Origin of the sequence: Olsenella sp. KH1P3 (assembly GCF_900167315.1) — a bacterium.
GTDB lineage: Bacteria > Actinomycetota > Coriobacteriia > Coriobacteriales > Atopobiaceae > Olsenella_J > Olsenella_J umbonata_A.
Map to the genome: position 1 here is coordinate 514,882 of NZ_FUWQ01000001.1, position 49,937 is coordinate 564,818.

48 protein-coding genes (1 of these 48 running past the window's edge) are annotated in these 49,937 nt (G+C 65.5%); all 48 read left to right on the plus strand.

Annotated elements, in window-relative coordinates:
• Positions 1–406, plus strand: the 3' end of a protein-coding gene (locus B5D13_RS02150) for a 6-phospho-beta-glucosidase (RefSeq protein WP_078686662.1). Its footprint begins 1,037 nt before the window's first position; 406 of the gene's 1,443 nt are visible here — the last part of the coding sequence; its start codon lies beyond the left edge, outside the window; the stop codon is at positions 404–406.
• A gap of 199 nt (positions 407–605) precedes the next feature.
• Positions 606–2,642: a GNAT family N-acetyltransferase gene (locus B5D13_RS02155; RefSeq protein ID WP_078686664.1), complete on the plus strand. Its 2,037-nt coding sequence runs from the start codon at positions 606–608 to the stop codon at positions 2,640–2,642.
• 138 nt (positions 2,643–2,780) lie between these two features.
• The gene (locus tag B5D13_RS02160) at positions 2,781–4,028 is read left to right on the plus strand and encodes a deoxyguanosinetriphosphate triphosphohydrolase family protein (protein ID WP_078686665.1); all 1,248 of its coding nucleotides are present in this window, start codon (positions 2,781–2,783) and stop codon (positions 4,026–4,028) included.
• Positions 4,029–4,036: 8 nt separating this feature from the next.
• The gene (locus tag B5D13_RS02165; RefSeq protein ID WP_078686666.1) at positions 4,037–5,440 is read left to right on the plus strand and encodes a replication-associated recombination protein A; all 1,404 of its coding nucleotides are present in this window, start codon (positions 4,037–4,039) and stop codon (positions 5,438–5,440) included.
• Positions 5,441–5,511: 71 nt separating this feature from the next.
• Positions 5,512–6,060, plus strand: a complete 549-nt coding sequence (locus B5D13_RS02170) for a DUF948 domain-containing protein (RefSeq protein WP_143327735.1) — start codon at positions 5,512–5,514, stop codon at positions 6,058–6,060.
• A 4-nt stretch (positions 6,061–6,064) separates the two neighbouring features.
• Positions 6,065–6,433: an ATP-binding protein gene (locus B5D13_RS02175; protein WP_078686669.1), complete on the plus strand. Its 369-nt coding sequence runs from the start codon at positions 6,065–6,067 to the stop codon at positions 6,431–6,433.
• Positions 6,426–7,256, plus strand: coding sequence for a SigB/SigF/SigG family RNA polymerase sigma factor (locus tag B5D13_RS02180; protein WP_078686748.1), 831 nt, complete (start codon positions 6,426–6,428; stop codon positions 7,254–7,256). The genes B5D13_RS02175 and B5D13_RS02180 overlap by 8 nt, the downstream gene beginning before the upstream one ends.
• Positions 7,257–7,260: 4 nt before the next feature.
• On the plus strand, positions 7,261–8,601 hold the full coding sequence (locus B5D13_RS02185) for an AI-2E family transporter (protein WP_078686671.1): 1,341 nt from the start codon (positions 7,261–7,263) through the stop codon (positions 8,599–8,601).
• Positions 8,602–8,731: 130 nt separating this feature from the next.
• The gene (gene alaS / locus B5D13_RS02190) at positions 8,732–11,380 is read left to right on the plus strand and encodes an alanine--tRNA ligase (RefSeq protein WP_078686672.1); all 2,649 of its coding nucleotides are present in this window, start codon (positions 8,732–8,734) and stop codon (positions 11,378–11,380) included.
• Between the two features lie 5 nt (positions 11,381–11,385).
• Positions 11,386–11,799, plus strand: a complete 414-nt coding sequence (gene ruvX, locus B5D13_RS02195) for a Holliday junction resolvase RuvX (RefSeq protein WP_078686673.1) — start codon at positions 11,386–11,388, stop codon at positions 11,797–11,799.
• 9 nt (positions 11,800–11,808) lie between these two features.
• The gene (gene mltG, locus B5D13_RS02200) at positions 11,809–13,158 is read left to right on the plus strand and encodes an endolytic transglycosylase MltG (protein ID WP_078686674.1); all 1,350 of its coding nucleotides are present in this window, start codon (positions 11,809–11,811) and stop codon (positions 13,156–13,158) included.
• Complete coding sequence (locus B5D13_RS02205) at positions 13,159–13,668, plus strand: YqeG family HAD IIIA-type phosphatase (RefSeq protein WP_078686675.1); 510 nt, start codon at positions 13,159–13,161, stop codon at positions 13,666–13,668. It begins immediately after the preceding gene.
• Positions 13,669–13,741: 73 nt separating this feature from the next.
• A complete protein-coding gene (locus B5D13_RS02210; RefSeq protein ID WP_078686676.1) occupies positions 13,742–14,290 on the plus strand; it encodes a shikimate kinase in 549 nt (182 codons plus the stop codon).
• Positions 14,287–15,408, plus strand: coding sequence for a dehydroquinate synthase/iron-containing alcohol dehydrogenase family protein (locus B5D13_RS02215; protein ID WP_078686677.1), 1,122 nt, complete (start codon positions 14,287–14,289; stop codon positions 15,406–15,408). Before B5D13_RS02210 ends, B5D13_RS02215 begins: the two co-directional genes overlap by 4 nt.
• 45 nt (positions 15,409–15,453) lie before the next feature.
• On the plus strand, positions 15,454–16,578 hold the full coding sequence (locus B5D13_RS02220; RefSeq protein WP_078686678.1) for a M24 family metallopeptidase: 1,125 nt from the start codon (positions 15,454–15,456) through the stop codon (positions 16,576–16,578).
• Between the two features lie 430 nt (positions 16,579–17,008).
• On the plus strand, positions 17,009–17,995 hold the full coding sequence (locus B5D13_RS02225) for a PTS sugar transporter subunit IIB (RefSeq protein WP_078686679.1): 987 nt from the start codon (positions 17,009–17,011) through the stop codon (positions 17,993–17,995).
• Positions 17,996–18,024: 29 nt separating this feature from the next.
• Positions 18,025–18,840, plus strand: coding sequence for a PTS mannose/fructose/sorbose transporter subunit IIC (locus tag B5D13_RS02230; RefSeq protein ID WP_078686680.1), 816 nt, complete (start codon positions 18,025–18,027; stop codon positions 18,838–18,840).
• Between the two features lie 17 nt (positions 18,841–18,857).
• Complete coding sequence (locus B5D13_RS02235; RefSeq protein WP_078686681.1) at positions 18,858–19,778, plus strand: PTS system mannose/fructose/sorbose family transporter subunit IID; 921 nt, start codon at positions 18,858–18,860, stop codon at positions 19,776–19,778.
• A gap of 133 nt (positions 19,779–19,911) precedes the next feature.
• Positions 19,912–20,289 carry a DUF956 family protein gene (locus tag B5D13_RS02240; RefSeq protein ID WP_078686682.1) on the plus strand — a complete coding sequence of 126 codons (378 nt, stop codon included), beginning with the start codon at positions 19,912–19,914 and terminating at the stop codon, positions 20,287–20,289.
• A 220-nt stretch (positions 20,290–20,509) separates the two neighbouring features.
• Positions 20,510–21,073, plus strand: coding sequence for an elongation factor P (gene efp, locus B5D13_RS02245; protein WP_078686683.1), 564 nt, complete (start codon positions 20,510–20,512; stop codon positions 21,071–21,073).
• 164 nt (positions 21,074–21,237) lie between these two features.
• Positions 21,238–21,600 carry an Asp23/Gls24 family envelope stress response protein gene (locus tag B5D13_RS02250; RefSeq protein ID WP_078686684.1) on the plus strand — a complete coding sequence of 121 codons (363 nt, stop codon included), beginning with the start codon at positions 21,238–21,240 and terminating at the stop codon, positions 21,598–21,600.
• A 6-nt stretch (positions 21,601–21,606) separates the two neighbouring features.
• On the plus strand, positions 21,607–22,161 hold the full coding sequence (nusB, locus tag B5D13_RS02255) for a transcription antitermination factor NusB (protein ID WP_078686685.1): 555 nt from the start codon (positions 21,607–21,609) through the stop codon (positions 22,159–22,161).
• 2 nt (positions 22,162–22,163) lie between these two features.
• Complete coding sequence (locus B5D13_RS02260; protein WP_078686686.1) at positions 22,164–22,487, plus strand: exodeoxyribonuclease VII small subunit; 324 nt, start codon at positions 22,164–22,166, stop codon at positions 22,485–22,487.
• Position 22,488: 1 nt separating this feature from the next.
• Positions 22,489–23,301: a TlyA family RNA methyltransferase gene (locus B5D13_RS02265; protein ID WP_234970629.1), complete on the plus strand. Its 813-nt coding sequence runs from the start codon at positions 22,489–22,491 to the stop codon at positions 23,299–23,301.
• 131 nt (positions 23,302–23,432) lie between these two features.
• Positions 23,433–24,287, plus strand: coding sequence for an NAD(+)/NADH kinase (locus B5D13_RS02270; protein WP_078686688.1), 855 nt, complete (start codon positions 23,433–23,435; stop codon positions 24,285–24,287).
• Between the two features lie 6 nt (positions 24,288–24,293).
• A complete protein-coding gene (locus tag B5D13_RS02275; RefSeq protein ID WP_078686689.1) occupies positions 24,294–25,928 on the plus strand; it encodes a DNA repair protein RecN in 1,635 nt (544 codons plus the stop codon).
• A gap of 185 nt (positions 25,929–26,113) precedes the next feature.
• Complete coding sequence (locus B5D13_RS02280) at positions 26,114–27,760, plus strand: CTP synthase (protein WP_078686690.1); 1,647 nt, start codon at positions 26,114–26,116, stop codon at positions 27,758–27,760.
• A gap of 204 nt (positions 27,761–27,964) precedes the next feature.
• Positions 27,965–28,942 carry a site-specific tyrosine recombinase gene (locus B5D13_RS02285; RefSeq protein ID WP_078686691.1) on the plus strand — a complete coding sequence of 326 codons (978 nt, stop codon included), beginning with the start codon at positions 27,965–27,967 and terminating at the stop codon, positions 28,940–28,942.
• Positions 28,943–29,501: 559 nt separating this feature from the next.
• Positions 29,502–29,930: a division/cell wall cluster transcriptional repressor MraZ gene (locus B5D13_RS02290; protein WP_078686692.1), complete on the plus strand. Its 429-nt coding sequence runs from the start codon at positions 29,502–29,504 to the stop codon at positions 29,928–29,930.
• A gap of 18 nt (positions 29,931–29,948) precedes the next feature.
• Positions 29,949–30,923 (plus strand): 16S rRNA (cytosine(1402)-N(4))-methyltransferase RsmH, encoded by a 975-nt coding sequence (gene rsmH, locus B5D13_RS02295; protein ID WP_078686693.1) that lies wholly within the window; start codon positions 29,949–29,951, stop codon positions 30,921–30,923.
• Positions 30,924–31,061: 138 nt separating this feature from the next.
• Complete coding sequence (locus tag B5D13_RS02300) at positions 31,062–31,589, plus strand: FtsB/FtsL family cell division protein (RefSeq protein ID WP_078686694.1); 528 nt, start codon at positions 31,062–31,064, stop codon at positions 31,587–31,589.
• Between the two features lie 86 nt (positions 31,590–31,675).
• Entirely contained in the window at positions 31,676–33,373 is a 1,698-nt protein-coding gene (locus tag B5D13_RS02305; protein WP_234970630.1) for a peptidoglycan D,D-transpeptidase FtsI family protein, read from the plus strand.
• 50 nt (positions 33,374–33,423) lie between these two features.
• Positions 33,424–34,869 (plus strand): UDP-N-acetylmuramoyl-tripeptide--D-alanyl-D-alanine ligase, encoded by a 1,446-nt coding sequence (gene murF / locus B5D13_RS02310; protein WP_078686696.1) that lies wholly within the window; start codon positions 33,424–33,426, stop codon positions 34,867–34,869.
• Entirely contained in the window at positions 34,869–35,900 is a 1,032-nt protein-coding gene (gene mraY / locus B5D13_RS02315) for a phospho-N-acetylmuramoyl-pentapeptide-transferase (protein WP_078686697.1), read from the plus strand. Before murF ends, mraY begins: the two co-directional genes overlap by 1 nt.
• A gap of 10 nt (positions 35,901–35,910) precedes the next feature.
• Positions 35,911–37,335, plus strand: coding sequence for a UDP-N-acetylmuramoyl-L-alanine--D-glutamate ligase (gene murD / locus B5D13_RS02320; RefSeq protein WP_078686698.1), 1,425 nt, complete (start codon positions 35,911–35,913; stop codon positions 37,333–37,335).
• Complete coding sequence (locus B5D13_RS02325) at positions 37,336–39,030, plus strand: FtsW/RodA/SpoVE family cell cycle protein (protein WP_078686699.1); 1,695 nt, start codon at positions 37,336–37,338, stop codon at positions 39,028–39,030.
• A complete protein-coding gene (gene murG / locus B5D13_RS02330) occupies positions 39,020–40,150 on the plus strand; it encodes an undecaprenyldiphospho-muramoylpentapeptide beta-N-acetylglucosaminyltransferase (protein ID WP_078686700.1) in 1,131 nt (376 codons plus the stop codon). Before B5D13_RS02325 ends, murG begins: the two co-directional genes overlap by 11 nt.
• A 72-nt stretch (positions 40,151–40,222) precedes the next feature.
• The gene (murC, locus tag B5D13_RS02335) at positions 40,223–41,644 is read left to right on the plus strand and encodes a UDP-N-acetylmuramate--L-alanine ligase (protein WP_078686701.1); all 1,422 of its coding nucleotides are present in this window, start codon (positions 40,223–40,225) and stop codon (positions 41,642–41,644) included.
• The gene (gene murB / locus B5D13_RS02340) at positions 41,644–42,564 is read left to right on the plus strand and encodes a UDP-N-acetylmuramate dehydrogenase (protein WP_078686702.1); all 921 of its coding nucleotides are present in this window, start codon (positions 41,644–41,646) and stop codon (positions 42,562–42,564) included. The genes murC and murB overlap by 1 nt, the downstream gene beginning before the upstream one ends.
• 87 nt (positions 42,565–42,651) lie before the next feature.
• The gene (locus tag B5D13_RS02345; protein ID WP_078686703.1) at positions 42,652–43,902 is read left to right on the plus strand and encodes a cell division protein FtsQ/DivIB; all 1,251 of its coding nucleotides are present in this window, start codon (positions 42,652–42,654) and stop codon (positions 43,900–43,902) included.
• A gap of 331 nt (positions 43,903–44,233) precedes the next feature.
• On the plus strand, positions 44,234–45,358 hold the full coding sequence (ftsZ, locus tag B5D13_RS02350) for a cell division protein FtsZ (protein ID WP_078686749.1): 1,125 nt from the start codon (positions 44,234–44,236) through the stop codon (positions 45,356–45,358).
• Between the two features lie 8 nt (positions 45,359–45,366).
• Positions 45,367–46,221, plus strand: a complete 855-nt coding sequence (locus B5D13_RS02355) for a purine nucleoside phosphorylase YfiH/LACC1 family protein (protein ID WP_078686704.1) — start codon at positions 45,367–45,369, stop codon at positions 46,219–46,221.
• Positions 46,218–46,955, plus strand: coding sequence for a YggS family pyridoxal phosphate-dependent enzyme (locus tag B5D13_RS02360; protein ID WP_078686705.1), 738 nt, complete (start codon positions 46,218–46,220; stop codon positions 46,953–46,955). Before B5D13_RS02355 ends, B5D13_RS02360 begins: the two co-directional genes overlap by 4 nt.
• 55 nt (positions 46,956–47,010) lie before the next feature.
• On the plus strand, positions 47,011–47,739 hold the full coding sequence (locus B5D13_RS02365) for a cell division protein SepF (RefSeq protein ID WP_078686706.1): 729 nt from the start codon (positions 47,011–47,013) through the stop codon (positions 47,737–47,739).
• A gap of 8 nt (positions 47,740–47,747) precedes the next feature.
• Positions 47,748–48,551, plus strand: a complete 804-nt coding sequence (proC, locus tag B5D13_RS02370) for a pyrroline-5-carboxylate reductase (protein ID WP_234970631.1) — start codon at positions 47,748–47,750, stop codon at positions 48,549–48,551.
• A gap of 3 nt (positions 48,552–48,554) precedes the next feature.
• Positions 48,555–48,809 carry a YggT family protein gene (locus tag B5D13_RS02375; protein ID WP_078686708.1) on the plus strand — a complete coding sequence of 85 codons (255 nt, stop codon included), beginning with the start codon at positions 48,555–48,557 and terminating at the stop codon, positions 48,807–48,809.
• 74 nt (positions 48,810–48,883) lie between these two features.
• Entirely contained in the window at positions 48,884–49,558 is a 675-nt protein-coding gene (locus B5D13_RS02380; RefSeq protein WP_078686709.1) for a DivIVA domain-containing protein, read from the plus strand.
• A gap of 104 nt (positions 49,559–49,662) precedes the next feature.
• A partial coding sequence (locus B5D13_RS02385) for a helix-turn-helix domain-containing protein (protein WP_143327736.1) occupies positions 49,663–49,937 on the plus strand: 275 nt, incomplete at its 3' end.

Sequence of the window (49,937 nt, forward strand, 5' to 3'; positions counted from 1 at the left end):
CTGGCAGATCGACCCGACGGGCCTGCGCATCACGCTCAACTCGCTGTACGAGCGCTACCAGAAGCCGCTCTTCGTCGTCGAGAACGGCCTGGGCGCCAAGGACGAGCTGGTGGACGACGGCAACGGCGGCAAGACCGTGATCGACGACTATCGCATCGACTACCTGCGCTCGCACATCAAGGAGATGGACGACGCCATCACCTACGACGGTGTCGAGCTCTGGGGCTACACCACCTGGGGCCCCATCGACCTGGTCTCTGCCTCAACCGGCGAGATGAGCAAGCGCTACGGCTTCGTCTACGTCGATCGCGACGACGCCGGCAAGGGCTCGCTCGAGCGCTATCCCAAGAAGAGCTTCGGCTGGTACAAGAAGGTCATTGCGACCAACGGCGCCGACCTGGACTAGCTCGGGCCAAAGCAAAGGGTGACGACGGGCGTCCCCTCGCATTGGAGGACGCCCCCCTGTGCCGCCACGTCTCTCTCGCCCGGCGCCCGCTGCGTGCCGGCGAGCGTAGACATATTCGACTTTTTCTCCCACGCGTCTCGCGCCCATGGCAGAATAGGGATGCCTAAGACACAAATGTTGATAAATCGGAGAATCGTCGATGGGCCTTCGCGAACTCATAGGGGAGAAGTCTCCCGACAGCATGCTCGTCCGCAGGGACGCCAGCGCACTCCTGCACGGCGCCGTGCGCGTCGAGTCGGAGCAGGGCGGCTGGTGCCGGCCGTGGCGCCTCTCGGCAGAGCAGATGCGCGCCCTCGGCAGCTGCCAGGCGTGGCACCCGGGGCTCTTCCGCCAGATGGGCCGCGCCACCTCGGGCATCTGCGTCGAGTTCACCACCGACTCCTCCGAGGTCGCCCTCGAGGTCAAGCCTGATGCGGAGCCTACGGGCACGCGCGCCGTCCTCGACTACGTCGACGGCAGGGGAGAGGGGCGCGCCCTCCCGCACGACGGGCTGTCCTGCGACGTGGACGGCCGTCACCTTGCAGCCCGCCTTCCCCGGGAGGGCGACGGCTACGTGGCCTTCGACCTCGACGATCCTGAAGCTGCCCCGCTCGGCGGCATCATGCAGCTTCCCGGCATGGGCGAGACGCACCACGTGCGCATCTGGCTTCCCTGTCTGAGGGGCTGTGCCGTGCGCTCCGTCGTGGGCAACGGGTCGACCATCGAACCCGTCGCCCAGAGGGAGCAGCTCCTGGTGCTGGGCGACTCCATCGCGCAGGGCTTCGTCTGCGACGACCCCGCGCTGGGCTGGCCGTCGCTGCTCGCGCAGAGGCTGGGGCTCGACCTGGTCAACCAGGGCATCGGCGGCCAGGTGTTCCAGCCCGGCTCGCTCTTCGGGCTCGCCCGCTCCATCAGCCCCGTCCGCATCGTGGTCGAGCTGGGTGCGAACTACCGCTACGAGCCCTGCCGCGAGCGCCTGGTCTCGCGTGACATCCGCAGCTACCTGCTGGAGCTCTCCCGCCTGTGGCCGGAGGTTCCCACCTACGTGCTCACGCCGCTCTGGCACGACGAGGCCGCCTATCCCTCGCACCGCCTGAGCTGCTACTCGAGCGTCGGCGTGTTCCTCAGCGCGCACACTGCGCCCCACGACCAGATGACGCTCGTCGACGGCGCGCGCCTGCTCGACCCCAAGTCCACGCTTATGGCCGACGGCTTCGAGCACCCGAACCCCGAAGGCTCGGCCCAGATTGCCGAGCGCCTATACCTATGCATGTGCGCGCACCGCGGCAGCGACGAGGGGCGGCGCGCCCGCGCGCTCGAGATCCTCGCTGGCGCGCCGCGAAGGGCGTTCCCCGCGCTCGAGCTCGCGCGCCGCGGCAAGGGTGACATCGTGCTGGCCCAGGACGGCTGCGTCCTCATGAGGGACGCCGGCGGCATGCAGCTGCTCTGGGCCGACGACCAGAAGGTGGGCGCGGCAGTGGTCAAGGCCCTGGTCGAGCCCGGCGTCGTCGACGTCCTCGAGCCCTCCCTCGTGCGCGAGGTCGAGCTCGCGCACGGGCTCACCAAGGTCGTCCCGTACCACCTTGCCCTCTGGGAGAAGAACGAGGCCGTCGCGCCCTCCCTGTTCGACCTGGCTCCGACGGCGCCCGCAGCCCCGGGTCCGCGCGCCAAGGCCTCCGGCAAGGCCCGGGTGAAGTTCGCACGGGACGAGGGCGTCCGCCGCGAGATCCGGCCCCTCGACCGCAGCTTCGCGACGGCCATCCGCGACCGCTACGAGAACTCCTCCTACCTGAGCGACGCCGACCTTTCTCGCATGCTCGACGAGGGGCGCTTCCTGGGCGCCTTCGAGCTGCGCAAGGGAGAGGGGGGAGAGGTTGTCGAGCTCGTGGGCTTCGTCGGCGAGCATGACGTCGGCTCCATTGGCATGCTTACGGTCTTTCCCGACCACCGCCGCCAGGGATGGGGCGAGGCGCTCGAGGTCGCCAAGATCAATCAGGTGCTCGACCGCGGAGACGTGCCCTGGTGCGAGGTCTATCCCGACCACCGGGCCTCCGTCAGGCTGCAGAAGAAGCTCGGCTTCAAGGTCACTCCCTCCAACGAGCAGTGCTTCCTCTCGGCGTCCGAGCCCGAGCCGCCGCGCGGGAGTGTGCCGACCTTCCTGATGGGCACCGCCCCGTCCGGGGGCTCCGCCCGCTAGCGCCGTCCCGACCGGGACGTGGGACCGCATCGGGGGCAAATCATCGTTGGGCCCGCCCCGTGCGCATTGTCCGCACGGGGCTTTTGCGTCCGCGCCATGGTGTAGGCTAGCGATGAAACACTTCGAGAAAGGCCTCACATGTCACAGAGCTTTGCCCCGCGCTCGGCCAATGAGCTCGCGCCCCACCTGACGGGCATGCTCACCCCCGAGTGCGACGAGCGCGTCCGCGCGCTGCGCAGCGAGGGTCGCATGAGCCCGTATGCCTGCAAGAATTCGGCGGTTATCCGCCGCGACGTCGCCGAGAGGGATCGCGACACCTCGATTCGCCCCGCCTTCGTCCGCGACTGCGAGAAGATCCTCCATACCCCCGCCTATAACCGTCTCAACGGAAAGACCCAGGTCTTCTCGTTCAGAGCCAACGATGACCTCACGCGCAGGGGACTTCACGAGCAGCTCGTCAGCCGCGTGGCGCGCGACATCGGGGCCGCGCTCGGCCTCAACCTCGACCTCATCGACGCCATCGCCCTGGGCCACGATGTGGGCCACACGCCCTTCGGCCACGCAGGCGAGCGCTTCCTCAACGACGTGTTCCACGAGCGCACCGGGCGCTGGTTCTTCCACAACGTCCAGTCCGTCCGCGCGCTCGACGTGCTCTACGGCCGCAACATCTCGCTCCAGACGCTCGACGGCATCATCTGCCACAACGGCGAGTTCGAGCAGCAGCGCTTCGAGACCAGCGGCCTCAACGACTTCGACACCTTCGACCGCGTGGTCGCCGGCTGTTGGGAGTCCGGCGCCGAGGCCATCAGGAGGCTCAGGCCGATGACGCTCGAGGGCTGCGTCGTCAGGATCTCCGACATCATCGCCTACGTCGGCAAGGACCGTCAGGACGCCATCCGGGCTCACCTGGTCGACGAGGACGCCTTCGACGACGGCCTGGGTGGGGCTTACAACGCCTGGGCGCTCTCGGCGTTCTCGGCCGACGTCGTCCAGAACAGCTTCGGCAAGCCGCGCATCGAGATGAGCGAGGAGGGCTTTGGCGAGCTCGCCCGCGCCAAGCGCGAGAACTACCAGAAGATCTACGGTTCTAGCGAGGTCGACGGTGACTTCTCGGGCCCCGTGCGCGAGCTCTTCTCGGCGTTGTACCAGAGCTCGCTCGACGACCTCCGGGAGGGTAGGGAGGAGGCCCCGGTCTTCCGTCACCACGTTCTGCCCGTCGAGCGCCACCTCTCGTACTACGGCCGTTCGTACGAGGTCGAGGACGACCCCGATCAGGTGGTCGTGGACTATATCGCCGCCATGAGCGACGATTACTTCGTCGCCGCCTGCGAGAGGCTTTTCCCCCAGGCGCGCGAAATCTTCCCGCAGCGCAGCTATTTCGGTTAGGAGCATCCATGGACACTCTTTTCTCTGAGGTAGAGCGCTACAAGCGCAAGCTCAACGCGCCGCTGGCCGTCCGCATGAGGCCTCGCACGCTCGAGGAGTACGTGGGACAGGAGAAGGCCGTGGGGCCCGGCTCGTGGCTGCGTCGCGCGATAGAGCACGACACGCTGTCGTCGGTCCTTCTCTATGGACCTGCGGGAACGGGCAAGACGACGCTCGCACGAATCATCGCCAACACCACCCACGCCGAGTTCGTCGAGGTTTCCGCCGTCACGGGAACCGTGAAGGACCTGCGGCAGGCCACCGAGGCCGCGGAGTCGCGCCTGCTCACCACGGGCCGGCGCACCATCCTGTTCGTGGACGAGATCCACCGCTTCAACCGCTCCCAGCAGGACGCGCTCCTGCATGCGGTCGAGGACCGCGTGGTCATCCTCGTGGGCGCCACGACCGAGAACCCGTACTTCGAGGTCAACCAGGCGCTCATCTCGCGCTCGCGCGTCGTCGAGCTGGGGCCTCTCGACGACGAGTCCATCCGCACGCTCGTGCGCCGCGCGCTGGGCGACGAGTTTGGCCTCGCCGGGCGCTTCGTGCTCGAGGACGACGCGCTCGAGGCCATCGTCACGCTCTCGGGCGGCGACGGCCGTGCCGCGCTCACCTCGCTCGAGCTCGCGAGCCAGATGGCCCTTCCCGTCGAGGGGGATTCCGACGCGACTGATGGTTCCGGGGAGGGAGAGGACGAGGCGAGTGCGCCCCTCACCATTACGGCCGAGCACGTCCTCGAGGCGAACCCGCGCCACGGGCTGGCCTACGACAAGTCGGGTGACATGCACTACGACATCATCTCGGCGTTCATCAAGTCCATGCGAGGAAGCGACCCCGACGCCACGCTGTACTGGCTCGCTCGCATGATCGACGCCGGCGAGGACCCAAAGTACATCGCCCGCCGCATCATGATTCACGCCTCCGAGGACGTGGGCAATGCCGACCCGCAGGCCCTGCTGGTCGCGGAGGCCGCGTTCAAGTCCGCCGAGGTGATTGGCTACCCGGAGTGCCGCATCAACCTTGCCCAGGCGGCGCTCTACATCGCGCTCGCCCCAAAGTCCCACGCCGCCGAGGCCGGCATCGACTCGGCCCTGGCCGAGGTCCGGAAGGGACCGCGCCGCGAGGTTCCCAGCTACCTGCGCGACCGCACGCGTCCGGGCTCCGAGGACTACGGCGAGTACCTCTATCCCCACGACTACCCCCTGGGCTGGGTCGAGCAGCGCTATCTGCCCGAGGGCCTCGAGCGCGGCGCGTTCTACAAGCCCAGTCCCCGTGGCTGGGAGTCTTGGAGGGTCGAGTCCACGGCGCGCGACCGTGCGGAGTTCGCCGACGCCGGCGGCGACGCGTCGGGCAAACCAGGCGCGAATGGGTAGAATGGCATACGTCACCTAGGCGCGGCGCCGCGTGCGCTGCGCCGACAACGTTTGAGAAGGGCAGAACTACGATGAATCTAGATCCGCTGACTATCCTTTTGATGGTGCTCGTCGTGGTCGCAGTTTGGGCCGTGGTTGAGCTCGCCCTCACCATTCGCAAGGCGCGCAGCTCGGTTGACGAGATCACGCGGACCGCAAACGACACCATCGAGCAGGTGCAGCCCATCATCTCGAAGCTCGACGGGGCCATGGACGACCTCCAGCCGGCCCTCAAGCAGGCCGACCCGCTCGTCGCCAAGGTCGACGTCGCCCTTGACGGGGCCAGCGTGAGCATCAGCCAGCTCAACGAGATTCTCGCCGACGTCTCCTCCGTCTCCGGCACCGCCGCGGGCGTGACCGAGACGGTGAGCCAGGTCGCGAGCTCGGCTGCGAGCTCCGTGAGCAACATGGTCAACAAGATCACCGGCAAGGAGCCGGCTGACGCGCAGCGCCAGATCGAGGGCGCGTCTGCCCCGCAGCTCGAGGGCAAGCCCAAGCACGCGGCCCCCGAGTCCCCCGCATACGTCACCTACGCCCCGGTCAAGGCCGAGGAGGAAACGAACGAGAAGGACGAGGACTAACAGCATGCAGAACCAGATCGTCAGCCTCAGCGTTCCGGCCGAGGCGAAGTACGCCCGGCTTGTCCGAATGACGGCCGCCAACCTCGGCGTCCTGTGCGGCCTCAGCGTCGACGACGTCGAGGACCTCAGGATGATCGCCGAGGAGGGCTTCGTCTACGGATGCTCCACGCGTCCCGAGTCCCTTGAGGTGTCATTTGCCATCGCCGACGGCGTCATCTCGATCGACCTGCCCCTGGGTGACGGGGAGGTCGACGAGGGCAGCGAGGACCTGAGCCTTGTCGAGCTCCTTCTCGGTGCCGTGTGCGACGAGTTCCTCGTGACCGACGAGGGAGTCCTTCACCTTACGAAGCAGATTGGCGATGTTCATGCCTAGCGAAGAGTCCGCAGTGGAAAAGTCGCCGCGCAGGCGCCTCTCCTCTCGGATGCCCAAGGGAAGGCTCGCCTGGGACAAGGACAGGACCAGGGAGCTCTTCAGGCGTTTCAAGGAGGAGGGCGACGAGGACGCACGCGAGCAGCTCATCATGAGCCACCTGAACCTCGTGCGCTTCCTTGCGTCAAAGTTCAAGAACAGGGGGGAACCCCTCGACGACCTCGTGCAGGTCGGCACGATCGGCCTGATCAAAGCCATCGACCGCTTCGACACCACGCGAGGCCTCGAGTTCACCACGTTTGCCACGCCCACCATCATGGGGGAGATCAAGCGTCACTTCCGCGACAAGGGCTGGTCCGTTCGCGTGCCGCGCCGCCTGCAGGAATTGTCCAGCAAGGTCAACCAGGTGACCGACGAGCTCACCAAGGACCTCCAGCGCTCTCCCTCCGTCGAGGAGATCGCCGAGGCCCTCGACTCCAACGTCGACGAGGTCCTCGAGGCCATGGAATCCTCGAGCGCATACAGCTCGGTCCCGCTCGAGGCGGGCGGCCAGGGCGACGACGAGGCCCCGTCGGTCATCGACCACTACGTGACCGAGGACGAGGACCTTGCGGCCTCCGATGACCGCATGGTCCTCGAGGAGACCATCAGGGACTTCTCCCCGCGCGAGCAGGAGATCATTCGCATGCGCTTCCTCGAGGGGATGACCCAGGTCGAGATCGCCAAGAAGCTCGGCATCTCCCAGGTCCAGGTCTCGAGGCTCCTGCGCAGGACGCTCCAGAAGGTCCAGGAAAAGATCGATCCCGACGGAATCATGGGAAAGTAGGGGCATGGACGAGAAGCGCGACCGCTCCGAGCGCACGGATAAGACCAAGTACCTGGCCATGCGCAGCTGGGCCCTCATCGGCGTCGCCGCCGTGTTCGTGCTCGTCGTCCTGGCCCTCGGGCTCATATGGCCGGCCGTTGAGCTCCTTCTCGTCGGCGTGCTGCTCGGCTTCATCTGCAGCCCCATCACCAACTGGCTCGACGACAGGGGAGTGGGCCGCGGGGTCGCGGCCCTCATCGCCCTTCTCGTCGTGCTCCTGGTGACCTCCGCCGTGGTCGTGCTCCTGGTGCCGCCCTTCGTCGCGCAGCTCGTCGAGGTGCTGCAGCTGGTGCCGAGTTACGTCACGCAGGCGCGCGACGCCATCAACGAGTTTTGGGCGAGCCTGGGCGACCTCCGCACCGCCGAGGTCCAGTACTTCGTCAACCAGGCAGTCGGGACCCTTTCCGACGTAGGCCTGCGGTCCGCGTCCCAGCTTGCCAAGACGCTCTCGGACGGCGTCATGACCAGCGCGGCGTCTTTCGTCAGCGGCCTTGTCACGTTCTCGCTGGGGGTCATCGTCGCCTACTGGCTCGCCAAGGACTATCCCGTCATAGTGCGCGAGCTCGTGACCATCGCCGGCCCTCAGAGGGGTGGCGACCTGTCGGTCCTGCTGGCCGTCATGAGCCGTTCGATGGGCGGCTACATGCGCGGCATCGTCATCACTTCGCTGGCCTGTGGGGCCCTCTCGTTCGTCGCGTTCGCCCTCATTGGCCATCCCTACGCCGGCCTCATGGCGATCGTGGCGCTGCTGCTGCACTTCATCCCCGTCATCGGCTCGTGGCTGGCCCTCGCCATCGCCTCGCTGCTGGCCCTCTTCGTGAGCCCCGTGCTCGCGCTCGAGACCCTCGTTGCCGCCCTTGTCATCCAGAACCTGACCGACAACGTGATCTCGCCCCTCGTCATGCAGTCGGCGGTCAAGGTCCACCCCGCGCTCTCCCTCGTCGGCCTCATCGTGGGCAACGCCCTCGGCGGCATCCTGGGAATGGCCATCGCGATTCCCATGACGGCGGCGCTGCGCAGCGTCTTCGTCTACTACTTTGAGTCCAAGAGCGGCCGCCAGCTCGTCTCCTACGACGGCGCGCTATTCAGGAGCACGCCGTTCCACGACGAACTGGGCAACGTCGAGCCGGTCTACGACGCGCTGGACGACGACAAGTTCTTCCAGAACACGCGTCTGGTCGACCCCTCCGACGCCAACCTGCACCCCGTCGCGGCCCAGAGGCCCGAGGGGGCGCATCCGAGCCTGGGCGAGACCCTGGTCCTTTCCCTGCACGACGTGGTGAGCAGAGGGGACCCCGACGACTAGGCCGCGCCGCGCACCCCGCATTATTTAATTGGAGAAGCTCGACTTATGGGCAATTGAGCTTACGCATGCACGCGGCCACACGTATGATGTTTAGCGCAAGTGCGCCATCAGGCAGACTACAAGGAGAATCATGAGCACGACTGACTACAAGACGATGACTACCGCGGAGATCCGCGCTGACTTCCTTCACTTCTTCGAGGAGAAGGGCTGCAAGCTCTACGCCTCGTCCTCCCTCATCCCCGAGGACCCATCCCTGCTTCTTGCCAACGCCGGCATGAACCAGTTCAAGGAGTACTACCAGGGTACCAAGACCATGAGGGAGATCGGCGCAACCTCCTGCCAGAAGTGCCTGCGCACCAACGACATCGACAACATCGGCGACGCGCGCCACCTCTCCTTCTTCGAGATGCTCGGCAACTTCTCCTTCGGCGGCTACAGCAAGGCCGACGCCATCGCCTGGGCGTACGAGTTCATCACGAGCCCCGAGCACCTCGGCCTGCCCAAGGACCGCCTGTACATGACGGTCTACGAGAACGACGACGAGGCTATCGAGCTGTGGCACAGCCACGGCGTCGAGTACGACCACATCTCCCGCCTGGGCGAGGAGGACAACTTCTGGGCAGCCGGCCCCACCGGCCCCTGCGGCCCCTGCTCCGAGATCTACTTCGACCAGGGCCCCGAGTTCGAGGGTGACGCCCCCGGCGACGACGGAGACCGATACCTCGAGTTCTGGAACCTCGTCTTCACGCAGTACGACCGCCAGGAGGACGGCTCCATGCCGGACCTCCCGCACCGCAACATCGACACCGGCATGGGTCTCGAGCGCATTGCGGCCATCATGCAGCACAAGGGCTCCAACTACGAGGGCGACGTCATGCGCTCCCTCATCTCCCTAGGCGAGAAGCTCTCGGGCGTCGAGTACCACGCCTCGAGCGACAGCACCGACAAGAGCCTTCGCATCCTGGCCGACCACTCCCGCGCGGTCACGTTCATGATTGGCGACGGCATCCTTCCCTCCAACGAGGGTCGCGGCTACGTCCTGCGCCGCCTGCTCCGTCGCGCCGTCTACCACGGACGCCTTCTGGGCATCCAGGGTGCCTTCCTGACCACCTACGCCCACGAGGTCACCGAGGTCCTGGGCGACCAGTACACCGCTCTGGTCGAGAACCAGTCCCTCATCGACGGCATCATTTCCGCGGAGGAGAGCCGCTTCGGCGCCACGCTCAACGCGGGCGAGAACATGCTCGATGCCGAGCTCGACAAGCTCGGCGAGGGCGCAACGCTCTCCGGCGAGGTCGCCTTCAAGCTCCACGACACCTACGGCTTCCCCATCGACCTGACGCGCGAGATCGCCGAGGCCGCCGGCCACTGCGTTGACATGGACGCCTTCGACCAGGCCATGACCGAGCAGAAGGAGCGTGCGCGTCAGAGCGCCAACCGCGACGCCTGGGGCAAGGCCAACAACGTGTGGGCGGCCCTCTCCGACAAGCTCGCCTCGACCGAGTTCTGCGGCTATGACTCCGACGACGTCGATGGCTGCAAGGTCGTCGCGCTGGTCGTCGACGGCGTCGAGGCCGAGCACGTTGAGGCCGGTCAGAAGGTCGAGGTCGTGCTCGACAAGACCAGCTTCTACGGCGAGATGGGTGGCCAGGTGGGCGACACCGGCACCCTCGCGGCCGACGGTGCCAAGCTCCGCGTGCTCGACGCCAAGATGCGCGAGGGCGGCTTCGTGGCCCATGAGGCAGAGGTCACCGAGGGCAGCCTCGCCCTCGGCGACGTCGTGAGCGCCTCGGTCGACCACGGCCGCCGCGAGCTCATCCGCCGCAACCACACCGCGACCCACCTGCTCGACGCCGCCCTCAAGGCCGTCCTGGGCGACCACGTCAAGCAGGCCGGCTCCCTGGTCACCTCCGAGCGCCTCCGCTTCGACTTCACGCACTTCGAGGCCGTCACGCCCGAGGAGGTCGCCCGCGTCGAGGGCATGGTCAACGCCCACATCTTCGCGGCCGAGCCCATCGTGACCAAGGTCATGGGCATCGAGGAGGCCAAGGCCTCCGGCGCGGTCGCCCTCTTCGGCGAGAAGTATGGTGACACCGTCCGCGTGGTCTCCACCGGCGACGGCGACGCGCCCTTCTCGCGCGAGCTCTGCGGTGGCACCCATGCCCGCAATACCGCCGAGCTCGGATTCTTCAAGATTGTCTCCGAGAGCTCCGTCGGCTCCAACGCCCGTCGCATCGAGGCCGTCACCGCCGCCGGCGCAATCCAGTACGTCGACGAGCGCCTCGCCCAGATGGACGAGGTCGCTGCGGCCCTCAAGTGCCGTCCGGCCGATGTGCTCGAGCGCGTCGAGCAGCTGAAGGACGAGAAGTCCGCTGTCGAGAAGAAGCTCAAGGCCGCAATGGTCGGCGGCTCCTCCAACCAGGTCGCCGACGCCGTCTCCGGCGCCGTCGACATGGGCTCCTACAAGCTGGTCGTCGCCAAGCTCCAAGGCATCGGCGGCAAGGACCTGCGCAACGTCTGGGACACCGTCCGTGACAAGATCCAGGACGAGTGCGCGGTCGTCATCGCGTCCGACGCTGACGGCAAGGTCGGCCTGCTTGCGGCAGCCACCGACGGCGCCGTGAGCGCGGGCTTCTCGGCCGGTTCCGTCATCAAGGAGATTTCCGGCCTGGTCGGTGGCCGTGGTGGCGGCAGGCCCAACATGGCCCAGGCCGGCGGACAGGACGCCTCCGGCATCGACGCCGCCCTCGACGCGGCCAAGAAGCTGCTGGGAGCCTAGTCCAGGTGAGGGCCCTTGCTCTTGACATAGGGGACGCGCGCATCGGGATCGCCGCGAGCGATCTGTCCGGCACGCTTGCGTCCCCGGTGAAGGTTCTGCCGGCGCAGGAGGTCCTCTCCTGCGCCCGCTCCTTTAGGTACATCGTCGAGGACTACGAGCCCGACGTGCTCGTCTGCGGCCGCCCAAAGACCCTCTCGGGCGAGGACGGCCCGCAGGCCCAGAAGGTTATGGAGCAGGGGCGCAAGATCGGAGAGACCCTCGGTCTTCCCGTCGAGTTCGTTGACGAGCGACTCTCGTCACAGGAGGCCAAGCGCATCCTGCGCGAGGAGGGATACAGCGAGAAGAGCATGCGAGGCCGGGTCGACATGATCGCGGCGTCGCTCTTCCTCCAGGCCTGGCTGGACGCTCACAAGGAGTAGGGGAGACGAATGGCTGACAAACCAACACGCAGGGCCGCGCACTTCGCGGGCGTGGCGCCCACCCCCAGGCGCGAGCACGCCACCGCCAAGGCCTCCAAGCCCGCGGGTGGCGCCAAGGGCGCCCCCGCCCGCAAGGCCGCGGGCAATCGTAAGGCCGCGGACGCCCGCAAGGAGCGCCGCCAGCCCGTATCGCGCACGGGTGCCCAGAAGCCACACGCGGCCAGGGGCGTCTCGTCCCACAGCGCGCGTACCACCTCCCGAACGAACCGCGGGCAGCGCGGCCAACAGCGTCGCTGCGGGCGCAGGTCGTGGCTTCCCCTCGCCGGCATCGCCCTTGTCCTTCTCGCCCTCTCTCTGGTCGTCTTCGTCCTGCCCCGCCTGGGACGGGAGCAGGACTCCGCCTCGTCGGGCGTGAGCCAGGGTGATTACGTGAGCGTCACCATCCCCGAGGGCTCGGGCGCCAACGCCATCGCCAAGATCCTGCTCGAGGCCGGCGTCATCGACGACAAGAAGGTCTTCCTCGAGGAGGTCGATTCCCAGCGGGCCGAGTCCAATATGAAGCCCGGCACGTACAAGCTCATGGCGGGCGGAAACATCTCGGGCATCGTGAGGCAGCTCTGCGAGGGTCCCAACTCCGACGAGGGCAGGCTCACCGTGGCAGAGGGGCTAACCGTCGCCAAGACCGCCGAGGCCGTCCAGAAGCAGCTGGGCATCAGTTCCGATGAGTTCCTGGCGCAGGCCAAGGCCTCCAACTACGTGGACGACTACCCGTTCCTCTCCGAGGCGCAGGACGACTCGCTCGAGGGCTTCCTGTACCCCAAGACCTACGACTTCAGCGGCAAGGACGTCTCGGCCGACTCTGTCATCCGGGCCATGCTCGACCAGTACAAGGCTGAGGTCCACTCCCTCAACATGAGCGATGCCGCGGCCTCGCTCAGCAGTAGCTACGGCGTGACCGTGAGCGACTACGACGTGCTCAAGGTGGCGTCGATCATCGAGCGCGAAGCCGTCACCAGCGACGACCGCCCGCTCGTCTCGTCGGTCATCTACAACCGCCTCAAGGCGGACATGAGCCTCCAGAGCGACGCGACCATGGGCTACGTCACCGGCGGAGACGTGACGGCCGACGACCTCAAGGTCGACAGTCCCTACAACACCTATCTGCACAAGGGGCTCACTCCAACGCCCATCTGCAGCCCGAGCCTCGACTCGATCCAGGCGGCCCTGGCGCCGAGTCCGACCAACTACTACTACTTCCTCATCATCGAGAACGGCTCCTACTCCAACCACACGTTCTCCGAGACGTACGATCAGCATCAGGAGGCCATCGCCAAGGCGCAGGCCGACCAGGGGGTCTAAATGGGACTGTTTGACGCGTGGCGATACTTCGAGAGCATTGACCAGATTCCCATCGAAGACCTCGTCAGGGGAGAAGTGCGCTGCGTCCTCCTGGACCGCGACAACACCTGCGTCCCTCGCGACGCCAAGGTCGCGCCGCCCGAGATCGCTCGCTGGCTCGAGGACGTGCGCGCCCGGGGCATCAAGACCTGCATCGTTTCGAACAACTTCCACTCGAGCCAGGTCGAGCGCTCCGCCCGCGAGCTGGGCTGCGAGGTCGTCCACCATGCGATGAAGCCCGCCCCCTTCGCGGTGAGACGCGCACTAGAGCTCGAGCGCTGCGACGCCGCGCACGCGATTCTCGTGGGCGATCAGGTGTTCACTGACGTCGTGGCCGGAAACGCCGCCGGTGTCCGCACGGTACTGGTGAGGCCCCAGTCGAGGCGCGACCTCTGGTACACCCACATCATGAGGCTTGGCGAGAACCTCGTCCTGAGGGGGAAGACCTACGAGGGCATCCCTCGCGCATAGCGGTCCCGTGTCCTTCTGCCGTTGATGGTAGAATTTGGGCGAACACTCGATTGTCTGTACGGAGTCTTTGCTCATGAACACTGCAACGCCAGGGTACGTGGTCCACGAGGGCTGCGACCATATCTTCTTTGTCGGCTTTCTCGGGGCGGGAAAGTCGACCCTCGCGCGTAACCTCGGGGGACTGTTCAATCGCGACTTCGTCGACACGGATCGCATGGTGGAGCGCATCATGGGCAAGACCGTGTGCGAGGTCTTCGAGCAGGACGGCGAGGAGGCGTTTCGCAGGGGCGAGGCGCAGGCCCTGCGCAAGCTCAGGGATCGAAAGTCTCTCCTAGTGAGCTGTGGTGGCGGCATCGTCGAGGGTGCGGAGAGCTGCACCCTGATGCACGAGATGGGCACCGTGGTCTTCCTGGACGGCGACGTCGAGGACTCCCTGCGGCAGATCCAGCACCCTGAGCTTAGACCCGACTTCGTTTCGGCCGACTGCGCGCGTCGCCTCTACGCGTACCGCAGGCCGCTCTACGAGCGCGAGTGCGACCTTTCCATTGATATCAGGGGCAAGTCGTTTGACCAAGTTATGACCGAGGCAGGGCAGCTGCTTTGGGAGAAGGGACTTCTATGAGCGAGGAAGAGGGCCTCGAGGCGCAGGTCACGAGGCAGTGGGTTTCGGCGCCGGGCGGATCATGCGACGTCCGCATGGGACACGGAGTGGTGGAGACCTGCGGGTCGATCCTGCGCACGGCAGTCGGCAAGCCGCGCGTGGCCGCGCTCCTGTGCGAGGATGGCGTCTCCGACGAGCGTCGCGAGCTGCTCCGCCGGGAGCTGACTGACGCGGGCTTCGCGGTCGAGGCGCGCCTGCTCGCGGCGGGTGCCAACGCCAGGACGCTCGACTTCGTCTCCGAGCTCATGGTTTGGTTGGGCGAGAAGGGCGTTACTTCCGACGACCTCGTCGTGGCCATCGGAGGCGTCGACAGCCTCAGCTGCGCGGCCCAGGCCTGCTCTCTGTGGTGCGCCGGCGTGCCCCTCGCCGCCATCCCCGTCGACCTCGACGCCATGGTGGAGGTGGCCGTCACGCCGCGCGGCATCGCTGTTGGGGAAAGCGACGACATGGCACGCTCCAACGCATTCTGCCGCTACCTGCTCTGCGATCCCGACCTCATGGAGTGCGGCCTCTCGGACGAGCGCACGCGACTTGCGCTCGCGCTCATGGCCTCCTCTGCCACGGCTGAGAACGAGAAGTCCTTCTCGCGTCTCTGGGACAGGGCGCCCGAGATCATGGAGGGCGACGTCGACGTCCTGATGGAGCAGGCGGTCGACACGCTCAAGACCCGTGGGCGCCTTGTCTCGTCGACCGCGCTTGCGGTCAAGCAGTCAGTCACCTACGGCCGCGACTTTGTGCGTGGCCTTAGGCCCTTGCTTGACGACGGCGTCAGCGTCGCCGACCTGATGGCCGAGGGCCTGCGGTTCGCCGCGCGCCTCTCGTGCGGCATGGGGAAGCTCTCGGTGGATGACGTCCTTACTCAGGACGAGCTCCTCGACAGGCTCGGCTTCGGCTTCGTGGAGGCCTCCGTCGAGCCCGAGCGGGTCATCAAGTCGCTCAAGGGCGACCAGTTCAAGCGCTCGAACCGATTCTTCGTCGCGGTGCCTCAGGCCATCGGCCGCGTGCGCCTCGCGTCTGCAGACGATGAACTTTTGAATGAGCACGTCTCTGCATGGTGTGAGGCCCACCGCGCGGACTAACCTATATGAGGCTCAATACGACCTAGAGAATCGAGGTATTTAGACATGGCTGATGCTGCAGCTTGCGCGGCTCGCGTCGAGAGGTTCCGCTCCCTCATGGAGGAGAGGGGCTACGACGCCGCCATCCTGAGGAACAACCCTGACCTTCGCTGGCTCACTGGAGCCGAGTGCACCTTCGACGACGAGGTGGCCCACACGGCGTTCATCACCAGGGACGGGCTCTGGCTCCACACCGATTCCCGCTACTTCGGCACCTTCGTCGACCGCCTTGGCGAGAATACGCCCTGGAAGCTTGACATGGAGATCGTTGACCCCGCCTCCTGGGCGGCCGAGCGCGTCAGCAAGACGCGCTCTCGCGTCGTCGCCATCGAGGACACCATGGACCTTGCCTTCTTCGACGCCCTGGGCGTCGAGCTCGCAAAGGGCTCGGTCGCCTGCCTCCTCCCGCGCATGCATGGCGACATCGCGTCGCTTCGCATCGTCAAGGACTCCGAAGAGATCGAGCTGATGCGCCACGCGCAGACCATCACCGACGCAGCCTTCGAGCACATCTGCGGCTTCATCAAGCCGGGCGTGACCGAGATGGAGATCAAAGTCGAGCTCGAGAACTACATGTTCCAGCACGGTGCTGACTCGCTTGCCTTCGGCACCATCATCGCGAGCGGCCCCAACGGCGCCAACCCCCATGCGCAGCCTGGCGAGCGCAAGGTCCAGAAGGGCGACATGATCGTCATGGACTACGGCGCGGGCTATCACGACTACCGCTCGGACATGACCAGGACCGTCTGCCTTGGCGAGCCGACTGAGGAGCAGCGCAAGGTCTATGAGATTGTCCGCGGCGTCAACGAGGCCTGCGCCAAGGCCGCCGTTCCCGGCTGCAAGGGCAAGGACATCCACAACCTTGCTGTTCGCCTCATCACCGAGGCAGGCTACGGCGACTACTTCAAGCATGGCCTGGGTCACGGCGTCGGCCTCGAGATCCACGAGAAGCCCTTCTTCGGCCGCAACTATGACAGGGAGATTCCCGTGGGCGCCGTCATCACCGACGAGCCCGGCATCTACCTGCCCGGCAACTTCGGCGTTCGCCTCGAGGACTTCGGCGTCATGGGGGAGGACGGCTATCACCCCTTCACGCAGTCGTCCCACGAGCTGAGGGTGATTCCCTGCTAGTCCACGATTTAGAACAAGTAGTATCGGCTGTTTTGTCAAATGCCTAATCGGTCGGCGCTTGCCGGCCGATTTTTCATGTTCCGATCGTCCTGGAGATGTCGACTAGCGCTTGGGCGCGAAAGGTGACCAAAGAAAAACAAAATATGACCAAAGCGAAACGAATTGGTAAGCACTTTGACAGAGTTATCGGTGCGCCCGTTTCAGGAAATGGCTGTCAAAACTAGCGAAATGACGCAAACAATCAGTATGAATTCGCAGGTAGAACACTGATATGTAGGAAATGGCGAGATGATGTGTAGCATTTATCGGCAAATGGGCCTATAATTTAGAACCTGTGGAGCAACGATGAAGGAACTGCGCAGACGGCGTGAACGTCATTCATCACACCACGGTTCTGTAAGAAGCAGAAGGATGCAAAGGAGGAAGTTGGATGGTCAATATTGTCCTTGCTAGCCACGGTAAATTCGCCGAGGGCATCATGGAATCGGGCAGCATGATCTTCGGACCGCAGGAAAACGTTGCGGCCGTCGTTCTGACGCCTGACATGGGTCCCGACGACATGCACCAGAAGCTGCTTGACGCGATCGCCACCTTCGATGATCAGGAGCACACCCTGTTCCTGGTCGACCTGTGGGGAGGTACTCCCTTCAACCAGGTCTCCCGCCTCATCAGCGAAGAGGGGCATGACGACTGGGTAGCCATCACCGGCCTCAGCCTTCCCATGCTCGTCACCGCCTACGGCTCCCGCATGGGCGCCGACACGGCGAGGGCTGTTATGGAGGAGGTCTACCCCGAGGCACGCGCTGGCGTGAAGGTGAAGCCCGAAGAGCTTCAGCCCGCCGACGCCGCCGCACCCGCAGCTGCCGCAACTGCCGCAGCACCCGTTGGCGCCATTCCCGAGGGCACCGTTCTCGGCGATGGCCACATCAAGTATGCGTACGTCCGTATCGACACCCGTCTTCTCCATGGTCAGGTCGCGACCGCATGGACCAAGCAGGTCTCGCCGGATCGTATTCTCGTCGTCTCCGACGGCGTCTCCCACGACGAGCTCCGCAAGAACATGATCGTTCAGGCGGCTCCTCCTGGAGTCAAGGTCCACGTCATCCCCATCGCCAAGCTCGTCGAGGTTGACAAGGACCCGCGCTTTGGCGCGACGAAGGCCATGGTTCTCTTTGAGAATCCTCAGGACCTCCTGCGTGCAGAGGAGGGTGGCGTCGAGTTCGACAAGGTCTGCATCGGCTCCATGGCTCACTCTGCCGGCAAGACTGTCATCAACCAGGCCATCGCCTGCGACGAGGAGGACGTCAAGACCCTCGAGGCGATTCGTGCCAAGGGCACTGACTTCTATGTCCAGAAGGTCCCGTCCGATCACGTCGACGACATCTGGGCCCTTCTCAAAGAAAAGAACATGGCCTAAAGGCCTCGATAGAAAGAAGGAGGGAATTCATGTCGGCACTTACGATTCTTCTGATCGTTATCGTTGCTTTCCTTGCTGGTATGGAAGGCATTCTCGACGAGTTCCAGTTCCATCAGCCGCTTGTTGCCTGCACCCTTATCGGTCTGGTCAGCGGCCATCCGCAGGAGGGCATCATCCTCGGCGGCTCCCTTCAGATGATCGCCCTCGGCTGGGCGAACATCGGCGCCGCCGTCGCCCCTGACGCGGCTCTCGCGTCCGTGGCCTCCGCAATCCTCATGGTCATCGCTCTCGACGGTGGCGCTACCGACACCGTCGCCGCGATCAACACCTCAATCGCCGTGGCAGTTCCTCTGTCCGTCGCGGGCCTGTTCCTGACCATGATCTGCCGTACCATCGCAATCCCGATGGTCCACGCCATGGATGCCGCCGCCTCCAAGGCTGACTTCCGCGGCATCGAGGTCTGGCAGGTTCTCGCGATCTGCCTCCAGGGCGTCCGCATCGCCATCCCGGCTGCGGCCCTCTGCTTCATCCCTGCCGAGTCGGTCACCGCAGTCCTGAACTCGATGCCCGCATGGCTCTCCGGCGGCATGGCCGTCGGCGGCGGCATGGTCGCTGCAGTCGGTTACGCAATGGTCATCAACATGATGGCCACCAAGGAGACCTGGCCGTTCTTCGTCCTCGGCTTCGTCCTGGCTGCCCTCTCTGAGCTCACGCTCATCGCCCTCGGCGCCATTGGCATCTCCCTCGCCCTCATCTACCTCGGTCTCAAGGAGCTTGCGACCGCAGGCGGCGGCGCTGCCGGCTCCGGCGACCCGCTGGGCGACATCCTGAATGACTACGAGTAGGAAGGGGAGTGAACACAATGGCAGAAGAGAAGATCACTCTTTCTAAGAAGGATCGTCAGGCGGTCGCTTGGCGCCACCAGTTCCTGCAGGGCTCTTGGAACTACGAGCGTATGCAGAACGGCGGTTGGTGCTATGCCATGGTCCCCGCCATCAAGAAGCTCTACTCCACCAAGGAGGAGCAGGCTGCTGCTCTCGAGCGTCACATGGAGTTCTACAACACGCACCCGTACGTGTCCGCCCCCGTCATCGGCGTCACCCTCGCACTCGAGGAGGATCGCGCCAACGGCGAGAAGATCGACGATGCCGCCATTCAGGGCGTCAAGGTCGGTATGATGGGTCCGCTCGCCGGCGTCGGCGACCCCGTCTTCTGGTTCACCATCCGCCCAATCCTCGGTGCGCTCGGCGCGTCCATGGCCCTCTCGGGCAACATCCTCGGCCCTATCCTGTTCTTCGTCCTTTGGAACGTCATCCGCATGGCCTTCCTCTGGTACACGCAGGAGTTTGGCTACAGGGTCGGAACCGAGATCACCAAGGACCTCTCCGGCGGCCTGCTGGGCAAGATCACCGAGGGTGCCTCCATCCTTGGTATGTTCATCATTGGCTCGCTGGTCGAGCGCTGGGTCTCGATTTCCTTCACCCCGGTCGTCTCCACCGTCACGCAGTCCGAGGGTGCCTACATCGACTGGTCCAGCCTTCCCAGCGGCACCGAGGGCATCAAGAGCGCCCTCGAGCAGTATGCCTCCTTGGGTGCCAACGGCTTGAACGTCGAGAAGGTCACCACGCTCCAGCAGAACCTCGACGCCCTGATTCCGGGTCTTGCCGCAGTCGCTCTCACGCTTCTGTGCTGCAAGCTCCTGAAGAAGAAGGTTTCCCCGATCGCCATCATCCTCGCGCTCTTCGCGGTTGGCATCATCGGTCGTCTCCTCAACTTCATGTAAGGAGTCGTGCGCTGGCAGCTTCTGGCCTGCCGTGCTAGACGCATCTGGTCGCGCCCTGTACGCTTGAAAGTGCATCCGCACCCTCAACGTCGGGGCGCGACCTTTCTGATTGGATCCGAGGAGTTTTCGCATCATGGCAATCTCAATGAACAACAGCGTCGACATGACCATCAAGGCGACGTCGTTTCACGGTCTCACGAGCTACGGCGACATGATGGTCGGCAACAAGGCCGTGGAGTTCTACAACGAGCGCAACCCTGAGGACTACATCCAGATTCCCTGGGAGGAGATCGACCACGTGGCCGCCTCGGTCATGTTCGGCGGCGCCCGCATCGCCCGCTTTGCGATCTTCACCAAGCAAAACGGGCACTTCTCGTTCTCCACGAGGGACAACAAGAAGATCCTGCGAGCCATGAGGGAGTACGTCCCCGAGGACAGACTCGTGAAGTCTCCCACTTTCTTTCAGGTACTCGGCCTGGGCGTGAAGCGTCTTCTACACCTTGGGGCGTAGCACCTTCCGCGTGCCCTGCCCCGACAACGCCCTGCCTTGCTGCCCCGACTCAGCCGGGGCTTTTTTCGTGCGTGCCCATGGCAATGCAGCGGCCGAGCTGTTGCCTCTGTGAATCCGAGCCACGGCGCATTGCATTTGCGTGCGCATGGCTATAATTCTTCTCTGTATGTGATTTTTGCATCCGTGTTTTCGCGGACGTTATCGAGAAAGCGAGCTTTCAGTGGCATCTCTGAGCATCAACGACCTCAAGGTCGGCCTCGGCGTCAACATCAAGGGCAAGGACTGTGTCATCCTCGAGGCACAGCATGTCAAGCCTGGCAAGGGCAACACCTACGTTCGCACCAAGTACCGTGACATCCGCACCGGTCGCGTGAACGAGGAGAACTTCCAGCAGTCTGCCAAGTTCGAGAGCGTCAACATGCAGACGCGCGAGATGCAGTACCTCTACGCTGACGGCGAGACCTACTGGTTCATGGACATGAACACCTACGAGCAGATTCCCGTCGAGGACTCCCTCATCGGCGAGAACGACAAGTTCCTGAAGGAGAACGACGTCTGCCTTCTCCAGTATGCCAACGACGTTCTCTACGCGGTCCAGCCGCCCACCTTCATCGAGGTCGAGATCACCGAGACCGATCCCGGCTTCAAGGGCGACACCGTCCAGGGCGGCACCAAGCCCGCGACCATCGAGACCGGTGCCACCATCCAGGTTCCCATGTACCTGAACCAGGGCGAGATCATCAAGGTCGATACGCGTGACGGCAAGTTCGTCTCCCGCGTCTAGGGACTGGCACATTGACTGCAGGGGCCCGCGAGCGCAGCTGCGTTGGCGGGCCCCTTCGTGCCAAAGGCGACAGTGATGACGCCCCTCTCCCAAAGGCTATACTTGAGCACGAAGACCTGCGGCCGGCTTGGCCTCAGGTCGGGTTACTTCGAAAGGACCTTCACATGAGCGAAAGCGAGCTCTTCATAGCGGGAATCGGCGTCTCCAAGAGCGTCGTCTCTACCATCGTCACCCTTGCGGCCGAGAAGGTCGAGGGCGTCGTCCGCGTCGGCGGCAACGACATCGCCTCCAATCTCGTGTCCGTATTCACGAGTCGTGCGGTTCCGCCCGAGGCAACCGTCGAGTCCGAGGTGGTCGACGGCGAGCTTAAGGTCGCCGTCCATCTTGCCGTGTTCTACGGCTATCCGTTCACCAAGCTTGCGGCGTCCGTTCGCGCCGCCATCGCGACCGCGATTCGCGAGCAGGTTGGCGTCGAGGTCGGCTCGGTGGACATCTGCATCGATTCACTCGTTTTCCCCAAGGAGTAGAGGGCAGTGTCTGATACAACTCACTTCGGCGGGCGCACCCTTGCCCGCAGCCAGGCCCTTCAGGTTCTCTTCCAGGCCGAGGCAACCAACAGGACCGTCTTCGAGGTTCTCGAGGGCGACTACGCGCTCTCGCAGGGCCCGCTTGACCCGTTCGGCGAGATGCTTGCCCGCGGTACCGACGACATGCGAAGCGACCTCGACGCCATCATCGCAGAGCACTCCGTCAACTGGAGCGTCTCGCGCATGCCGAAGGTCGACCGCAACCTGCTGAGGCTCGCCCTCTACGAGATGCTCGAGGTCGACGAGGTCGCCATCCCCATCACCATCGACGAGTCCGTCGAGCTCGCCAAGGCCTACGGCTCTGACGAGTCCTCCCGCTTCATCAACGGCCTCCTGGGCAAGGTGGCCCGCAAGCTCGAGGCCGGAGACGACGTCGTGGCGGAGGCCCGCGAGGCCGTCCGCGTCCGTGACGACCTCAAGGCCGCGGCCCAGCAGCCGAACGATGACTACGAGTACGCCGGCTCCGAAGAGCCCGACGACGGAGAGCAGGACGGCGAGTAGCGATGGCAAAGCCCAACATCGCGCAGTACAAGACGTTTGACGATATCACTGGCCGCCTGGACCAGATCGTCGACGCGGTACGCGACAAGGAGACCTCGCTCGAGCGCTCGCTGGACCTTTTTGATGAGGCCATCGCGCTGGGGTCTAAGGCCGTTGACATGGTCGACACCACCGACTTCACCCCCGAGGAGGAGGCGCACCTGCGCGAGAAGGAGTCCGCCAAGGCCGAAGCCGAGAAGGGCGATGCGCCTTCCGCCTCAGACGGCTCCGACGACGAGGGGGCAGACGAGGCTCCTGTTGCTTCCCAGGGGGGCGAGGAGGCGTAGCGTGGCCAGGCCCAAGAAACATAGACTGGATGAGGAGCTCGTTTCACGCGGGCTCTTTTCCTCTCGCGACGACGCGATGCGAGCCGTGCTTGCCGGTGAGGTTTCGACCTCGGGCCGCAGGATGGAGAGCCCGGGCGAGCAGGTAAGGCCCGGGATCGAGCTTCACGTAAAGGGGCGCCTGCCATACGTGGGGCGTGGTGGCCTCAAGCTCGAGCGCGGCCTCGACTCGTTCGGCGTCGACCCCACGGGGATGTCCTGCCTCGACGTGGGCTGCTCCACCGGGGGCTTTACCGACTGCCTGCTCAAGCGCGGCGCGGCATCCGTCCTGTCGGTCGACGTGGGCTACGCGCAGTTCGACTGGAGCCTGCGCGAGGACCCGCGCGTCGACCTGCGCGAGCGAACCAACATGGTCGACCTGCCCGACGACGACAATCGCTCGACCATCGACCTTGCGGTCTGCGACGTCTCGTTCACCTCGGTCAAGACCGTGCTTCCGGCCGTCGTCGAGCTGCTGCGCGGCAACGGGCAGTTCCTCACCCTGGTCAAGCCTCAGTTCGAGGCTGCCCGCGACGAGGTGGGCGAGGGCGGCGTGGTGAGCGATCCCGCCGTCCACCTGCGCGCGCTCGAGGACGTGGCACTTGCCTTTGAGTCAAGGGGCCTTGGGGTGCTGGGCGCGTGCCAAAGCCCCATTCACGGGCACAAGGGCAATGTCGAGTTCCTGCTCCTGGGTCAGCGCGGCTCCAGGGCAGACCGCGCCCTGGACTATCGGTCAGTCGTGGCCGACGGTGCGGTTGAGCTCGCCGGCGCGCTCTAGGCACTTCTTCGAGAAATACTTGCGCAAGCCTGCCGCGTCGTTCGGCGCCGCGGCACGCCCGCGAGCGTCCCTCCCACCCGGTCGGGTGCTACACTCGATGGGACTATCTGACTTCATCGGGGGAGGGCGGCGTGAAGGTACTTCTGGTTCCCAACTATTCTCGCGAGGACGCGGTCGAGAGCGCGCGGTCCTTGTCACGGTGGCTTGAGGACGAGCGCGTCGAGGTCCAGTGGGCCCACGACAAGAAGCTCTTCCCCAACAAGGTCGTGGACACGACCGGCGTCGGTCTTGTCGTCTCCTTCGGCGGGGACGGCACGCTCCTGCGTGCCGCCAGGATCGTGGGCTACAACGAGATTCCCGTCATCGGCATCTCCTACGGGCACCTGGGCTTTCTGACGAGCGGTGGCCCCATGGACGTCAAGTACCTCGTCGCCGAGGCCCTCTCGGGCAACCTTCACGCCTCGAGGCGAGCCACCCTGGACGTCTCGGTCGATCTGGAAGACGAGCTCGGCAACATCAGGACCGAGCGCCGCTTTGCCCTGAACGACCTCTCGCTCACGCATGGCATCAAGGGCGACATGATCGTCTTCGACGTGTCCGTCTCGGGCCACCACATCGACACCCTCCGCGCCGACGGCTTCGTGGTCTCGACCGCCACGGGCTCGACGGGCTACGCTCTCTCGGCCGGCGGCCCCATCGTTTCTCCTGACTACGGAGGCATGGTCTGCGTTCCCGTCGCCCCGCACACGATCCTGGCGCGCGCGTTTCTGACCTCGCCCTCTGACGTCGTCGAGATTGCGATCAACCCCGAGCGCAAGTCCGAGCGGCTCTTCTTTGCCGATGGCCAGCTCGTGGGAGGGGAGGGGCTCGTCGCCCAGCGCGCGACCGTGCGCCGCGGCCCAGGTGACCTCATCCTTCTTGACCGCAACTCCAAGAGCTTCTATCAGTCCGTTTCTCGTGTCTTCTACGGAAGGGCCGGAGAGTAGCAACGCATGATTGACGAACTTCACGTACAGGACGTCGCGCTCATCCGCGAGGCGTCCATCATCCCCGCGCGCGGCCTTACGGTGCTGACCGGAGAGACCGGAACCGGAAAGTCCGCGCTCCTCTCGTCCGTCAAGCTGCTGATGGGAGAGCGCGCCGACGCCTCTGCCGTGCGTGAGGGGGCAGACGCCCTGTGCGTGGAGGGTCGGTTCTTCGAGCCTGGGGGAGATCCCGACGGGACCGTCGTGCGTCGTCGCGTGGAGGCCGCGGGTCGCGGACGCGTCGAGGTTGACGGGCACATGGCATCAGTGCGCGAGCTCGCCGAGGGGCCGGGAGCGACCATCGACCTGTGCGGCCAGCACGAGCACCAGCGTCTGCTGCAGGGCTCGACTCACGTCCAGATGCTGGACGCCTGGGTGGGCGATGCCGCCCAGGAGGCACTCAAGGCATACCGGAACGCCCTCGACGCCGCCCGCGATGCGCAGAGCGAGCTCGAGCGGAAGGTGGAGATGAGCCGCTCGGCCGGCGAGAGGCTCGAGGAGGCGGAGTTCGTCCTCAGGCGCATCGACGAGGTCGGGCCTGCGGAGGGCGAGTACGAGGAGCTCGAGCAGACGCTTCCCAAGGCGGAGCACGCCGAGTCGCTCATGCGCTCGGCCACTGAGGCGCGCGAGGCCATGTCCGGCGACGGGGGCGCGGAGGACGTCCTGTCCTCCGTCGTCTCGGACCTCAGGGGAGCCGCGCGAAACGACGAGCGCCTGGGCGCGCTGGCAGACCGCGTCGAGAGCTCGCTCATCGACCTGGAGGACGTCTCGGCGGAGCTTCGCGACTACGCCGAGGCGATGGACTTCGACGGCGACAGGCTCGCTCAGATGCAGGAGAGGATGGGCGAGCTGCAGGGGCTCCTGCGCAGCTATGGCCCGCGCATGCAGGACGTGCTCGAGAGGCGCGCCAAGGCAGCAGAGCTCATGAGTGCGGCCCACGACGGCGACGCGGTCGTGCGTGCTGCGCAGGAAGCGCTCGACGCCGCCGAGGCCGAGCTGCGCGCGAGGGCCGACGAGCTCGACGCCGTCAGGCGAGAGGCCGCCCCCAAGCTTGCCGCCGCCATTACCGACCAGATGGCGTTCCTCCAGATGGGCTCCGCCTCGCTTGAGCTCGGCTTCGAGCGGCTCGACCGCGCCCAGTGGACGAGCGCCGGCCCCAGCAGGGTCGAGATGACCTATCGTCCCGCCGCGGGCCTGAGCGCAAGGCCCCTCAGGCGCATCGCGTCGGGCGGCGAAGTCTCTCGCGTGATGCTCGCGTGCAAGGTCGTGCTGGGCGACGCCGACGGCACCGACACCCTGGTGTTCGATGAGGTCGACGCCGGCGTGGGAGGTGCGACGGCCGTGGCACTGGCGCAGGTCCTCGCGCGGCTCGCGCAGACGCACCAGGTCATCGTCGTCACGCACTTGGCCCAGGTGGCCGTGGTCGCGCAGAAGCACTACCTGGTGAGCAAGCGCGGCGACGAAGTGCCCGAGACAACGATCGAGGAGATCGGGGGAGAGGAGCGCGTGGCCGAGATAGCCCGCATGCTCTCGGGCGACCAGACGCAGGCCTCCCTTGACCATGCCCGCGAGATGCTCTCGGGGGCATCCCCCACCAGCTAGCGTGGCGGCGGGTCCTCCTTGCCCCGCCTTTGTGCCGTCGTGTGGAGCCGGTCGCCAGTTGACCACTGGCGTGTGTTCAAGCCATTTTTTTCTAAAACTTTCGCGCTGAGAAAAAACCGGGGCGCCCTTGGGTTGTAGGATGAAATCCCGTAGAGAAGAGGAATTTTTTACGGGAAGGTCCCAACATGACCAAGCACATCTTTGTTACCGGCGGCGTCGTTTCATCCCTGGGAAAGGGTATCACCGCCGCGTCGCTCGGCAGGCTTCTGAAGGCACGTGGCTACAAGGTCATGATGCAGAAGGCCGATCCCTACCTGAACGTTGACCCCGGCACCATGAGCCCCTTCCAGCACGGTGAGGTCTTCGTCACCGAGGATGGCAAGGAGACCGACCTCGACCTGGGCCACTACGAGCGCTTCATCGACGAGAACCTCACCCGAAACTCCAACTTCACCACCGGCCTGATCTACCAGTCGCTCATCTCGCGCGAGCGCGCCGGAGACTTCCTGGGCGGCACCGTCCAGGTCATCCCGCACGTGACCAACGAGATCAAGAGCCGCTTCCTGCGCATCGAGGAGCAGACCGACGCCGACGTCGTCATCACCGAGCTCGGCGGCACCATCGGCGACATCGAGGGCCAGTCGTTCGTCGAGGCCATCCGCCAGTTCCGCAAGGAGAAGGGCCTGGGCGAGACGCTCGTCATCCACTGCTCGCTGGTTCCCTACATCGCTGCCGCGCACGAGGTCAAGACCAAGCCGACCCAGCATTCCGTCAAGGAGCTCCGCTCGATGGGCATCCAGCCCGACTTCATCGTGTGTCGCTCCGACCACGAGGTCGACGCGGACATCCGCGCCAAGATCGCTCACTTCTGCGACGTCGACGAGGGCTGCGTGTTCGAGAACTCCGACTGCGCCTCTATCTACGACGTCCCCATGCACCTCGCCGAGCAGGATTTCGACGGCAAGGTCCTCGACAGGCTCGGTCTCGAGCGCCGCGAGCGCGACATGAGCGCCTGGGTCTCCTTCACCGATCGCATGCACGCCGCGAACAAGAAGGCTGACACGACCGAGATCAAGGTCGTCGGCAAGTACACGCAGCTTCCCGACGCCTACCTCTCCGTCATCGAGGCACTCCACCACTCCGGCGTCCACTACGGCCGCCACGTCAAGATCACGCTGATCGACGGCGAGGAGCTCACGGCCGAGAACGTCGACGAGATGCTCGACGGTGCCGACGGCATCCTGGTTCCCGGCGGCTTCGGCCAGCGCGGCGTCGAGGGCAAAATTCTCGCGGCCCAGAAGGCCCGCGTCGAGAAGATTCCCTACCTGGGCGTCTGCCTCGGCCTTCAGGTGGCCGTCTCGGAGTTCGCGCGTGACGTCGCGGGCATGCCCGGCGCCAACTCCACCGAGTTCGTTCCCGGCTGCAGCTATCCCGTGATCGACCTCATGCCCGACCAGGAGGACGTGACCGAGAAGGGCGGCACCATGCGACTTGGCGCCTATCCCTGCAAGGTTGCCCCCAACACGCTTGCGGCCGAGGCCTACGGCGAGGAGCTCATCTACGAGCGCCATCGTCACCGCTACGAGGTCAACAACGCATTCCGTCAGCAGCTGATCGACTCCGGCCTCGTCATCTCGGGCCTCTCTCCCGACGACCGCCTCGTCGAGATGGTCGAGCTTCCCGAGGACGTCCACCCCTGGTTCGTCGCCAGCCAGGCGCACCCCGAGTTTAAGAGCCGTCCGACCAACCCGGCCCCTCTTTTCCGCGAGTTCGTCCGCGCCTCCATCGCCCGCCACGAGGGCGTCGACCGTCACGAGATCTGCGCTGACTAAGGCTTTTCACACATCGTCCTGACGTGCGTCTATTCGGCCGATCCGCAGCCTTCGGGCATGGGATGCGGCGCATCGAGACGAACCCATTTGAGCTAAGCTGTTCTTGCGGGCGGCGCGCGCGGCGCGGCGCCCGCATTCCTTTACGTACGTCGGCTGTTCCCGGACGTCGGCGTCTTCAACGAAGCGATGGCGGGGAGGCCCACGATGAACCTGACACAGGCCCTCGAGGAGTACCTGGGCTACCTTGCCGTCGAGCGTGGCAGCGCCGAGAACACCATCGAGTCCTATGGTCGGGACCTCCGGCGCTACGTGGCATTTCTGTCCGACCGGGGCATCGAGGCCGTGGACGGGCCGCAGCGCATGGACATCGAGGAGCACCTTGCGGCGTTGCAGGACCTGGGGCTCGCGCCCGCCTCGGTGCAGCGAGCCGCCTCGGCGATCAAGGGCTTCCACCGCTTCATGGTCGGCGAGCAGATTTGCGAGAGCCATCCCGCCGCGGACGTCATGCTCCCGAAGAAGCCCGACCGCCTTCCGGACGTCCTCTCGCACGAGCGGGTGTTCGCGCTTCTGGACGAGCCTTTCAGGCCGGAGCTCGAGCCGAGCCCGCGCACCCTCAAGAGCGGCAAGGTCGATGTGAGGGGTCAGGCCTGCTTCCATCGCGACAAGGCTATCCTCGAGGTTCTGTACGGCTGCGGCCTGCGCGTGAGCGAACTGTGCGGCCTCGACCTGCGAGACGTTGTGTTCGAGCAGGAGGTCGTCCGCGTTATGGGCAAGGGGCTGAAGGAGCGCGTCGTCCCCATTCTGGGCACGGCGGCCGCGGCGCTCAGGGCCTACCTGGACGACTGGCGCCCGATCCTGTCGGGTTCCGGCCGCGAGAACTCGGCGGTCTTCCTGAACGTCCGCGGCGGCCGCATCACGCGCCAGGCGGTCCACGGCATCTGCGAGACCTATGGGGGCATCGTGGGCATCAAGGGGCTGCACCCCCACACGCTGCGGCATACGTACGCCACCCACATGCTCGAGGGTGGCATGGACCTCAGGACCGTGCAGGAGCTGCTGGGCCATGCGAGCATCTCGACCACGCAGCTCTACACCCACGTCGACCGCACGCACGTGCGCATGGCCTACCTCCAGGCCCATCCCCGCGCCAGGACGGGCGCGTCGCGCTTCGAAGAAGACTGACGCCTTGGCCGCGGCGCGTCTCGTGCCGCATCCCATTGGCCACGCAGCCTCCCACGCACCCGTGGGACGGCCTGACACCGTCCGTGGGAGGGTCCCCCACCGGCGTGGGACGATGTCCCACCAACCGTGGGATGGCCCCACACCGTCGTCTGGGCGACGCACTCGAGCGGCTCGAACTTTGGGGCCCATGGCGAAAAAGGTTGCCCTAGAGGGGGGGAACGCGTGTTTCTCGACACCTCGCAATAATGTGTCAGCGCAATATAAATGCAGGTAAATGGCTGTATCGTAAGCGGCGCGAATGACCAGTGGGAGCGCTTCATATTCCCGTCACATTAGCGTACGGCACGGGTGCGAAAAGCTTCCTGCGGTTTGTGTTGCAGAACGCTTGTTCTTACAACATGTAGTGCCTAATTCCCCATTGGCCACCACTCGGGTGTCGTTTGGAGCCGCCTGGTGTCAGAAAGTGTCGGAAAGTGTTGCATGGTGTCGCAATTGAACGTATAGTTCTAGTCACGCACTGAGGGGATATGGCTCCCTGGTAGTTGAGAGGGGAGGGTCAATGTATCTGACTGGCACGTTCAAGCACAACCTTGACGCCAAGCAGCGCATTACCCTGCCGGCTCCGTTCCGCAAGGAGTTCAACGAGAAGGTCGTCCTCATTCCCGTCAGTGGCAAGATCTACGGCTTTACTCCCGAGGGCCACAGGGAGTGGGTGGAGAGCTTCTTCGCAGAGGGCTTCGATCCTCGCAACAAGAACCATGTGAAGCTTCGCCGCGCGCTCACCTCGATGGCCTTCACTGTTGAGCTCGACTCTGCCGGAAGGATTGCCCTTGGCAAGCTCGGCGCAGAGACGATCGGCAAGTGCGGGATCGAGCGTGAGGTCACCGTCCTGGGTAACGTGGACCACTTCGAGATCTGGGACTCTGCTCGCTACGAGCAGGAGATGAGCGAGGTCGCCGATGACCTCGAGGACCTGATGTTCGGTTAGAGCGGGGGAGTGAGCAACTTGACAGGAGAATATCGGCACATACCCGTGATGATCAACGAGGTCTTGGCCGAGCTTGACCCCAAACCAGGCGAGGTAGTCTGCGACTGCACCCTTGGTGGGGCCGGGCACTCGGTCGAGATGGCCAAGCGAATCCAGCCTGATGGCCTCTCGCTTGGCATCGATCAGGACGACATGGCCCTCGCCGCAGCCTCCGAGCGCTTCGAGCGCGAGGTCCCTGGGGCGGAGCACAGGTTCCTCAAGGGCAACTTCGGCTCCCTCGACGAGCTTCTCGTCCAGGCCGAGGTCCCAGGAGTCGATTGCTTCCTGTTCGACATCGGAGTCTCTTCTCCTCAGCTTGACATCCCAGAAAGGGGCTTCTCGTACCACGAGGACGCTCCGCTTGACATGCGTATGGATCCGGGGAACAACACCCAAACCGCAGCCGAGGTCATTAACAACTACAACGAAGCCGACCTCACCCGGATTCTGCGCGTCTATGGGGACGAGAAGTTCGCGTCACGCATTGCCCGCCAGATCGTGCGAACGCGCGAGAAGGCGCCGATCGAGACCACGCTCCAGCTGGTCGAGGTCATCAAGGCCGGCATCCCGGCTGCGGGCAGGCGACACGGTGGGCATCCGGCGCGCAAGACCTTCCAGGCCCTGCGCATCGAGGTCAACCACGAGCTCGACGTCCTCGACCAGGGCCTCAGGGCTGCGATTCGCTGGGCGAACCCCGGTGGCCGCATCTGCGTGATCTCGTATCACTCGCTCGAGGACAGGATCGTCAAGCACGTCTTCTCGGAGATGTCGCAGGGTTGCGTCTGCCCGCCGGACCTTCCGGTGTGCGTATGCGGTCACGTGCCGATAGTCGACGTCAAGACACGCAAGCCCCTCGTCGCCAGCGACGAGGAGGTGGGCCTCAACCCAAGGGCCCGAAGCGCGCTCATGAGGGTCGCGGTGAAGCGCGACGTCTCGCAAGAGGGCGCAAACTAGGCTCCACCGGCCCTCGGGCCGTGGACATACAACATAAATGAAGCAGTACGTACTACAAACGCAGCTCAAACGTACTACTACCACACCACAAGGAGCCACCGCACGCGGTGGCCCTTCCAGTCAACGGGGGAGTTCACCATGTACCAGGGTTCCGAGGCCTACAGCCTCTACGGCGTCGCGGGGGAGCGTGAGCAGGAAGTCCATCGCCACGCACCATTTGGCGTCGTCACTGGTGGCGGGCTTGACGCAAAGGTTCGCCAGGGCATCTCGCACGTGTTCTTCTCCCGTTTCGTCCTTGTCATGGCGGCCGTGGCCGTTTTCGTGTGCTGCGGTGTCGTGCGCGTCGCCCTCTCCGCGACGACCGTCGTCCAGATGCAGCAGACGGCCTCCCTCAGGCAGGACATCGCCTCCGCCCAGTCGACGAACAAGGACCTCCAGGCCGAGCGCTCCGTGCTCTCCAGCTCCTCACGCATCGACCACATCGCCGGCCAGTGCTATGGCATGGTTCGCGCCGACTCCTGCGAGACGCTCACGATTGGCTCCCCCGCGGCTGGCTCCCAGGCCTCCCTTGCAAGCTCCTCCGCCCAGGACGCCTCTGCCCCCGCGTCTTCTGCAGATGCTGCGCAGAGTTCCAACGCTGGGGGCTCGGCAAGCATGCAGTCGTAAACTCTTGAGTTGTGAGATATCATTCAGACAATAGGCGCCGTGGGCGCAACCAGATGCGTGGGGCTTCGTATGACGAGGCCTCACGTTTGCGTAGACGCGCAAACAGCGTTCCGCCACGCGACTTTGACCAGTGCATCAAGATCCTCGGCTGCATTCTTCTGCTTGTCCTCTCGTTCGTCGTGGGCAAGCTGATCTACCTCCAGGTGGTCACTGCGAGCTCGCTTTCGGCAGAGGCCCAGCAGAGCCGCAGCAATGCCATCGTGCTGCAGGCGAAGCGCGGCACCATCTATGACCGCAACGGCAACGTGCTCGCGATGAGCAAGGAGTGTGCCACGTTCTACTGCAACCCCGAGGAGGTCGACGACCCCAACGGCGCCGGCGACGTCTTCGAGGAGGTCCTGGGCGGCGAGTCCAAAAACTACGTCAGCAGGATGAGGGTTCAGGGCACGTTCTCGTACATCAGTCGCCAGGTCGACTCCGACGACGCCGACGAGATAGAGCAGAAGCTCAAGGAGAAGGGCATCAAGGGCATCTATCGCCTGAAGGACTCCAAGCGCGTCTATCCCTACGGCGCGATCGGAAGCCAGGTGCTCGGCATCGTCGGCATCGACGGCGACGGCCTGACCGGTCTCGAGTACTACTACAACGACATCCTCAAGGGCAAGAACGGAACCATGTACCTCGAGACGGGGCAGGGCGGCACGCCGATCGCGGGCGGTCACTCCGAGGTTGACGAGGCGCGGGACGGCACTGACATCGTCATCTCGCTCGACATCGACATCCAGCGTGTCGCCGAGGAGACCATCGTCAAGGGCACCGAGCAGTACAAGGCCGACTCCGGCTCGGTCATGGTGACCGATCCCACCACCGGCGAGATTCTGGCGGCCTGCTCGACGCCCCTGTTCGACGTTACCGACACGTCCACGATCGAGGAGGGCGCGACCTCACTCAAGCTCGTCTCGTCGTCCTACGAGCCCGGCTCGATCTTCAAGGTGCTCACGGCCGCCATAGGCCTGGAGAGCGGCTCGGTCAGTCCCATGGACACGTTCTCGGTTCCCGGCGGCGTCAGGGTCGGCGACGACATCGTGCGCGACGACGATGGTCGAACCGAGACCATGACCATGGACCTGAGAGAGATACTTCGCAGGTCCTCGAACACCGGCATAGCCCTGGTCACGCAGAACGAGATCGGCGAGACGAACTTCGCCAACGGCGTCTCGGCCTTCCAGATCGGCCAAGCCACGGGAATCGACTTCCCTGGCGAGGTCCAGGGCATGGTCAAGCAGCTTAACCAGTACGACGGAGCGAGCATCGGCGCCATGTCGTTCGGACAGTCGCTCGCCATCCCGCTCGTCCAGATGGTGAAGGCGGTCGGCTCCATTGCCAATGACGGCACCCTGGTCACGCCGCACTTCCTCGTCAGCAAGGGCGGCGAGGAGGTCACCTGGGACCCCGTGGGCACTTCCGTTTCGAAGGAGACCGCCGACGCCGTGACCGACATGATGCGCACCGTCGTCCAGTCGGGCACCGCAACCGCTGCCCAGGTCAAGGGCTACGACATCGCTGGCAAGACCGGTACCGGCGAGCAGGCCGACGAGAACGGCTACATCGAGTACAAGTACGTCTCGTCGCTCATCGGCTTTGCGCCGGCGGATAACCCCAAGGTGCTCGTCTACGTTGGCCTGAACGGCACCCCGTACCTCGCGTCGAGCTCGTCTGCCCCGCTCTTCTCGACTATCATGAGTGAGGCCCTCTCTGACATGGGTGTTGAGCCCAGCTCGTAAGCTCGGAGCGAAAACGCTGCTCCGTTGGATTTTTGGATAGAGGCTATTTCATGTTTGACATCTCAGTCAGCGACATCGTGGCCGCAACGGGCGCCCAGGCGCTCGCCTGCGCGGACGGTCGCGTGGCAACCAACGTCGCGACCGACTCGCGCCAGGTGGGCGAGGGCACGGTCTTCGTGTGCTTCCGCGGCGAGCGCGTCGACGGCAACCGCTTCGCCCCTCAGGCCGTCGAGGCCGGAGCGGTCGCGGTCGTCGTGACCGCGGAGCCCTCCCCGGAGCTCCTCTCCCTGGCACGCGAGAAGGGCTCCTGCGTCCTGCGCGCCGAGGGCGACGACCCCGAGGAGTTCATGCTGAGGCTCGCCGGCCTCTGGCGCGGGCGCAACCCGCAGTGGAAGGTCGTCGGCGTGACGGGCTCGGTGGGTAAGACCACGACTAAGGATATGCTGGCCCAGGGCCTCTCCGCGCGCTACCGCACCCACGCTACTGCCGGCAACTTCAACAACCTGATCGGCCTGCCGCTGACCATCCTCGGCGCCGAGGCGACCGACGAGGTCGTCGTGGCCGAGATGGGCATGAACCACAAGGGCGAGCTCTCGCGCCTGACCGCCTGCGCCCGCCCGGACGTCGCCGTCATCACCAACGTCGGCACGAGCCACATCGGCCTGCTCGGCTCTCGCGAGAACATCGCCCGCGCCAAGGCCGAGATCATCGAGGGCATGCGCCCGAGCTCGGACGGGGACGTCACACGCTCGCTCCTGGTCATGACCTCGGACAACGACTTTGCGGACTTCATCGACGACGGCTTCGCGAAGCCGGCCGGCGTCGAGACCCAGAGGGTGGGCTTCTCGCCTGACGACGACGTCAGGGCCGAGGGCCTTGCGCTCGACGAGGAGGGCCTTCCCACGCTTGGCCTCGTCTTCTCGGACGGCCAGAGCCTGAGCGTCAGCCTGAACGTTCCCGGTCGCCACGTCGTGAGCGACTTCCTGCTCGCCATGGCCATCTGCGACCGCCTGGGCGTCGACCGCCGCGCGGCGGCGCTTGCCATCGCGACCATGCCGCAGACGCACATGCGCCTCGAGGTGGTCACCGCCGAGGGCAAGCCCCGCATGATCGACGACTCGTACAACGCCAGCCCCAGCTCCATCGCGGCGGCGCTCGACGTGCTGTGCTCGATGTCCTGCGAGGGCAGGCGCGTCGCCATCCTGGGCGAGGTTGGAGAGCTGGGCGACGAGGCCGCCCGTCTCCACGGCTACATCGGCGCGTATGCCGCGGCAAAGCCCCTCGACCTCCTGGTCTGGGTGGGCGAGAAGGACATCCGCCACGCCGTCGAGGCCGCCCGCACCATGGGCTTCTCGGAGGACAGGCTCGAGGTCGTCTCTGACGTCAACGAGGCGCTCCGCGTCATCGCTCCCATCCTGCGCGAGGACGACCTCGTGCTCGTGAAGGCATCGCGCTCCGCCGGCCTTGACGCGTTCGTGAAAGGGGTGCTTGCCTAATGTTCGGCAACCCAAGCTATCCTACCTACCAGGTGTTCCTTGCCGCCGCCATCGCCGGCGTGCTGACCGCGTTTTTGATGACGCCCTTCATCAAGCTGATGCGCCACGAGGGCGTCGGCCAGCAGATCCGCGCCGACGGCCCCCAGCGCCACCTGATCAAGCAGGGCACGCCCACCATGGGCGGCGTCGTGTTCCTTCTCGCCGTCCTCATCACCTGCTTCCTGCAGGCAAGCTGGACGGTCGACTTGACGCTCGCCGTCATCGCGACCTACCTCACCGGCTCGCTCGGCCTTCTGGACGACATCGAGTCCGTTGCCCACAAGCGCTCGCTGGGCCTCACGCCCTCCCAGAAGATGATCGGCCTCATCCTGATCTCCGTCGTCTTCGGCGTTCTGGCGGTCAGCCTCTGCGGAATCCGTCCGACGGTCGAGTTTCCCGGCGGCTTCACCATCGACCTGGGCGTCCTCACTACGACCTTCACGGTCATGGGGACCATCTTCTACGTGCCCTGGCTCTACATCTTCTTCGTGTTCCTGCTCATGGCGGGCCTCTCCAACGCCGTCAACCTGACCGACGGCCTCGACGGCCTCGCGGGCGGCTGCACGCTCGTCGTGATGATGGCCATGGCCATGGTCGCCTTCCGCTACAACGAGGTCAACCTGGCCGTGTTTGCCGCCTCGATCGCGGGTGCGCTGGTCGGCTTCCTTTGGCACAACTGCTACCCCGCGTCCATCTTCATGGGCGACACGGGCTCGCTCGCGCTGGGCGCGGCGTTCGCCGCCCTCGCGGTCCTCACCAAGACCGAGGTGACGTCACTTCTCATGGGAGGCCTGTTCATCTGCGAGGCGCTTTCCGTCATCATCCAGGTCATCAGCTTTAAGGCGACGGGCAAGCGCGTCTTCCTGATGGCTCCCATCCACCACCACTTCGAGAAGAAGGGCTGGAGCGAGACCAAGGTCGTCATCCGCTTCTGGATCGTCTCCGCCGCCTTTGCGGCACTTGGCTTCGCACTGTACTTCCAACTGAGCTAGGAGGCTCGTTTTGACGCTCGCACGCACTGCGGAAAACCTGGGGGACGTCCTGGTGCTCGGACTGGGCAAGACCGGCGTGGACGTGGCCCGCTACCTGTTGGGCCTCGGCGACCGCGTCGGCTCGGTCACCGTCTACGGAGGATCCGCGTCAACCGAGGGAGACGCCTCCCGCGAGCTCGAGTCCCTGGGCGGCCGCGTCGTCCTGGGCAGCGAGGACGTCGAGGGGAGCTACGACCTCGCTATCGCAAGCCCCGGCATATCCGAGTTCTGCCCCTTCTTCCTTTCTGCTCGTGACCATGCGCGAGAGATCATCGGCGAGCCCGAGTTCGCCTGGCGCGAGAGTCCCCGCGACTGGGTCGCCATCACGGGGTCGAACGGCAAGACCACCACGACCTCGCTGACCACCGCGCTTCTGCATGCCGCTGGGCGTCAGGCCGTCGCCGTCGGCAACATCGGCAACCTCTGCACTGACGAGGTCTCCGGGCGAGTCGATGGCGAGTGGTTCGTCGCCGAGCTCTCCAGCTTCCAGCTTGCGACCACCAGGCTCCTGCACCCCCGCGTCGCGGCGCTCCTGAACGTCACTCCGGACCATGTCGAGTGGCACGGCTCGCTCGAGGCCTACGCCCAGGCAAAGGAGAAGATCTTCCAGAACCTCGACGGGGGGGACCTTGCGGTCCTGTACCAGGACGACGAGTACTGCCGCGGCGTCGCCGCGCGTCTCGCCACGCGCGGCGTGCGTACGCTCATGGTCAGCGCCACGGTCGAGCCCGAGGGACCGGACGCGGCCTTCGTCCGCGACGGCGTCCTCGTCGTGCGCCTCGCGGGCCGCGAGAGCGAGCTCTCTCGCGTGGAGGACCTCACCCTCAAGGGGACCCACAACGTGGTGAACGCGCTCTTCTCGTGCGCCATGGCTCTCGAGCTGGGCTGTGATGCGCGCGAACTCACCGATGCGCTCCAGGGCTTCCAGGCGCTCGAGCACCGCAACGAGCCCGTCGCCACCGTCGACGGGGTCCTCTACGTCAACGACTCCAAGGCGACCAACACCGACTCCGTCGAGAAGGCCCTCGTCGCCTATGAGGCGGGCCACGTCATCGTGCTTCTGGGCGGCCACGACAAGGGGACGGACCTTGCCTCGCTCTCCAGGCTGGTTGCGCGCCACTGCAAGGCGGCCGTGTGCTTTGGCGCTGCCGGCGAGAGAATCGCGCGCGCCGTCGAGGACGCGGCGGTCCTTGAGTCCTCCAACCTCGCCGTCATTCGTGCCCCGCACCTGCGCGAGGCGTTCGACGCGGCCCATGAGGCCGCCCGCGAGGGCGATGTCGTGCTCCTCTCGCCCGCCTGCTCCTCGTTTGACGAGTTCCGTAACATGGCCGAGCGCGGCCGGGTCTTCAAGGGCCTCGTAGCCGGGCTATCGGACTCCGACAAGGCGGAGCTGTAAATGGGTGCCCCCGTCTCGCGCATCGGCAGGAGGCGCCGCGCGGAATCGCGTCCGCAGGAGCGCACGCTCTTCGGCACGCCCGCGCGCTTCATGGTGCCGCGCCTGGTGTTCATCGGGGCCGTTGCGGCGCTCGTGGGCTTCGGCCTACTCATGATCTTCTCGTCGTCCTCCATTACCGCGCTCACCACGGCGGAGGGTGGGTATGACCCCGCGCACTACCTGCAGCGCCAGGCAGTCTTCGTCATCGTCGGCCTGGGGCTCGCGAGCATTGCGGCCCTGGTGGACTATCGCTCCATCGTCGGGCGTGGCCTCCCGTTCCTCATGCTTGGGTCCATTTTCCTGCTCCTTCTTGTCTTTTTGCCATCGGCCGGACAGGACGCCTACGGCGCGACGCGATGGATCAGCGTCGGCGGCTTCTCGCTACAGCCCTCCGAGTTCGCGAAGGCCACCGTCGTCATCGCCGGCGCGGTCCTCATCACCCAGTACTCCCGCGACCGCTTCGCGGACGCGGGGCGTGCCCGCATGGTTGGAGGGCTGGGCCTTGTGGTGCCGTTCGTCCTCATCCTCCTGCAGCCCGACAAGGGCACGGTCATGATCTGCGTGGCCACGCTCCTGGCGATGTGTCTGCTCGGCGGCGTCCCGGCGAAGTTCATCATCGGCCTTCTTTTCGCTGGCATCGCCGGCTTCCTGTTCATCTCGCTCAAGGATGACTACTCGCGCCAGCGCATCGTCACCTTGTTTAACCCGTGGGCAGACCGTTACAACACCGGCTACCAGCTGATCCAGGGCTTCTATGCGTTTGGGTCGGGCGGGCTGTTCGGCGTGGGCATCGGCATGTCCAAGCAGAAGTACGGCTTTCTTCCCATGGCCTACAACGACTTCATCTTCGCCGTCATCGGAGAGGAGTGCGGGCTGGTGGGGACCTTGGGCATGATCTGCGCGTTCATGGTCCTGCTCTGGGCGGGATTCCGGATCGCGCGCTACGCCCCCGACCTCACGGGCACTCTCGTCGCGGCGGGATGCACCACGATGCTCATCGTCCAGATGCTGCTGAACGTGTCGGGCGTCCTGGGCGTGTTCCCGCTCTCGGGCAAGCCCATCCCGTTCATCTCGTACGGTGGCTCCTCGGTCATCGCCAGCCTGCTGCTCGCCGGCCTGGTGGTTAACGTCTCGCTGCGCTCGACGCTGCCCGATACCGAGCACGACGCGCGCCGCCGCAGCTTCGCGCTGCGCCAGGGCCAGGACGACTACGACTGCGACGGCGCCACCCCCGACGAGCGCTCCGACGGCTTCTCGCACGCGGGTCGCCCCACGCCCCGCAGCGCCCGCGGGCACTCCCTGCTGCAGGCCTCCTTCGAGGCCCCGCGCCGCTCCTTTACCGTACTGGGCGGTGGGCGAGAAGGCCACGCCGACTCGGTCGAGCGCCGCGAGCGTCCCGGCAGGCGCGAGGCCTATCGCGAGGGCATGGCCGCGCGAGGAACCGAGCGTGCGAACAGCCCGGAGGCGCTCAGACGAGAGCGTGAAGAGCGTGCGAGGTCCAAGGGCGCAAGGTATACTACCGACCGAAACGGTCGCAGGCGCATAGACCTTGGCCCCTCTGCCGGCGACCGCCTGAGGAAAGATGATTCAAGGCCCGAGGTCCGCGGGACCAACTATGACCTCGGGGACAGAAGGAGTGGTAGGCGTGGCAGATAGGCTCAAGGTCGCAATCGCGGCGGGAGGAACGGCGGGTCACATCAACCCGGCGCTCGCGCTCGCGGAGGAGCTTGCGGACCGCGGTCACGAGGTTCACTTCTACGGACAACCCACGCGCCTCGAGGCGACGCTGGTCCCACAGGCCGGTTTCCCGTTCAGCCCCATCGACGTCAAGGGCTTCGATCGCTCTCGCCCCTGGACGCTCATACAGGCGCTCGTCAAGATGAAGCGTGCCGAGCGCACGCTTGGCGCCGACTTCGCCCAGAGCGGCAGGCCGGACGTCGCGATCGGCTTTGGCGCCTACATCGAGCTCCCGCTCATCAACTGGTGCCACTCGCACGGCGTGCCCGCGCTCGTACACGAGCAGAACTCCGTGCCCGGCCTCGCCAACAAGACCTCTGCGGGAAAGGTCCGCAGCGTCTGCGTTTCGCTCCCCGTCGCCATCGACGCGTTCCGCGACCGCGTGAGCGCTGGCACGCAGATCATCGTCACCGGCAACCCGGTTCGCCGCAGCGTCATCGAGGCGGAGCGCTCCCGCGGCCGCGCCTCCCTCGGCATCCCCGAGGACGCCACCATGCTGCTGGTGTTCGGCGGATCGCTCGGCGCGCGCCACCTCAACCAGGTCGTTGCGGGCCTGAAGGAGCAGCTGCTCTCGCGTGACGACCTCTACGTGGTCCACTCAACCGGCAAGGGCGAGTACGACTCCGTCGTCGAGCAGCTCGCGCTCGGCGAACAGGAGGCGCGCCGATGGCGCGTCATGCCCTACATCGACAACATGGGAGAAGTGCTTGCCGCCGCGGACCTCGTGCTGTCGCGCTCGGGCGCTTCCTCCGTCGCTGAGATTGCGGCGCTTGCGATTCCCAGCATGCTGGTCCCGTACCCGCTGGCCACCGCCGATCACCAGACCACGAACGCCCGCTACCTGGTGGACGCCGGTGCGGCCGTCATGATGGCGGACGACCGCATCGACGAGCCTGAGTTCGCCAAGAGCCTCTTCTCGCTCATCGACGAGCCTGATCGACGCCGCGCTATGTCCGATGCGGCGCGTGGCCTGGGGCAGGACAAGGCGGCCAGCGCACTCGCAGACCAAGTGGAGAGTGCCGCCTCGCTCAGGGCATAGCTCCCACGTTCTTGTACAGTATAGGGGAGCCCGCGCAACGCGGGCTCCCTAGTGTTGCATAGAGAGGCTTTCATGACTGAGACCATGGTTCCGGCGCACGTCGAGCGCGCCCACTTCATCGGTATCGGCGGCGCCGGCATGAGCGGCATCGCCCTTGTCCTTCACGAGCGAGGCTGCAAGGTGAGCGGCTCCGACCTCAAGGAGTCGCGCTACGCCCGCGACCTCGAGGAGGCCGGCGTCGAGGTTCACCTGGGCCACCAGGCGTCCACCATCGACGATGTCGCCCCCGACGTCGTCGTGACCTCCTCGGCCATCCCCGAGACCAACCCCGAGGTCATCCGAGCGCGAGAGCTGGGCATCCCCGTCTGGCCCCGAGCGAAGATGCTCTCGTACCTCTCCCTTGACGCGACCACGGTCGCCGTTGCCGGCACGCACGGCAAGACCACGACGTCCTCGATGGTCGCCAGCATGCTCGACCACCTGGGCATGGACCCCTCCTTCCTCATCGGCGGCATCGTCGAGGAGTACGGTACCAACGGCCGCGACGGCAGGGGAGGCTATTTCGTCTGCGAGGCCGACGAGTCCGACGGCTCCTTCCTCTATCTCGACCCCGACGTCGTGGTGGTTACCAACATCGAGGCTGACCACCTCGACCACTACGGCACCCTGGAGAACATCGAGAAGACCTTCTGCAAGTTCATGGACCTTGTCGGTGACGCGGGCACCATCGTGATCAACGGCGACGTGAGGCACTACGTCGAGCTCGCCCAGTCCACCGGCCGCAAGGTTGTGACCTACGGCTTCGACGAGAGCTGCGACTACGTCTGCCTCCCCGAGGACTCCCACCACAAGCTCGAGAGTCACTTCGGCGTGCGCACCCCCTCCGGAGACGTCGTGCGCGTTACCATCCACGCCAACCCCGGTAGGCACAACATGTCCAACGCCACGGCGGCCATCGCCGTGTCTGAGGCCCTCGGCTGCGACGTGGCCAAGGCCGCGGCCGCGCTTTCGACCTTCAAGGGCGCGCACCGTCGCTTCACCCACGTCGGCGACATCGACGGCATCACCGTCGTGGACGATTACGGCCACCATCCCACCGAGATTGCGGCGACCCTCGCCGCGGCCAAGGACCTGGACTTTGACCGCATCGTCTGCGTCTTCCAGCCGCACCGCTACTCTCGCACGCAGTCTCTGGCCGACCAGTTCGCCACCGCTTTCGACGACGCCGACGTGCTCGTCGTTACCGAGGTCTTCTCGGCTGGCGAGACACCCATCCCCGGCGTCACCGGCAAGACCGTCTCGAGCAAGGTCCAGGAGGCCGGCTCCGTCGGCGACGTGTGCTTCATCGCCAAGCGCAAGGACCTCGTCCAGCACCTGGTCGAGACCTGTCGTCCCGGCGACCTCCTGATCACCCAGGGCGCCGGCGACGTCACCGCCATCGGTCCCATGTTCATCGCCGCAAAGCGCGAGCTCGACGAGAACCCCGAGGCCTAATGAGCGTCTTCAACGCATACATGGCGCTCTCCGGCGCCTTCGAGGCTGACGTCCTGAGGGACGAGCGCCTGTCGCACCACACGACCTACCGCATCGGCGGCCCGGCCGCGCTCATGGTGACCGCACACAGCTACAAGGCACTTCTCAAGACCATCGACATCCTCCGGAAGGAGGGCGTCGAGTGGGTCGTCATGGGGCGCGGCTCCAACATCCTCGTCGCCGACGAGGGCTACGACGGCTGCGTCATCAAGCTCGGCAAGGAGTTCTCGCGCATCTCGTTCGAGGGAGATACGGTCTCGGCCGGCGGCGGCGCGATCCTCTCCAAGCTCGTGAGCGAGACCATCTCGCACTCGCTCTCCGGTCTCGAGTTCTGCGTGGGCATTCCCGGCACTGTGGGTGGTGCCGTCTCGATGGACGCTGGAACCCGCCACGACTGGATCGGCTCGCGCGTGCACCACGTCGTCACGCTCAGGCCCCAGGGCGGTCTGCAGCGCTACGAGGGGAGCGACATCGAGTGGGGCTATCGCTGGTGCTCCATCCCCACCGACGAGATCATCCTCGAGGCGACCTTCCAGCTGACCCCCGCCGAGAAGCGCCGCATCACCGACGAGATGGAGCGCCTCATCTCGCGCAGGCGCAGCCGCCAGCCCATGGGAAAGCCCTCCTGCGGCTCAGTCTTCAAGAACCCCGGCGACCGCTCCGTCGGCCAGCTTATCGACTCCTGCGGTCTCAAGGGCTACCGCGTTGGCAACGCCGAGGTCTCCACACAGCACGCGAACTTCATCGTCAACCTGGGCGGCGCCAGCGCCTCCGACGTTATCGCCGTCATGGGCCACGTGCATGACGCGGTCTTGGAGAAGTACTCAATCAACCTCCAGCCCGAGGTAAAGTGCCTCGGTTTCGACAAGCGAAGGGCGTAGGCCCCAACGATGGCAACGAGGAGGCCCACAAAGCGAAACGCCCCCAAGGGAACCCCGCGCCCCGGCGGAGCGGTCCCCAGGCGGGGCATGGCAGCGCGTTCTGCGAAGCCCCGTCCCAGCGTCCTGGGCGGCGGCTCGGCGGGTGCTGCTCGCGCCCAGAGACGCGCCGTGGCGGTCCCGCAGAGGGGCGTGCGCGCCGGCGTGGGCCGTCCCGTCGCGGCCGGCCGCAAGGTCGCCAAGGTGGCGACCGTCAGGGCGGCCGCGAGCGCGAAGGCCACGGACTTCTCGCCCAGGCTGCCGCATTTCGGCAAGAGGGCCAAGGACAAGGCCGGCGCCCCCTCCGAGACCCCTGCGCCTCGCACGCGCAAGGGGAGTGCCGAGAGCACGCAGGTCGCCGGTCGCGTGCGCATCGCGATCATCGTTGGCATCGTCGTCGCGGCGATCCTCCTTGTGGTCCTTCTGGGCTACCTCCTGCTCTCGTACACGCCCGCCTTCACCATCACTCACGTGAGAGCCCAGGGCACCGAGCACGTGAGCGCCGAGAACGTCGAGAAGCTCGCGGGACTGCCCGAGGGCTCGACGCTGCTCAACCTCGACGAGGACGCCGTCGTCAAGAACCTGCGCAAGAACCCCTGGGTAGGCAACGTCACCTTCGAGAAGCAGTTCCCGGACTCCCTCAACATCGTGGTGGAGGAGCGCAGGGCTGACGCGCTCGTGGTCATGAGCACCGGTGACGTCGCCTGGTACCTCAGTTCCGACAACACGTGGATCGAGCCGGTCACCATACAGGTGGCCGAGGGGCAGTCTCGCGACTCGGTCGCCTTGGCCATGGCCCAGCAGGCGGGGGCCGTGCTCGTCACCGACGTGCCCTCCACGGTGAGCCCCGTTGCCGGCTCCACTGCGACCGACGACGTCCTGAAGGCCGTCGAGAGCTATCGCAATGAGCTCGGGCAGGACATCTCGAGCCAGATCGTAAGCTTCTCGGCATCGAGCCTCGAGGGCATCAGGTGCACGCTCTCGAGCGGCGTCGAGATCGCCCTGGGGTCGCCCTCGAACATCTCGTCAAAGGAGAGCGTGATCAAGGAGATCCTTGACCAGTACGCCGGCAAGATTACCTACATCAACGTCCGCGTGCCCTCCAAGCCCTCCTTCCGCAAGGTTGACTCGGACTACGTTGGGCAGGGCAGTGGCACGTCCGGCACCGACTACGCCTACGGCGACCCGAGCGCCTCGTCGTCGGCCGCCGCATCCTCGGGGACCGCCGGCGAATCCAGGGGGTCCGGACAGACGTCCGCCGACGGCGATTCCACCTCGGGAGACGGAACGGACGGAACCTAAGGCTCAGGTTAGGGTCGACATTGTTTTCGCAGGTGGAACGCGCCTTCTATCTTTGTAATTCACATTTCACACAAATCTGTTGACGTGCAACCTTCAAGTGTGCAAATATACGTCGCTTTGAGATGGGCATATGCCTATACCTGAGGTTTAGGGTTTTTCAGAGCCTGACGACACCAGTGAGACAACGAACAGAAACGAACCTATGGATACGAAGCGCAACAAGCAGAAGGAAGTCGTGGAGCAGGCCGAGATGACTATCGACGGCGTCCAGACTGCGCCCGTGAGGGAAGAGGCGAGCGCACCCAAGTCCGCCGCCAAGCGAGGAGGAACCATGATCGACAACGACATTTCGAGCAACTACCTTGCCGTCATCAAGGTCGTAGGCGTTGGCGGAGGCGGAACGAACGCTGTCAACCGCATGATCGAGGAGGGCATCCGCGGCGTCGAGTTCGTGGCCATCAACACCGACGCGCAGGCACTTGCCATCTCCGATGCCGACATCAAGGTCCACATCGGCGCGGACATCACCCGCGGCCTGGGCGCGGGCGCCAACCCCGAGGTCGGCGCAGAGGCGGCCGAGGACTCTCATGACGAGATCAAGCAGGCCCTTGCCGGCGCTGACATGGTCTTCATCACGGCGGGCGAGGGCGGCGGCACCGGCACCGGTGCGGCTCCCGTTGTGGCCGACATCGCCAAGAACGACGTGGGTGCCCTCACCGTCGGCGTCGTGACCAAGCCCTTCACTTTCGAGGGCCGTCCCCGCACCAACCGCGCCCAGGACGGCATCCAGACGCTGTCCGACAACGTCGACGCGCTGATCGTCATCCCGAACGACCGCCTGCTCGATCTCTCCGAGAAGAAGACCTCCTTCCTCGAGGCCTTCCGCATGGCTGACGACGTCCTGTGCCAGGGCACCCAGGGCATTACCGACCTGATTACGGTCCCCGGCCTGATCAACCTCGACTTCGCTGACGTCTGCACCATCATGCGCGGCGCCGGAACCGCAATGATGGGCGTCGGCCTCGCCTCTGGCGACACCCGCGCCTCCGACGCCGCCGCCGAGGCCATCTCGAGCCCGCTGCTCGAGACCTCCATCGACGGTGCCACGCGCGTCCTTCTGTCCATCGCGGGCAACAAGGACCTGGGCATTCAGGAGATCAACGACGCTGCCGACCTCGTTGCGCAGAACGTCGACCCCGACGCGAACATCATCTTCGGCACCGTTGTCGACGAGAGCCTGGGCGACCAGGTTCGCGTCACGGTCATCGCGACCGGCTTTAACGACGGCAACGTGCAGCAGCCGCTCCCCACGCTGAACCTGGGCAGCAGCTCCCGCCCCTCCAGCCGTCCCGCGCCCGCTCCCACGGCGCCGTCTGCCCCCGCGCCCCACAGCTCGGGCTCCAACAACGACAAGGAGTTCGACATCCCCGAGTTCCTCAAGCACAGCCGTCTCTAGGGACGATTGTGGCGGGGCTTGACAGATACGAATCCTGCGGCGTGACCCTGCTGGGCGACCTTTCTCGCCCGTGCGGGGTCACGTTCGCATTTACCGAGCGTACCGGTGGCGTCTCGAAGGGGCAGTTCTCTTCGCTCAACCTGGGCGACGCCTGCGGAGACGACCCCGCTGACGTGGCCGAGAACCGTCGCAGGCTGCTTTGCGCGGTCGGTGCCGGGGGACTCCTTGACAGGCTGGTCAACCCCAGGCAGGTCCACGGCGACCGCATCGTGAGCGTCACGTCGGCCTCCGACGAGGCCGTTGAGCGTTCGCGGCTCGAGGCTCGCGAGGGTGCCGATGCCGTCGTGTGCACCGTCGCCGACGTGCCGGTGCTCCTGTGCTTTGCCGACTGCGTCCCGGTTGTCGTGGCCCAGCCCGGCGGATTCGCCGTCGCCCATTCCGGATGGCGTGGCACCATCGCCCGCATCGCCGCAAAGGCGACGCTCGAGCTCTCGCGCGTGACCGGTTCCGACCCGGCTGCGTCCGTGGCCTACATTGGCCCGCACATCGCGGGGGAGGACTACGAGGTCTCCGAGGAGCTCCTGACTCGCTTCGTCGACGAGTTCGGCGAGAAGGTCGCGCTGCCCGGACGGCGGCTCGACCTTGCCTGCGCCATCGGGCTGGCCCTGGCCGATGTCGGGGTTGATCCGCAAAACGTCGTGGACTCCAGGGTCTCGACCCCTCGCTCCACCGACAGGTTCTACTCGTATCGCGCCGAGGGCGGCTCGTGCGGCCGGCATGGCGCCATCGCGCTCATGCGCGGAGACGGCTCCGATACCGGTGCCGTCACAACCAACGTCTTTTGGGAAGGTGACCACTTGTGACTGATGAGGAGCGCGAGGGATATCTCGAATTCCTGACGTCACGCCGCGCGCGGATTTTGGCGCGCATCGAGGAGGCTGCTCGCGTCTCTGGGCGCGGCGCCGATCAGGTGGAGGCCATCGCGGTCTCCAAGACCGTGGGGGTGGACGAGGTGGTGCTCGCCTGGCGGGCCGGATGGCGTGCCTTCGGTGAGAACCGTCCCCAGGAGCTCGTGCGCAAGCTCGCGGGCATCGAGAGCCATCCCGAGATGGACGGCGTCCGCTTCGACATGATCGGCAACCTGCAGACGAACAAGATCAACCAGGTCCTTGGCAGGGTGTCGCTGATTCACTCCGTCTCGTCCGCGCACCTGGCGACGGCCATCTCGAAGCGCGCCGAGGTTCGCGGCCATAGCGAGCGCGTCCTGCTCGAGGTCAACGTCTCGGGCGAGGAGTCCAAGTCGGGCTTCACCCCCGAGGAGGTTCATAGCGAGATGGATGACCTTCTTGGCATGGGCGGCATCGAGATCTGCGGCCTCATGACCATGGCCCCCGCCAACGACCCCGACGCCGCTCGCAGAACGTTTTCGGGTCTGCGCGAACTTCGGGAGCAGCTGAGCTCGGAGAGCGGCCTCGGTCTTGCTACACTTTCCTGCGGAATGAGTGATGATTTCGCCATCGCGGTGGAGGAGGGCTCTACCCTCGTTAGGCTTGGTAGAACGGTTTTCGATCCCAACCACGACCTCGTGACGGAATAATAGGACGATTGTTGATTGACCCGGGTGACGTCCGGGCCGGGAAGGCGGGGATAATATGGGTCTCCTCGACAACCTCAGGGACAGGCTTCGTCCCGCTGACGACAACTACTACGGCGACGACTACTACGACGACTACGACGAGCCGATGGACGACTACGGCCAGAACACCCACGAGGGCACGGGTCTTCTGGGCAACAGCCCCCGTCCCGAGGCCGAGAGCGTCTCCGTCTACACCCGCTCCGGCAGGCCCCTGGGCAACGAGCCCGCGCGCGGCACTTCGAGCTACTCCGGCGGATACCAGCACCCCGCGCCCAACCCCGACTACGCGCCGCGCACCGAGTACACCCCGCGCCCTTCCTACTCTGACAGCTTTGCCTCTGACGAGACCACGCAGATCCCGCAGGGCGCCGCTCGCGCAGCCGCCCACGATTCCGTCCTGGGCAACACCACCAACGGCAACACCCCCGCGGACAGGGGGCTCAAGGCGGTTCCGCGCGTCAGTTCCGGGCAGCTTCCGCCCTACGTGCTGAAGCCCGTCTCCTACGACGATGTCCAGATGGTCGTCCGTCGCGTTCGCACGGGCCAGCCTGTTGTCCTGGTCTTCAAGAATACCAACATTGACACCGCCAAGCGCATCCTCGACTTCTCGTTCGGCCTCGCCTGCGGCATCAGCGGACAGGTCGACGAGCTCGGCGACCGCGTCTTCGTGGTCATGCCCCAGGGCGTCCAGCTCTCCCAGGCAGACATCGACAAGCTTGACGCCGACGGCACCATCGAAAGGTAGCGATGCGCATGCTCGAAGCAACCGTTGCCGTAATCGGCGCTGGATCCATGGGAGGGGCCATCGCTGCCGGTCTGGTCAACTCCGGCTGTGCGGACCCCTCTCGGGTAATGGCCTGCGACCACAACGACGACAAGCTCGCGGCCCTCTCGGCAAAGGGCGTCCGCACGTTTCCCGATGCCGGCGAGATGTTGGCGTGCGACCCCGACGTGGTCGTCCTCGCCATCAAGCCCCAGGTCCTGCGCCAGTCCGTTGAGGTGGTTCGCGCCAAGCTTGCCGGGAAGCTCGTCGTCTCGATCGCCGCGGGCGTGAGCATCGCGACTCTCGAGGAGATGCTCTCCGACTCCCGCGTGGTGCGCGTCATGCCCAACCTGCCGGTCCAGGCGCTCTCCGGCGCATCCGCGCTCTGTCGGGGCAACCTGGCGAGCGATGCCGACATGGACGTCGCGCTCCAGATCTTCGGCGCGCTCGGCTCCGCCAAGGTCATGCGTGAGGACCAGCTGGACGCCGAGGGCGCCGTGGTGGGCTGCGGTCCCGCCTACGTTGCCCTCATGGTGGATGCCCTGACGCGCTCCGGCGTCGAGAAGGGGCTTCCGGCCCAGGCCTGCCGCGAGATGGTCCTCTCGACCATGCGCGGCGTCTGCGACCAGCTTCTCGAGTCGGGCGAGCATCCGCGTGCCTACATGGAGAAGGTCACCTCTCCGGGCGGAACCACGGCCGCGGGCCTGAGAGAGCTCGAGCCCGCGCTGATCGGGGGCGTCCAGGGTGCCATCGACGCGGCTCTCAGGCGCACCGTCGAGCTGGCGGGGGAGTAGGACATGCTTCTTACCGCGTTCTATCGGCTCGTCGACATATACTCCTGGCTCATAGTCGCGGCCGCGGTGCTCTCGTGGTTCTCCACGGCAGAAGGCGTCGTGGAAGACATCCGCGGCGCGCTCCTGACGCTCACCGAGCCCTACGTCGGTCTCTTTAGGCGATTCGTTCCGCCCCTTGGCGGAGTGGACTTCTCGCCCGTCCTCGCGATACTCGTCCTTGAGGTTATCCTTAGGCTGATGCAGCGAATACTCATTTAGGATTCGGGTTATACTACCTAAAGCGGTAAAACGCACTGCTGACGTAGCATGAGACATAGTTGAAAGGGAACATTATGGCTATCACCCCAGCAGACATTGAACAGATGACGTTTGACCAGGCCAAGAAGCATGAGGACGGCTACAACACCGAAGAGGTCGACGCATTCCTCGACCAGCTTGCCACCGAGGTCGACGCGATGCTCCAGAAGATCGCCGACCTCAAGGGTCGTCTCAACACCACCGAGCAGCAACTCGCTGCCGCTCAGGCCCAGGTTGCCCAGCTCAAGGAGCAGGGCACCGCTCCCGCGCCCGTTGCCGCTCCCGCTCCCGCACCCGACTACTCCGCCTCCGAGCACCAGATCTCCCAGGTCCTCATCGTCGCTCAGCAGAGCGCTGACAAGCTTGTCGCCGACGCCCGCGCCAACGCCGAGAACATCCGCAACGAGGCTGACCAGAAGGCTCGCGAGGTCATTCGCCAGGCCCTGGCCGAGAAGCAGAACGAGCTTGATGAGATTGATCGTCTGAAGCAGTCCCGCGAGGACTTCCGCAGCGAGTACAAGAAGCTCCTGCAGCACTTCATCGACGATGCCGACGCCGTCTTCCCGCAGCAGAGCCTCAGCACCCCGAACGGCTCAAAGCCCGCTGCGCAGACTCCTGTTGCCCCCGCCCCCGTCGCTGCTCCCGCGCCGATCGCAGAGCAGGACACCAACGGCTTTGCTGGCAACATGGACTTCAGCGACCTCGACTAGCGTATAGCGAAGGCCCACCGACAGAATTGCGACTTCCAAAGCAAGGCCCCTCCCATGTGAACCGCCTCCCTTTTCTTGGACATGAGAAAAGGGAGGCTTCTTTCATGACCCGAAGAACTTTGTACGACGCCGCCACGAGGTCGAAAGCCACCGAGCTCTACGACGCGGGGAACGGTGTCAAAGCCATCTCCAGCCTGATCGGTGTTCCCTACGAGGCCGTGAGAAAATGGATCGACACGTACAGATCCGTCGGCATCGAGGGGCTGACAGACATGGGAAAGAAATACGCCGTCTACTCATATGAGACCAAGGTCGCCGCCGCGCGCGCCGTCGTCGACGAGGGCATGACGAAGCCCGAGGCCATGGAGAGGTTCGGCAT

Coding starts and splice junctions, on each gene's coding strand:
- B5D13_RS02155 (WP_078686664.1), top strand. CDS start 606: ATGGGCCTTCGCGAACTCATAGGGGAGAAGTCTCCCGACAGCATGCTC.
- B5D13_RS02160 (WP_078686665.1), top strand. CDS start 2,781: ATGTCACAGAGCTTTGCCCCGCGCTCGGCCAATGAGCTCGCGCCCCAC.
- B5D13_RS02165 (WP_078686666.1), top strand. CDS start 4,037: ATGGACACTCTTTTCTCTGAGGTAGAGCGCTACAAGCGCAAGCTCAAC.
- B5D13_RS02170 (WP_143327735.1), top strand. CDS start 5,512: ATGAATCTAGATCCGCTGACTATCCTTTTGATGGTGCTCGTCGTGGTC.
- B5D13_RS02175 (WP_078686669.1), top strand. CDS start 6,065: ATGCAGAACCAGATCGTCAGCCTCAGCGTTCCGGCCGAGGCGAAGTAC.
- B5D13_RS02180 (WP_078686748.1), top strand. CDS start 6,426: ATGCCTAGCGAAGAGTCCGCAGTGGAAAAGTCGCCGCGCAGGCGCCTC.
- B5D13_RS02185 (WP_078686671.1), top strand. CDS start 7,261: ATGGACGAGAAGCGCGACCGCTCCGAGCGCACGGATAAGACCAAGTAC.
- alaS (WP_078686672.1), top strand. CDS start 8,732: ATGAGCACGACTGACTACAAGACGATGACTACCGCGGAGATCCGCGCT.
- mltG (WP_078686674.1), top strand. CDS start 11,809: ATGGCTGACAAACCAACACGCAGGGCCGCGCACTTCGCGGGCGTGGCG.
- B5D13_RS02205 (WP_078686675.1), top strand. CDS start 13,159: ATGGGACTGTTTGACGCGTGGCGATACTTCGAGAGCATTGACCAGATT.
- B5D13_RS02210 (WP_078686676.1), top strand. CDS start 13,742: ATGAACACTGCAACGCCAGGGTACGTGGTCCACGAGGGCTGCGACCAT.
- B5D13_RS02215 (WP_078686677.1), top strand. CDS start 14,287: ATGAGCGAGGAAGAGGGCCTCGAGGCGCAGGTCACGAGGCAGTGGGTT.
- B5D13_RS02220 (WP_078686678.1), top strand. CDS start 15,454: ATGGCTGATGCTGCAGCTTGCGCGGCTCGCGTCGAGAGGTTCCGCTCC.
- B5D13_RS02225 (WP_078686679.1), top strand. CDS start 17,009: ATGGTCAATATTGTCCTTGCTAGCCACGGTAAATTCGCCGAGGGCATC.
- B5D13_RS02230 (WP_078686680.1), top strand. CDS start 18,025: ATGTCGGCACTTACGATTCTTCTGATCGTTATCGTTGCTTTCCTTGCT.
- B5D13_RS02235 (WP_078686681.1), top strand. CDS start 18,858: ATGGCAGAAGAGAAGATCACTCTTTCTAAGAAGGATCGTCAGGCGGTC.
- B5D13_RS02240 (WP_078686682.1), top strand. CDS start 19,912: ATGGCAATCTCAATGAACAACAGCGTCGACATGACCATCAAGGCGACG.
- B5D13_RS02250 (WP_078686684.1), top strand. CDS start 21,238: ATGAGCGAAAGCGAGCTCTTCATAGCGGGAATCGGCGTCTCCAAGAGC.
- B5D13_RS02260 (WP_078686686.1), top strand. CDS start 22,164: ATGGCAAAGCCCAACATCGCGCAGTACAAGACGTTTGACGATATCACT.
- B5D13_RS02275 (WP_078686689.1), top strand. CDS start 24,294: ATGATTGACGAACTTCACGTACAGGACGTCGCGCTCATCCGCGAGGCG.
- B5D13_RS02280 (WP_078686690.1), top strand. CDS start 26,114: ATGACCAAGCACATCTTTGTTACCGGCGGCGTCGTTTCATCCCTGGGA.
- B5D13_RS02285 (WP_078686691.1), top strand. CDS start 27,965: ATGAACCTGACACAGGCCCTCGAGGAGTACCTGGGCTACCTTGCCGTC.
- B5D13_RS02290 (WP_078686692.1), top strand. CDS start 29,502: ATGTATCTGACTGGCACGTTCAAGCACAACCTTGACGCCAAGCAGCGC.
- B5D13_RS02300 (WP_078686694.1), top strand. CDS start 31,062: ATGTACCAGGGTTCCGAGGCCTACAGCCTCTACGGCGTCGCGGGGGAG.
- murF (WP_078686696.1), top strand. CDS start 33,424: ATGTTTGACATCTCAGTCAGCGACATCGTGGCCGCAACGGGCGCCCAG.
- mraY (WP_078686697.1), top strand. CDS start 34,869: ATGTTCGGCAACCCAAGCTATCCTACCTACCAGGTGTTCCTTGCCGCC.
- B5D13_RS02325 (WP_078686699.1), top strand. CDS start 37,336: ATGGGTGCCCCCGTCTCGCGCATCGGCAGGAGGCGCCGCGCGGAATCG.
- murC (WP_078686701.1), top strand. CDS start 40,223: ATGACTGAGACCATGGTTCCGGCGCACGTCGAGCGCGCCCACTTCATC.
- murB (WP_078686702.1), top strand. CDS start 41,644: ATGAGCGTCTTCAACGCATACATGGCGCTCTCCGGCGCCTTCGAGGCT.
- B5D13_RS02345 (WP_078686703.1), top strand. CDS start 42,652: ATGGCAGCGCGTTCTGCGAAGCCCCGTCCCAGCGTCCTGGGCGGCGGC.
- ftsZ (WP_078686749.1), top strand. CDS start 44,234: ATGATCGACAACGACATTTCGAGCAACTACCTTGCCGTCATCAAGGTC.
- B5D13_RS02365 (WP_078686706.1), top strand. CDS start 47,011: ATGGGTCTCCTCGACAACCTCAGGGACAGGCTTCGTCCCGCTGACGAC.
- proC (WP_234970631.1), top strand. CDS start 47,748: ATGCTCGAAGCAACCGTTGCCGTAATCGGCGCTGGATCCATGGGAGGG.
- B5D13_RS02375 (WP_078686708.1), top strand. CDS start 48,555: ATGCTTCTTACCGCGTTCTATCGGCTCGTCGACATATACTCCTGGCTC.
- B5D13_RS02380 (WP_078686709.1), top strand. CDS start 48,884: ATGGCTATCACCCCAGCAGACATTGAACAGATGACGTTTGACCAGGCC.